The organism is Cupriavidus sp. UBA2010 (genome assembly GCF_002335265.1).
GTDB lineage: Bacteria > Pseudomonadota > Gammaproteobacteria > Burkholderiales > Burkholderiaceae > Cupriavidus > Cupriavidus metallidurans.
On sequence record NZ_DDCI01000036.1, the window covers coordinates 57,480 to 113,448 of the forward strand.

General features: G+C 64.3%; 57 protein-coding genes and 1 other RNA gene (2 of these 58 only partly in view). 38 read left to right on the plus strand and 20 right to left on the minus strand.

Features of this window, described 5'->3' with window-relative positions; translation table 11 throughout:
* The 7 genes from B2246_RS27510 to B2246_RS27540 form a co-directional block, all read left to right on the plus strand.
* On the plus strand, positions 1-758 hold the 3' portion of the coding sequence (locus B2246_RS27510) for a sodium:solute symporter family protein (RefSeq protein ID WP_008645949.1). The gene continues 679 nt to the left of window position 1, outside the view; only the last 758 of its 1,437 coding nucleotides appear in the window; its start codon lies beyond the left edge, outside the window; the stop codon is at positions 756-758.
* A 223-nt stretch (positions 759-981) separates the two neighbouring features.
* Positions 982-1,311: an FmdB family zinc ribbon protein gene (locus tag B2246_RS27515; RefSeq protein ID WP_035881495.1), complete on the plus strand. Its 330-nt coding sequence runs from the start codon at positions 982-984 to the stop codon at positions 1,309-1,311.
* 14 nt (positions 1,312-1,325) lie between these two features.
* Positions 1,326-2,033: a DUF502 domain-containing protein gene (locus B2246_RS27520; protein WP_035881496.1), complete on the plus strand. Its 708-nt coding sequence runs from the start codon at positions 1,326-1,328 to the stop codon at positions 2,031-2,033.
* A 48-nt stretch (positions 2,034-2,081) separates the two neighbouring features.
* Positions 2,082-3,890 carry an aspartate--tRNA ligase gene (gene aspS, locus B2246_RS27525; protein ID WP_017512028.1) on the plus strand — a complete coding sequence of 603 codons (1,809 nt, stop codon included), beginning with the start codon at positions 2,082-2,084 and terminating at the stop codon, positions 3,888-3,890.
* A gap of 178 nt (positions 3,891-4,068) precedes the next feature.
* Positions 4,069-5,004, plus strand: coding sequence for a hypothetical protein (locus B2246_RS27530; RefSeq protein ID WP_286882488.1), 936 nt, complete (start codon positions 4,069-4,071; stop codon positions 5,002-5,004).
* Between the two features lie 79 nt (positions 5,005-5,083).
* Positions 5,084-5,575 carry a dihydroneopterin triphosphate diphosphatase gene (gene nudB, locus B2246_RS27535; RefSeq protein WP_008645954.1) on the plus strand — a complete coding sequence of 164 codons (492 nt, stop codon included), beginning with the start codon at positions 5,084-5,086 and terminating at the stop codon, positions 5,573-5,575.
* Positions 5,572-6,327: an endonuclease/exonuclease/phosphatase family protein gene (locus tag B2246_RS27540; RefSeq protein ID WP_008645955.1), complete on the plus strand. Its 756-nt coding sequence runs from the start codon at positions 5,572-5,574 to the stop codon at positions 6,325-6,327. The genes nudB and B2246_RS27540 overlap by 4 nt, the downstream gene beginning before the upstream one ends.
* A 16-nt stretch (positions 6,328-6,343) precedes the next feature.
* Here the strand turns inward: B2246_RS27540 and mobB are convergent, their stop codons facing one another.
* Positions 6,344-6,853: a molybdopterin-guanine dinucleotide biosynthesis protein B gene (gene mobB, locus B2246_RS27545; RefSeq protein WP_008645956.1), complete on the minus strand. Its 510-nt coding sequence runs from the start codon at positions 6,851-6,853 to the stop codon at positions 6,344-6,346.
* Between the two features lie 94 nt (positions 6,854-6,947).
* Between mobB and clsB the strand changes: the two genes are divergently transcribed.
* The 7 genes from clsB (at position 6,948) to B2246_RS27580 (ending at position 16,790) form a co-directional block, all read left to right on the plus strand.
* On the plus strand, positions 6,948-8,297 hold the full coding sequence (clsB, locus tag B2246_RS27550) for a cardiolipin synthase ClsB (RefSeq protein ID WP_286882487.1): 1,350 nt from the start codon (positions 6,948-6,950) through the stop codon (positions 8,295-8,297).
* A 383-nt stretch (positions 8,298-8,680) separates the two neighbouring features.
* Complete coding sequence (locus B2246_RS27555) at positions 8,681-9,271, plus strand: TetR/AcrR family transcriptional regulator (protein WP_008645958.1); 591 nt, start codon at positions 8,681-8,683, stop codon at positions 9,269-9,271.
* A 90-nt stretch (positions 9,272-9,361) separates the two neighbouring features.
* Entirely contained in the window at positions 9,362-11,149 is a 1,788-nt protein-coding gene (locus B2246_RS27560) for an acyl-CoA dehydrogenase C-terminal domain-containing protein (protein WP_035881366.1), read from the plus strand.
* Between the two features lie 112 nt (positions 11,150-11,261).
* Entirely contained in the window at positions 11,262-13,688 is a 2,427-nt protein-coding gene (locus tag B2246_RS27565; RefSeq protein WP_286882486.1) for a 3-hydroxyacyl-CoA dehydrogenase/enoyl-CoA hydratase family protein, read from the plus strand.
* A 21-nt stretch (positions 13,689-13,709) separates the two neighbouring features.
* On the plus strand, positions 13,710-14,909 hold the full coding sequence (locus B2246_RS27570; protein ID WP_040011042.1) for an acetyl-CoA C-acyltransferase: 1,200 nt from the start codon (positions 13,710-13,712) through the stop codon (positions 14,907-14,909).
* A gap of 113 nt (positions 14,910-15,022) precedes the next feature.
* Positions 15,023-15,979, plus strand: coding sequence for a DegV family protein (locus B2246_RS27575; RefSeq protein ID WP_008645964.1), 957 nt, complete (start codon positions 15,023-15,025; stop codon positions 15,977-15,979).
* 34 nt (positions 15,980-16,013) lie between these two features.
* The gene (locus tag B2246_RS27580; RefSeq protein WP_008645965.1) at positions 16,014-16,790 is read left to right on the plus strand and encodes an enoyl-CoA hydratase; all 777 of its coding nucleotides are present in this window, start codon (positions 16,014-16,016) and stop codon (positions 16,788-16,790) included.
* Between the two features lie 81 nt (positions 16,791-16,871).
* Here the strand turns inward: B2246_RS27580 and B2246_RS27585 are convergent, their stop codons facing one another.
* Complete coding sequence (locus B2246_RS27585; protein ID WP_008645967.1) at positions 16,872-17,276, minus strand: acyl-CoA thioesterase; 405 nt, start codon at positions 17,274-17,276, stop codon at positions 16,872-16,874.
* A gap of 87 nt (positions 17,277-17,363) precedes the next feature.
* On the opposite strand from B2246_RS27585, the gene B2246_RS27590 reads away from it, so the two are divergent.
* From B2246_RS27590 to B2246_RS27605, 4 genes are all read left to right on the plus strand, one after another.
* Positions 17,364-19,253, plus strand: coding sequence for an ABCB family ABC transporter ATP-binding protein/permease (locus B2246_RS27590; protein WP_286882485.1), 1,890 nt, complete (start codon positions 17,364-17,366; stop codon positions 19,251-19,253).
* Between the two features lie 182 nt (positions 19,254-19,435).
* Positions 19,436-20,494: an ABC transporter substrate-binding protein gene (locus tag B2246_RS27595; protein ID WP_024569484.1), complete on the plus strand. Its 1,059-nt coding sequence runs from the start codon at positions 19,436-19,438 to the stop codon at positions 20,492-20,494.
* Positions 20,491-21,336 carry an ABC transporter ATP-binding protein gene (locus B2246_RS27600; protein ID WP_035881371.1) on the plus strand — a complete coding sequence of 282 codons (846 nt, stop codon included), beginning with the start codon at positions 20,491-20,493 and terminating at the stop codon, positions 21,334-21,336. Before B2246_RS27595 ends, B2246_RS27600 begins: the two co-directional genes overlap by 4 nt.
* On the plus strand, positions 21,333-22,112 hold the full coding sequence (locus tag B2246_RS27605; RefSeq protein ID WP_035881372.1) for an ABC transporter permease: 780 nt from the start codon (positions 21,333-21,335) through the stop codon (positions 22,110-22,112). The genes B2246_RS27600 and B2246_RS27605 overlap by 4 nt, the downstream gene beginning before the upstream one ends.
* Before the next feature lie 67 nt (positions 22,113-22,179).
* On the opposite strand, the gene B2246_RS27610 is transcribed toward B2246_RS27605, so the two are convergent.
* Positions 22,180-22,638 carry an Lrp/AsnC family transcriptional regulator gene (locus B2246_RS27610; RefSeq protein WP_008645983.1) on the minus strand — a complete coding sequence of 153 codons (459 nt, stop codon included), beginning with the start codon at positions 22,636-22,638 and terminating at the stop codon, positions 22,180-22,182.
* A 62-nt stretch (positions 22,639-22,700) separates the two neighbouring features.
* Entirely contained in the window at positions 22,701-23,255 is a 555-nt protein-coding gene (locus tag B2246_RS27615; RefSeq protein ID WP_008645985.1) for a cysteine dioxygenase family protein, read from the minus strand.
* Positions 23,256-23,432: 177 nt separating this feature from the next.
* On the opposite strand from B2246_RS27615, the gene B2246_RS27620 reads away from it, so the two are divergent.
* The 6 genes from B2246_RS27620 to B2246_RS27645 all read left to right on the plus strand — a co-directional run bounded on the left by B2246_RS27620 (position 23,433) and on the right by B2246_RS27645 (position 29,241).
* Positions 23,433-24,377, plus strand: coding sequence for a LysR family transcriptional regulator (locus B2246_RS27620; protein ID WP_024569482.1), 945 nt, complete (start codon positions 23,433-23,435; stop codon positions 24,375-24,377).
* 133 nt (positions 24,378-24,510) lie between these two features.
* Entirely contained in the window at positions 24,511-25,818 is a 1,308-nt protein-coding gene (locus B2246_RS27625; RefSeq protein WP_186425955.1) for a Glu/Leu/Phe/Val family dehydrogenase, read from the plus strand.
* Between the two features lie 303 nt (positions 25,819-26,121).
* Positions 26,122-27,021, plus strand: coding sequence for a glutamate/aspartate ABC transporter substrate-binding protein (locus tag B2246_RS27630; RefSeq protein WP_008645991.1), 900 nt, complete (start codon positions 26,122-26,124; stop codon positions 27,019-27,021).
* Positions 27,022-27,086: 65 nt separating this feature from the next.
* Positions 27,087-27,815 (plus strand): amino acid ABC transporter permease, encoded by a 729-nt coding sequence (locus tag B2246_RS27635; protein ID WP_008645993.1) that lies wholly within the window; start codon positions 27,087-27,089, stop codon positions 27,813-27,815.
* Between the two features lie 11 nt (positions 27,816-27,826).
* Positions 27,827-28,510, plus strand: a complete 684-nt coding sequence (gltK, locus tag B2246_RS27640) for a glutamate/aspartate ABC transporter permease GltK (protein WP_286882484.1) — start codon at positions 27,827-27,829, stop codon at positions 28,508-28,510.
* Positions 28,507-29,241, plus strand: a complete 735-nt coding sequence (locus tag B2246_RS27645) for an amino acid ABC transporter ATP-binding protein (protein WP_008645995.1) — start codon at positions 28,507-28,509, stop codon at positions 29,239-29,241. Before gltK ends, B2246_RS27645 begins: the two co-directional genes overlap by 4 nt.
* 96 nt (positions 29,242-29,337) lie before the next feature.
* On the opposite strand, the gene B2246_RS27650 is transcribed toward B2246_RS27645, so the two are convergent.
* Positions 29,338-30,168, minus strand: a complete 831-nt coding sequence (locus B2246_RS27650) for a class II glutamine amidotransferase (RefSeq protein WP_008645996.1) — start codon at positions 30,166-30,168, stop codon at positions 29,338-29,340.
* A gap of 131 nt (positions 30,169-30,299) precedes the next feature.
* Between B2246_RS27650 and B2246_RS27655 the strand changes: the two genes are divergently transcribed.
* The 5 genes from B2246_RS27655 (at position 30,300) to rnpB (ending at position 34,906) form a co-directional block, all read left to right on the plus strand.
* Positions 30,300-31,373, plus strand: coding sequence for a tartrate dehydrogenase (locus B2246_RS27655; RefSeq protein ID WP_286882483.1), 1,074 nt, complete (start codon positions 30,300-30,302; stop codon positions 31,371-31,373).
* A complete protein-coding gene (locus tag B2246_RS27660; RefSeq protein WP_286882482.1) occupies positions 31,370-32,668 on the plus strand; it encodes a glycerate kinase type-2 family protein in 1,299 nt (432 codons plus the stop codon). The genes B2246_RS27655 and B2246_RS27660 overlap by 4 nt, the downstream gene beginning before the upstream one ends.
* 32 nt (positions 32,669-32,700) lie before the next feature.
* Positions 32,701-33,735: a dihydroorotase gene (gene pyrC, locus B2246_RS27665; RefSeq protein WP_008646000.1), complete on the plus strand. Its 1,035-nt coding sequence runs from the start codon at positions 32,701-32,703 to the stop codon at positions 33,733-33,735.
* Between the two features lie 5 nt (positions 33,736-33,740).
* Positions 33,741-34,529: a DUF3025 domain-containing protein gene (locus tag B2246_RS27670; RefSeq protein WP_186425957.1), complete on the plus strand. Its 789-nt coding sequence runs from the start codon at positions 33,741-33,743 to the stop codon at positions 34,527-34,529.
* Positions 34,530-34,565: 36 nt separating this feature from the next.
* An RNA gene (gene rnpB / locus B2246_RS27675) (RNase P RNA component class A) lies at positions 34,566-34,906 on the plus strand.
* An 82-nt stretch (positions 34,907-34,988) separates the two neighbouring features.
* On the opposite strand, the gene B2246_RS27680 is transcribed toward rnpB, so the two are convergent.
* Positions 34,989-35,411, minus strand: coding sequence for an OsmC family protein (locus B2246_RS27680; protein ID WP_008646002.1), 423 nt, complete (start codon positions 35,409-35,411; stop codon positions 34,989-34,991).
* A 759-nt stretch (positions 35,412-36,170) separates the two neighbouring features.
* Between B2246_RS27680 and rplM the strand changes: the two genes are divergently transcribed.
* The 5 genes from rplM to erpA all read left to right on the plus strand — a co-directional run bounded on the left by rplM (position 36,171) and on the right by erpA (position 38,975).
* Positions 36,171-36,599 carry a 50S ribosomal protein L13 gene (rplM, locus tag B2246_RS27685; RefSeq protein ID WP_008646003.1) on the plus strand — a complete coding sequence of 143 codons (429 nt, stop codon included), beginning with the start codon at positions 36,171-36,173 and terminating at the stop codon, positions 36,597-36,599.
* A gap of 14 nt (positions 36,600-36,613) precedes the next feature.
* Positions 36,614-37,006: a 30S ribosomal protein S9 gene (gene rpsI, locus B2246_RS27690; protein WP_008646004.1), complete on the plus strand. Its 393-nt coding sequence runs from the start codon at positions 36,614-36,616 to the stop codon at positions 37,004-37,006.
* Positions 37,007-37,281: 275 nt separating this feature from the next.
* Positions 37,282-37,980: a DUF6776 family protein gene (locus tag B2246_RS27695; RefSeq protein ID WP_234819051.1), complete on the plus strand. Its 699-nt coding sequence runs from the start codon at positions 37,282-37,284 to the stop codon at positions 37,978-37,980.
* A 23-nt stretch (positions 37,981-38,003) separates the two neighbouring features.
* Positions 38,004-38,498, plus strand: a complete 495-nt coding sequence (locus tag B2246_RS27700) for a bactofilin family protein (RefSeq protein ID WP_186425959.1) — start codon at positions 38,004-38,006, stop codon at positions 38,496-38,498.
* A gap of 108 nt (positions 38,499-38,606) precedes the next feature.
* A complete protein-coding gene (gene erpA, locus B2246_RS27705) occupies positions 38,607-38,975 on the plus strand; it encodes an iron-sulfur cluster insertion protein ErpA (RefSeq protein ID WP_008646009.1) in 369 nt (122 codons plus the stop codon).
* An 89-nt stretch (positions 38,976-39,064) separates the two neighbouring features.
* Here the strand turns inward: erpA and B2246_RS27710 are convergent, their stop codons facing one another.
* Entirely contained in the window at positions 39,065-40,210 is a 1,146-nt protein-coding gene (locus tag B2246_RS27710; RefSeq protein ID WP_286882481.1) for an anhydro-N-acetylmuramic acid kinase, read from the minus strand.
* Between the two features lie 2 nt (positions 40,211-40,212).
* Entirely contained in the window at positions 40,213-41,607 is a 1,395-nt protein-coding gene (locus tag B2246_RS27715; RefSeq protein ID WP_008646013.1) for a M23 family metallopeptidase, read from the minus strand.
* Positions 41,608-41,825: 218 nt separating this feature from the next.
* On the opposite strand from B2246_RS27715, the gene tyrS reads away from it, so the two are divergent.
* The 4 genes from tyrS to B2246_RS27735 all read left to right on the plus strand — a co-directional run bounded on the left by tyrS (position 41,826) and on the right by B2246_RS27735 (position 44,968).
* Positions 41,826-43,067: a tyrosine--tRNA ligase gene (gene tyrS / locus B2246_RS27720; protein ID WP_008646015.1), complete on the plus strand. Its 1,242-nt coding sequence runs from the start codon at positions 41,826-41,828 to the stop codon at positions 43,065-43,067.
* A gap of 13 nt (positions 43,068-43,080) precedes the next feature.
* Positions 43,081-43,551 (plus strand): D-aminoacyl-tRNA deacylase, encoded by a 471-nt coding sequence (gene dtd, locus B2246_RS27725; protein ID WP_008646017.1) that lies wholly within the window; start codon positions 43,081-43,083, stop codon positions 43,549-43,551.
* 33 nt (positions 43,552-43,584) lie between these two features.
* Positions 43,585-44,232 carry a YbhB/YbcL family Raf kinase inhibitor-like protein gene (locus tag B2246_RS27730; RefSeq protein WP_008646018.1) on the plus strand — a complete coding sequence of 216 codons (648 nt, stop codon included), beginning with the start codon at positions 43,585-43,587 and terminating at the stop codon, positions 44,230-44,232.
* Positions 44,233-44,293: 61 nt separating this feature from the next.
* Complete coding sequence (locus tag B2246_RS27735) at positions 44,294-44,968, plus strand: histidine phosphatase family protein (protein ID WP_008646019.1); 675 nt, start codon at positions 44,294-44,296, stop codon at positions 44,966-44,968.
* A 125-nt stretch (positions 44,969-45,093) separates the two neighbouring features.
* Here B2246_RS27735 and B2246_RS27740 read toward each other — a convergent pair whose 3' ends face one another.
* The 12 genes from B2246_RS27740 to B2246_RS27795 all read right to left on the minus strand — a co-directional run.
* Positions 45,094-45,678, minus strand: coding sequence for a BPSL1445 family SYLF domain-containing lipoprotein (locus tag B2246_RS27740; RefSeq protein ID WP_008646020.1), 585 nt, complete (start codon positions 45,676-45,678; stop codon positions 45,094-45,096).
* 46 nt (positions 45,679-45,724) lie between these two features.
* Entirely contained in the window at positions 45,725-46,336 is a 612-nt protein-coding gene (locus tag B2246_RS27745; protein WP_008646021.1) for a hypothetical protein, read from the minus strand.
* Positions 46,337-46,538: 202 nt separating this feature from the next.
* Entirely contained in the window at positions 46,539-47,606 is a 1,068-nt protein-coding gene (gene ruvB / locus B2246_RS27750; RefSeq protein ID WP_008646022.1) for a Holliday junction branch migration DNA helicase RuvB, read from the minus strand.
* 67 nt (positions 47,607-47,673) lie between these two features.
* Positions 47,674-48,255 carry a Holliday junction branch migration protein RuvA gene (ruvA, locus tag B2246_RS27755; protein ID WP_008646023.1) on the minus strand — a complete coding sequence of 194 codons (582 nt, stop codon included), beginning with the start codon at positions 48,253-48,255 and terminating at the stop codon, positions 47,674-47,676.
* A gap of 54 nt (positions 48,256-48,309) precedes the next feature.
* The gene (locus B2246_RS27760; RefSeq protein WP_286882480.1) at positions 48,310-49,488 is read right to left on the minus strand and encodes a glycerophosphodiester phosphodiesterase; all 1,179 of its coding nucleotides are present in this window, start codon (positions 49,486-49,488) and stop codon (positions 48,310-48,312) included.
* A gap of 114 nt (positions 49,489-49,602) precedes the next feature.
* Positions 49,603-50,148 (minus strand): crossover junction endodeoxyribonuclease RuvC, encoded by a 546-nt coding sequence (gene ruvC, locus B2246_RS27765; RefSeq protein WP_008646027.1) that lies wholly within the window; start codon positions 50,146-50,148, stop codon positions 49,603-49,605.
* Positions 50,149-50,273: 125 nt separating this feature from the next.
* On the minus strand, positions 50,274-51,848 hold the full coding sequence (gene purH, locus B2246_RS27770; protein ID WP_008646028.1) for a bifunctional phosphoribosylaminoimidazolecarboxamide formyltransferase/IMP cyclohydrolase: 1,575 nt from the start codon (positions 51,846-51,848) through the stop codon (positions 50,274-50,276).
* A 22-nt stretch (positions 51,849-51,870) separates the two neighbouring features.
* Complete coding sequence (locus B2246_RS27775) at positions 51,871-52,104, minus strand: Fis family transcriptional regulator (protein ID WP_008646031.1); 234 nt, start codon at positions 52,102-52,104, stop codon at positions 51,871-51,873.
* Positions 52,101-53,165, minus strand: coding sequence for a tRNA dihydrouridine synthase DusB (gene dusB, locus B2246_RS27780; RefSeq protein ID WP_008646033.1), 1,065 nt, complete (start codon positions 53,163-53,165; stop codon positions 52,101-52,103). The genes B2246_RS27775 and dusB overlap by 4 nt, the downstream gene beginning before the upstream one ends.
* Positions 53,166-53,368: 203 nt before the next feature.
* Positions 53,369-54,631, minus strand: a complete 1,263-nt coding sequence (locus tag B2246_RS27785) for a UbiH/UbiF/VisC/COQ6 family ubiquinone biosynthesis hydroxylase (protein WP_286882479.1) — start codon at positions 54,629-54,631, stop codon at positions 53,369-53,371.
* Entirely contained in the window at positions 54,609-55,073 is a 465-nt protein-coding gene (locus B2246_RS27790) for a hypothetical protein (RefSeq protein WP_008648702.1), read from the minus strand. The genes B2246_RS27785 and B2246_RS27790 overlap by 23 nt, the downstream gene beginning before the upstream one ends.
* Positions 55,070-55,969: the 3' portion of an aminopeptidase P N-terminal domain-containing protein gene (locus B2246_RS27795; protein WP_008648703.1), read on the minus strand. The gene runs 498 nt beyond the window's last position; the window shows 900 of its 1,398 coding nt (coding positions 499-1,398); the start codon falls outside the window, past its right edge — the gene reads right to left on this strand; the stop codon is at positions 55,070-55,072. The genes B2246_RS27790 and B2246_RS27795 overlap by 4 nt, the downstream gene beginning before the upstream one ends.

Here is a 55,969-nt window from a genome sequence, read left to right on the forward strand (position 1 = left end):
TCGGGTTTGCCGCGGCGCTGTTCACGATGATGCTCGGCTCGATTCCCCAGCAGGACGTGTTCCAGCGGGTCACTTCCTCGCGCACGGAGCAGATCGCCGGTCGTGCGTCGGTGCTGGGTGGCGTGCTGTACTTCTTCTTCGCGTTCATTCCGATGTTCCTGGCCTATTCGGCCACGCTGATCGACCCGGCGATGGTCGAGAAGTACATCAACTCGGATTCGCAACTGATTCTTCCGCAGCTGATCCTGACGCACGCGCCGATGTTCGCCCAGGTGATGTTCTTCGGCGCGCTGCTTTCCGCCATCAAGAGCTGCGCCTCGGCCACGCTGCTGGCGCCGTCGGTAACGTTCGCCGAGAACATCCTGCGCCCGTACTTCCGCCATCTCGCGGACAAGCAGTTCCTGCGCGTGATGCAGGTGGTGGTGCTCGTCTTCACGTCGCTGGTCACACTGTTCGCGCTGAACTCGCACCTGTCGATCTTCCACATGGTCGAGAACGCCTACAAGGTGACGCTGGTGTCGTCGTTCGTGCCGCTGGCCTTCGGCATGTTCTGGAAGCCGGCCACCCGCCAGGGCGGTCTGGCCGCGATCCTGCTTGGCCTGGCCTCGTGGCTGACCTGCGAGGTCGCCTTTGCCGATGCCACGGTGCCACCGCAAATGGTAGGGTTGCTGTTCTCGATCAGCGGGATGGTATTCGGGTCGCTGCTGCCTCAATGGATCAGCGATCGGCCGCCCGTTCGTGAAGTGCATATTGCATAACTTTATGCCTTCGAGGCCTTATCTGGCCTGCTTGCGGACGTTTGCGGCCCCGAATGTCCCCTTTTCCGGTCGGTAGCCGGTCCGGCAACGGTTTATAATCAACGGCTTTGCATCGCCGCGCGCCCCCGATCTCGCGCAATTCGCCTTGATCGACGCCCTTGTCATTTGGCGTGGCGCTGCCATCTATCAGTTTTACGTTTCAGTTTTCCGCGAAAGAACCACCATGCCGATCTATGCCTACCGTTGCGACGCCTGCGGATACGGGCGCGATGTGCTGCAGAAGATGAGCGATGCCCCGCTCACGGACTGCCCATCCTGCGGCGCCGCCGGAACCTATAAGAAGCAGCTGACTGCCGCCGGCTTCCAGCTCAAGGGATCGGGCTGGTACGTCACGGACTTCCGCGGTGGCAGCGGCGGCACCAGTGCCCCGGCCACCTCGGGCAACGCCGCCGCGCCTGCCGCCCCGGCAGCATCCGCCGAGTCGTCTACCGCATCGACCACTTCCGCGGCTCCGGCCGCCGGTGGATGCGGCGGTTCGTGCGCCTGCCACTGACGCACAGGCAAGCCGTGGTCACCAAGAAAACCTCCGCCTTGAAGACCTGGTTCCTGACCGGGCTGCTCGTGCTGGTGCCGCTGGGCATCACCCTGTGGGTGCTCAACGCCGTCATCAGCACGATGGATCAGAGCATGGCGCTGCTGCCGCTGGCATGGCAGCCCGAAAATCTGTTCGGGCTCCGCATTCCGGGCCTGGGCGCCATCCTGACGCTGCTGTTCATCCTGGTGGTGGGCGTGCTGGCCCATAACTTCATCGGCCAGCGGCTGGTGAAGTGGTGGGAAGCGCTGCTTCGTCATATCCCCGTGGTCGGTCCGATCTATACCAGCGTCAAGCAGGTCTCGGACACACTGCTGTCGTCGTCGGGCAACGCGTTCCGCAAGGCGCTGCTGGTGCAGTACCCGCGCGAGGGATCGTGGACCATCGCATTCCTGACCGGCCGGCCCGGCGGTGACGTGCAGAATCACCTGCAGGGCGATTACGTCAGCGTCTACGTGCCGACCACGCCGAACCCGACCTCGGGCTTCTTCCTGATGATGCCCAGGGCCGATACGATCGAACTCGACATGACCGTCGACGCCGCGCTGAAGTACATCGTGTCGATGGGCGTCGTGGCCCCGGCGGACCTGCCGCGCAAGTCCGGCGCCGACACGCGCCCGGCGCATGGCGCAGTGGCCGATGCCGATGCCGACGACGTCGTAGCCGACACTCATACCAACTGATTGCGCGCGGCCGTTCATCTCGGCCGTGCATTACAGGGAATCTCTCCTATGTCCTCCATGCGTACTCACTACTGCGGTCTGGTGACCGAACAACTGATCGGCCAGGAAGTGGCCCTGACCGGCTGGGTGCAGCGCCGCCGCGATCACGGTGGCGTGATCTTCATCGACCTGCGCGATCGCGAGGGCCTGGTTCAGGTGGTGTGCGACCCGGATCGTCCGGAGATGTTCAAGGCCGCGGAAGAAATCCGCAACGAGTTCTGCATCCGCATCACCGGCAAGGTGCGCCCGCGTCCGGCCGGCACCGAGAACGCCAACCTGACCTCGGGCAAGATCGAGGTGCTGTGCCATGAGCTGACCGTGCTGAACCCGTCGGTCACGCCGCCGTTCCAGCTCGACGATGACAACCTGTCGGAAACCACCCGCCTGACGCACCGCGTGCTGGATCTGCGCCGTCCGCAGATGCAATACAACCTGCGCCTGCGCTACAAGGTGGCGATGGAAGTGCGCAAGTACCTGGACGCACAGGGCTTCATCGACATCGAGACGCCGATGCTCGGCAAGAGCACGCCCGAAGGCGCCCGCGACTATCTCGTGCCGTCGCGCGTGAACCCGGGTCACTTCTTCGCGCTGCCGCAGTCGCCGCAGATCTTCAAGCAGATGCTGATGGTCTCGGGCTTCGACCGTTACTACCAGATCACCAAGTGCTTCCGTGACGAGGACCTGCGCGCTGACCGCCAGCCCGAATTCACGCAGATCGACTGCGAAACGTCGTTCCTGACCGAACAGGAAATCCGTGACTTGTTCGAGGACATGATGCGCACCGTGTTCAAGAACGCGATCGACGTGGACCTGGACGCCAAGTTCCCGGTGATGGAGTTCCGCGAGGCGATGGCCCGCTTCGGCTCGGACAAGCCGGACCTGCGCGTCAAGCTCGAATTCACCGAGCTGACCGAAGTGATGAAGGACGTCGACTTCAAGGTGTTCTCGGGCCCGGCCAACAGCGACAACGGTCGCGTGGTCGGCCTGCGCGTGCCGGGTGGCGGCGCGATCTCGCGTGGCGAAATCGATGCCTACACGCAGTTCGTGGCGATCTATGGCGCCAAGGGCCTGGCGTGGATCAAGGTCAATGAAGTGGCCAAGGGTCGTGACGGCCTGCAATCGCCGATCGTGAAGAACCTGCACGACGCCGCGATTGCCGAGATCCTGAAGCGCACCGGCGCCCAGGACGGCGACATCATCTTCTTCGGCGCTGACAAGGCCAAGATCGTCAACGACGCGATCGGCGCGCTGCGCCTGAAGGTCGGCCATTCGGAGTTTGGCAAGAGCACGGGCCTGTTCGAAGACACCTGGAAGCCGCTGTGGGTGATCGACTTCCCGATGTTCGAGTACGACGAGGAAGACGCCCGCTGGGTGGCCATGCACCACCCGTTCACGAGCCCGAAGGACGAGCACATGCAGTACCTGGAAACCGATCCGGGCAAGTGCATCGCCAAGGCCTACGACATGGTGCTGAACGGCTGGGAAATGGGCGGCGGCTCGGTGCGTATCTACCGTGAGGACGTGCAGAGCAAGGTGTTCCGCGCCCTGAAGATCAACGCCGAGGAAGCTCGCGCCAAGTTCGGTTACCTGCTCGACGCGCTGCAGTACGGCGCACCGCCGCACGGTGGCCTGGCTTTCGGCCTGGACCGTATCGTGACGATGATGGCCGGCGCCGACTCGATCCGTGACGTGATCGCGTTCCCGAAGACGCAACGCGCGCAGGATCTGCTGACGCAAGCTCCGAGCACGGTCGACGAGAAGCAGTTGCGAGAACTGCACATTCGTCTGCGTGCCCAGGAGCCGAAGACCACGGCCTGATCGTTGTTCAGACCTGCAAAAAAGCCGCGCCGATGCGCGGCTTTTTTGTTCTTGGCGCAATGATGCGTTTCCATTTGTTACTACCCGGAACGAAGCCGGCGGGGAGAATGTCTTTCTGCGTTGATACGCGTGATGCAGGCCCGCCTCGAAGGCCGCCACGACGTGGGAGGACCAAGGCGTGAATCTAGATACCGAACTGATCCGTGCGTTCCTGCAAGTTCATGCGGAAACGATCCTGACCTGGCTGGCGGCCGGGTTGCTCATGATGCTGCTGGCCCGCTTCGAACTGCGCCGCGCGGTACGCAAGTCGGCGCAGGCGATGTCCCAATCGGTGGCCGCCACGGTGGCCGCTTGTGTACCTGATATCGCGCACGCGGCGCAGCAAGGACATACGGTGCAGGGCGAACTGGCTGCTACCGGCGCCGAACCGATGGCCACCCAGCGCGCGGACGCACTGCGCAAGCTCGCGCTCGACACCGTGGCTACCGTCATGACGCGTGGCCGCTGGCTTGAAGACGTTGGCAACCTGCGCCTGGGCGAGGATGCGCTGTTGTCCGGCCGGCGTGCCGGTGGCGCGGATCCGCTGCTCGTGGTGGCGCCGCAACCGGTGGTGCAGGCGTACCTGAACGCCCAGCGCACCTTTGACGATGAAGCGACCACACTGCAGAACCATCGGCGCGAGGCGCTTCGGCTTCAAGAGGCGTTGCAGGCACTTAATGCCGAGGCGGCTCATGTCGAGCAGGAAACGGCAAGCATTGTGATGCGCTTCGAACAGGTCAATGCCCAAGTCGCCCAAGGCGTGGAAGCAGGCGACTACCAGCGGTTCCTGATCCAGAAATACAACCAACTCGGCGTGCGCGAGAAGGAAATCGGGCAGGAACGCGCGTCGATGGCAGCACAGGCACGCGAGGCCGCCGATGCGCTGGCCAGCCTTGCGCATACAGCCTCGCAGCGCTATACGCAGGCGCTGGCGCCACTGATGCAGCAGCTTCGCTCAGCATGGGGGCATGGCGATTCGCCTGAGGTGTTCGATACCTGGCTCCGAGCCGCGCCGGCCGAGCAGCCGGGTGACCGTCAGGCGACGATCCGCCCCGGCGAACATACATTGGCCTGAGTAGGGGGGAGGCAGCGGCCGGAGCGCGCCATTGGCGTCCGGCTGCGCTATGCTTTGGTTTGTCCCTGCCACCCTTCCCATGCGCTACAAGATTCCCGAATCGGTACTGGTCGTCATCCACACACCAGACCTGCAAGTCCTCCTGATCGAGCGCGCCGACCGGCCCGGCTATTGGCAGTCGGTGACCGGCAGCCTTGATGCCGAGGACGAGCCGCTACCCATGACCGCCGCGCGCGAGGTGGCCGAGGAAACCGGACTTATCGCCAGCCGCTATTCGCTGACCGACTGGCAACACACCATCGACTACGAGATCTATCCGCAATGGCGCCACCGCTATGCGCCGGGCATCACTCGCAATACCGAACACTGGTTCGGATTGTGCGTACCCGCGCCGATGCCGGTGACGCTGGCGCCGCGTGAGCACCTGCGCTTCGAATGGCTGCCCTGGCAGGCGGCCGCGGCGCGTTGCTTCTCCAGCAGCAATGCCGAAGCGGTGCGCCAGCTTGCCTGGCGCGTGGCTGGCGGCCAGGGCGCCGGGCTCGACGTCACGAACGGAGCCGCCGCACCATGAAGTTGCGCGTTGTCACCTACAACATTCACAAGGGCGTAAAGGGGTTCACCGGCAAGCCACGCATCCAGAGCGTGCGAACCGGCCTGCAGTCGATGGACGCGGACATCGTGTTCCTGCAGGAAGTGCAGGACCGCAACGATCGCCTGGTCGCGGCCGAGTTGTTTGACCCCGATCACACCCAGCTCAACTACCTGGCGACGGATGCCTATCCGCATTCGGTCTATGGCCGCAACGCGGTGTATGACCACGGCCATCATGGCAATGCCATCCTGTCGCGCCATCCGATCCTGATGTCGGAGAACCTCGATATCTCCGATCACCGCTTCGAGCAGCGCGGGCTGTTGCACGCGGTGGCCGATATCAACGGCGTCGAGGCACACCTGATCTGTGTGCACTTCGGCCTGTTCGCGGGAAGCCGCGTGCGTCAGACCAGCGCGTTGGTGGAGCGCGTGCGCAGCGTGGTGCCGGCCGATGCGCCGCTGGTGATCGCGGGCGACTTCAACGACTGGAACCACAAGCTCGACTCGAAGATCTGCAACACGCTCAATGCCGTCGAGTCGGCGGACGCGAAGAACGGACGCATCCATACGTTCCCGAGCCATATGCCATGGTGGCAGCTCGATCGCATCTACGCACGGGGCTTCGAGTTCGAGCGCACGCAAGCGCTGACCGGCCGCGAATGGGCGCAACGCTCGGACCATGTCCCGCTGATGGCGGAACTGGCCCGGCGGGTGGCAATTCCGGAAGTCTGACGCCTGGGGATCGGATTCAGCGATCGAGGTAAGCGCGGATCCACGCGTAGATCGCGTCGACATCCGACAGCTTCAGAACGGGCAGGGTCGTCTGCCGGGAGACCTCTTCAGGGACGTCGGTCGCCACTGCGACCACACCCGGCACATCCGTCCACAGCGGCGCCTTGCCGTTGGCGGGGCGATAGATTTCCAGCTTGGGGAAATCGCTCCACTTGTAGCCTTCCACCATCACCAGATCGGTTTCAGGCGGCAGCACCGACAATGCCTCGCCGATCTCGGGCGACGGCTTTTCCTCGGGGTAGTGCCGCATCAGCGTCAGGTGACGGGCGCCCACAAGCACCACGTTCTGACATCCGCCCTCGCGCATCCGCCATGAATCCTTGCCCGGGGTGTCAGGGTCGAACCCGTGGTGCGTGTGCTTGATGCCCGCGACGCATAAGCCATCGGCTACGAAACGGGGGATCAACTGGTCCAGTAGCGTGCTCTTGCCGCTGCCCGACGAGCCGGCGATGCCGAATACCTTCACAATGCTTTCCCTGTTGGGCGTCACAATGCTCCGACAATATCAGACTTCGCCAGGGCCATGTGCAGGAGCCGCCCGTTCGCCGATAATCGAGTCCATGTCACGGATCTACGATCGGGCATCGTCCCCAACGTCGAGTGCCCCAGGCACACCGGAATCGCCATCGAGCGCATTGCATCACGAGGATGGCGATCCCACTGCCACCACCGTTGCCACCGCCACTGCGCCATTGATCCGCTGGGTGCGCCGGCGCGGCAGCCCGGTCCAGGGCAACCTGGTCGATCTGCTGAGCAACGGCCAGGAGTATTTTCCTGCCCTGATCGAGGCGATTGATGCCGCGCGCGTGCACGTCGTGCTTGAGACCTATATCTATGCCGACGATGCTGTCGGCGCCCGCGTCACCGATGCGCTGATCCGGGCGGCGCAACGCGGTGTGGATGTCCGGCTGGTCGTCGACGGATTCGGCGCGGGGGATATGCCTGCCACGCTCGCCAGCCGGCTGCGCGATGGAGGCGTGCGCCTCGAGGTCTTTCGTCCGGTGCGCGGATTCAGACTGGCGCGCAGGCATCTGCGGCGGTTGCATCGCAAGATGGCGGTGATCGACGACAACGTGGCGTTCGTCGGCGGTATCAATATCATCGACGACCACAACTACGGCCCCCTGGAATTGCCCGAAGTCGGCCCACGCTACGACTTCGCCGTGCGCGTGCGCGGCCCGCTGGTGGCGCAGATCGCGCTGGCTTCGGCGCGGCTGTGGTTCCGGATGGCACAGCAACGTGGGCTGCGCGAAACCGCAGCGGCTTTCGCCGAAGTGGAAACCCTGACCACCGCCGCGCGGCAGGCCCGGCGCGAGCATCATGAGGGCGGCGTGGCTGCGGCCTTGCTGCTGCGCGACAATCTGCGCAATCGCCGCACGATCGAGCGCGAATATCTCTACGCGCTGGGCGCCGCGCGTCATGACGTGATTATCGCCAACGCCTATTTCCTGCCTGGCACGAAGATGCGGCGCGCGTTGCTGGCGTGCCGCGAGCGCGGGGTGCGCGTGCGACTGCTGCTGCAGGGGATGGTCGAGTACCGGCTGCAACATTTCGCGACGCACGCGCTGTATGCGCGGCTGCTCGAGGCCGGCATCGAAATCTACGAATACGAAGCGAGTTTCCTGCACGCGAAGGTCGCGGTCATTGATAACTCGTGGGCGACGGTTGGCTCGAGCAACCTGGATCCGTTCAGCCTGCTGCTGGCACGAGAAGCCAACGTCGCGGTGTATGACCCGGGCTTTGCCGGTATGCTGCGCGCGCGTCTGGAGCGGGCCATGGCGCAGCGTAGCGCGCGCGTGGTGCCCGAGGTTCACGCACGCCTGCCGCGACTGCGCCGGTTTGCCAATTGGGCGGCGTACTACGTGTTGCGTCTCGGCGTCGTGATCGCGGGTGTCACAGGCCGTTACTGACGCCGCGCAAGCCGGGCACGGTAACATGCTGCCCTGCCGCAAGCCGCGCCTTCCGCGCAAACGTGCCCCGGCCATTTCAAGCCGGTTTTAAGCCGATGCTGCATTGCGCCGCAAGATACCAGCGCGATGCCGTCCGTTTAGAAACACGGGTCTAATTAAAAGCTTGATGCCAATCGGCCTCGCCAGAATAATCTGAACGACCGTTCTTTTTTGGCTTAGACTTCGTGCATTCGCGGCCGCCCCCTATTGAAAATCAGCGACCGAAGTGCCTGCCGACCGCAACGTCAGGTCAAGAACAGTGCTCCTGAGAGCACTGCAAAGAACGGAGAAAAAACATGCGCCACCAGTCAGTTCGCCTTGAATCCGCCGCCGCGCCCGCGCCCTTGCGCAAGGGCGAGATGACGCGCGTGGCGATTCTCGATGCGGCACTGGAACTGTCGTCTCGCGACGGGCTCGAAGGGCTGACCATCGGCCTGCTCGCGGAACGTATGCAGATGAGCAAGAGCGGTGTCTTCGCGCATTTCGGTTCGCGCGAGGACCTGCAGGTTGAAGTGGTGCGCGAGTATCACCGGCGGTTCGAGCAGGAGGTGTTCTACCCCTCGCTGCAAGAGCCGCGCGGGTTGCCTCGCCTGTGGTCGATGGTGCGACGCTGGATGGAAAAGCGTATCCAGGAGGTGACCACGGGGTGCATCTACATCAGCGGTGCGGTCGAGTACGACGATCGCGCGGAAAGCCCGGTGCGTGACGAGCTCGTCAAGAGCGTCACGATCTGGCGTGCCGCGCTGATGCGTGCGATCGATCAGGCCAAGGAAGAGGGGCACCTGCGCGCGGATTGCGATCCGCGCCTGATGCTGTTCGAAATGTACAGTCTTGAACTAGGCTTGCATCACGACGCCCGTTTCCTGCGCCTGCCGGACAGCGCCGAGCTTGCCATGGTTGCGCTCAACAAACTGATTCAGTCTTACCGAACCTGAGCCGCCCCACGGGCAGCGCTCGCGCAATCCCCCTTCAGGGTGTGCGGCTCGCGCGTGTGGTGGCACTAGCAAACCTCCAAGGAGTCTTTGATGGGCCAGTACACCGCACCGTTGCGCGACATGCAGTTCGTGCTCCATGAACTGCTCGGCGCCGAAGCCGAACTCAAGGCGATGCCGCAGCACGCGGACATCGACGTGGACACCATCAACCAGGTGCTCGAGGAAGCCGGCAAGTTCTGCTCCGACGTGGTCTTCCCGCTGAACCAGCCTGGCGACCGTGAAGGCTGCACCTACGTCGGCGACGGCGTGGTGCGCGCGCCCAAGGGCTTCAAGGAGGCCTATCAGCAGTTCGTGGAAGCCGGCTGGCCCGCACTGGCGTGCGATCCGGAGTTTGGCGGCCAGGGTTTGCCGATCATCATCAACAACGCGCTGTACGAGATGCTGAACTCGGCCGGCCAGGCATGGACGATGTATCCGGGCCTGTCGCACGGTGCCTATGAAGCGCTGCACGCGCACGGCACGCCGGAACTGAAGCAGACGTATCTGCCGAAGCTGGTATCGGGTGTCTGGACGGGCACGATGTGCCTGACCGAGCCGCACTGCGGCACCGATCTCGGCATCCTGCGCAGCAAGGCCGAACCGCAGGCCGATGGCTCGTACTCGATCACCGGCACCAAGATCTTCATCTCGGCCGGCGAGCATGACATGGCCGAGAACATCATCCACCTCGTGCTGGCACGCCTGCCGGACGCACCTGGCGGCACCAAGGGCATTTCGCTGTTCGTCGTGCCGAAGTTCATCCCCGACGCCAACGGCAACCCGGGCGAGCGCAACGGCATCAAGTGCGGTTCGATCGAACACAAGATGGGCATCCACGGCAACGCCACTTGCGTGATGAACCTCGACGGCGCGCGCGGCTGGATGGTGGGCGAGCCCAACAAGGGCCTGAACGCGATGTTCGTGATGATGAATGCCGCGCGCCTCGGTGTTGGCGCCCAGGGTCTGGGCCTGACCGAGGTGGCCTATCAGAACTCGCTGGCCTACGCGAAGGACCGTCTGCAGATGCGCTCGCTGACCGGCCCGAAGGCACCGGACAAGCCCGCCGACCCGATCATCGTGCACCCGGACGTGCGTCGCATGTTGCTGACGCAAAAGGCCTACGCCGAAGGTGGCCGCGCGTTCGCCTACTGGACCGCGCTGCAGATCGACCGTGAACTGTCGCACCCCGATGAAAGCGTGCGCAAGGAAGCCGGCGACCTCGTGGCGCTGCTGACCCCGGTCATCAAGGCCTTCCTGACCGACAACGCCTTCACCTCGACCAACGAGGGCATGCAGGTGTTCGGTGGCCACGGCTACATCTCCGAGTGGGGCATGGAGCAATACGTGCGCGACGCGCGTATCAACATGATCTACGAAGGCACCAACACGGTTCAGTCGCTGGACCTGCTGGGTCGCAAGGTGCTGGGCGACATGGGCGCCAAGCTGAAGGCCTTCGGCAAGATCGTGCAGACGTTTGTCGAGGAAGAGGGCACGAGCGAGGCGATGCAGGAGTTCGTCAACCCGCTGGCCGACATCGGCGACAAGGTGCAGAAACTGACGATGGAAATCGGCATGAAGGCGATGGGCAATGCCGACGAAGTGGGTGCCGCCGCCGTGCCGTACCTGCGCGTGGTGGGACACCTCGTGTTCTCGTACTTCTGGGCCCGCATGGCCAAGATCGCCCTGGACAAGCAGAACAGCGGCGACAAGTTCTACACGACCAAACTGGCTACGGCGCGCTTCTACTTCGCCAAGCTGCTGCCGGAAACCGCGGGCGAGATTCGCAAGGCTCGCGCTGGCGCATCCACGCTGATGGCGCTGGACGCAGATCTGTTCTGATCGAGTTGCTCTACTGAGGGTTGCCTCCCTTCTCCCCTGACACGGGAGAAGGGGAGAATCCACCCGCAGCATATTCATCTCTCCTCAAACGCTCACTAGCCAAGGAGCGCGCATGTCCAATTTCATCGTCAAGAAAGTCGCTGTGCTCGGTGCAGGCGTCATGGGGGCGCAGATTGCCGCCCATCTGATCAACGCCCGCGTTCCCGTGATCCTGTTCGACCTCCCGGCCAAGGAAGGCCCGAAGAACGGTATCGCCGATCGCGCGATCGAGAACCTGAAGAAGCTCTCGCCCGCGCCGCTCGGCATCAAGGAAGAGGCCGGCCTGATTCGCGCCGCCAACTACGAGGACGACATCGCCCTGCTCAAGGAATGCGACGTGGTGATCGAAGCGATCGCCGAGCGCATGGACTGGAAGCATGACCTCTACAAGAAGGTGTCGCCGCATCTCGCGCCGAACGCGATCTTTGCCACGAACACGTCGGGCCTGTCGATCACGGCGCTGTCCGAGGGCTTCGATGCCGACCTGAAGTCGCGCTTCTGCGGTGTGCACTTCTTCAATCCGCCGCGCTACATGCACCTGGTGGAGCTGATCCCGACCGCGACGACCAAGCCGGAGATTCTCGACCGTCTGGAATCGTTCCTGACCACGTCGCTGGGCAAGGGCGTCGTCCGCGCCAAGGACACGCCGAACTTCATTGCCAACCGTGTCGGCATCTTCTCGATCCTGGCTGTGTTCGCCGAAGCCGAGAAGTTCGGCATTCCGTTCGATATCGTCGACGACCTGACCGGCACCAAGCTGGGCCGCGCCAAGTCGGCGACGTTCCGCACCGCCGACGTGGTCGGCCTGGACACGATGGCGCACGTCATCAAGACGATGCAGGACAACCTGACCGATGACCCGTTCGCACCGGTGTACAAGACGCCGGCCGTGCTGAAGGGGCTGGTGGATGCCGGCGCGCTGGGCCAGAAGACCGGCGCCGGTTTCTACAAGAAGGAAGGCAAGGCAATCAAGGTGCTGGACGCCGTGTCTGGCCAGTATGTCGAGTCCGGCAAGAAGGCCGACGAGATCGTCGTGCGCATCCTGAAGAAGGAGCCGGCCGAACGTATCAAGCTGCTGCGTGAATCGACCAATCCGCAGGCCCAGTTCCTGTGGGGCGTGTTCCGTGACGTGTTCCACTACATCGCCGTCTATCTCGAGCAGATCGCCGGTTCGGCCGCCGATATCGACCTGGCCATTCGCTGGGGCTTCGGCTGGAACTCGGGTCCGTTCGAAGACTGGCAGGCCGCTGGCTGGAAGCAGGTGGCCGAGTGGGTCAAGGAAGATGTCGAGGCAGGCAAGGCGCTGTCGAACGCACCGCTGCCGGCATGGGTGCTGAACGGCGCCGTGGCCGAGAACGGTGGCGTGCATGGCGCGCAGGGTTCGTGGTCGCCGGCGGCCAGTGCATTCGTCAAGCGTGCCGAATTGCCGGTGTACCAGCGCCAGGTGTTCCGTGCCGCGCTGAAGGGTACCGATTCGCCCGATCCGCGCCGTGCCGGCAAAACGATCGAGGAGAACGATGGCGCGCGCATCTGGACCACTGATGGCGCCGACGATGTGCTCGTGATCTCGTTCAAGAGCAAGATGAACACGGTTGGCCCGGATGTGCTCGATACCATCGTGCGCGCCGTGGAACTGGCCGAAGCCAGCTACAAGGGTCTGGTGGTCTGGCAGCCGACGTCGCTGCAACTGGGCGCGCCGGGTGGTCCGTTCTCGGCGGGTGCCAATCTGGAAGCCGCGATGCCGGCCTTCATGATGAGCGGTGCCAAGGGCATCGAGCCGTTCGTCAAGAAGTTCCAGGACACGATGATGCGCGTGAAGTACGCGGCGGTGCCGGTGGTGCCGGCCGTGTCGGGCATCGCGCTCGGCGGTGGCTGCGAACTGATGCTGCATTCCGCGAAGCGGGTGGTGGCGCTGGAAAGCTATGTCGGCCTCGTCGAGGTGGGCGTGGGGCTGGTGCCGGCCGGCGGTGGCCTCAAGGAAGCTGCGATCGCAGCAGCCAAGGCCGCGCAGGCAGCGGGCAGCACGAACTACCTGAACTTCATCACCAATCGCTTCCAGGCAGCGGCGATGGCCAAGGTGTCGTCGTCGGCGCTCGACGCGCAGAAGATCGGCTACGTCCAGCCGACCGACACGATCGTCTACAACGTCCATGAACTGCTGTACGTGGCGCAGAACGAAGTGCGCGCGCTGGCCAACGCCGGCTATCGCGCGCCGCTGCCCGGCCAGCTGATTCCGGTGGCTGGCCGCTCGGGCATCGCCACGATCAAGGCATCGCTGGTCAACATGCGCGACGGCAACTTCATCTCGGCGCACGACTTCCTGATTGCCTCGCGCATCGCGGAAGTGGTTTGCGGCGGCGACGTGGAGGCTGGCTCGCTGGTCAGCGAAGACTGGCTGCTGGCGCTGGAGCGCCGCGCATTCATCGACCTGCTGGGCAACGGCAAGACCCAGGAGCGGATCATGGGAATGCTGCAGACGGGCAAGCCGGTGCGCAACTAATCAGGCCAACGAGGAACCGACATCATGAAACAACTGCAAGACGCATACATTGTCGCGGCTACCCGTTCGCCGATCGGCAAGGCCCCGAAGGGCGCTTTCAAGAACACCCGTCCCGATGACCTGCTGGCCACGATCCTGCAAGCGGCCGTGGCCCAGGTGCCGAGCCTGGACCCCGCGCTGATCGAGGACGCCATCGTCGGCTGCGCGATTCCCGAAGCGCAGCAGGGCCTGAACGTGGCGCGTATCGGCGCGTTGCTGGCCGGCCTGCCCAATACCGTGGGCGGCATCACCGTGAACCGCTTCTGCGCGTCGGGCCTGTCGGCCGTGGCAATGGCTGCGGACCGTATCCGCGTGGGCGAGTCGGATGTGATGATCGCCGCCGGCGTGGAGTCGATGAGCATGGTGCCGATGATGGGCAACTCGCCGTCGATGTCGCCGTCGATCTTCGAGCGCGACGAGAATATCGGCATTGCCTACGGCATGGGCCTGACGGCCGAGAAGGTGGCCACGCAGTGGAAGGTCAGCCGCGAGGACCAGGATGCGTTCTCGCTGGCATCGCACCAGAAGGCCATCGCCGCGCAGCAGGCTGGCGAGTTCAAGGACGAAATTACCCCGATTGAGGTAGTTGAACGGTTCCCGGATCTCGCGTCTGGTCAGATCAACGTCAAGACGCGTACTATCTCGCTGGACGAGGGACCGCGTCCCGATACGTCGGTGGAAGGGCTTGGCAAGCTGCGCGCGGTGTTCGCCAACAAGGGCAGCGTGACGGCCGGCAATAGCTCGCAGACGTCCGATGGCGCCGGCGCGCTGATCCTGGTTTCGGAGAAGATCCTCAAGCAGTTCAACCTGGTGCCGCTGGCCCGTTTCGTATCGTTCGCGGTGCGTGGCGTGCCGCCGGAGATCATGGGGATCGGTCCGAAGGCAGCGATTCCGGCTGCGCTGAAGGCCGCTGGCCTGACGCAGGACCAGATCGACTGGATCGAACTGAACGAAGCGTTTGCCGCGCAATCGCTGGCGGTGATGCGTGATCTGGAACTTGACCCGGCCAAGGTCAACCGGATGGGCGGCGCCATCGCGCTGGGCCACCCGCTCGGCGCGACCGGAGCGATCCGTTCGGCCACCGTGGTGCACGCGCTGCGTCGCCACAACATGAAGTACGGCATGGTGACCATGTGCGTGGGCACGGGCATGGGCGCCGCCGGGATTTTCGAGCGCGTATAAATAAAACGCGCCAGGGACAGCCCGACGGGTGGGCTGTCCCGACCTTCGATCAGGTGAGGAAATGCATGGACACGGAGATGCCAACACACTGAAACCGAGGGGAGAACAATAATATGCAGGAGACCGCCATTCTGGCCGACGCGGCGTGTGACATGCCGCGCGCGATGATGGACGCGCTAGGCGTCCGCACGATTCCATTCCGCATCCGGGCCGGCGACCGCTTCGTAGTCGACACCCGCGACGAAGCCGAGCTTCCAAACCTGTACCAGAAGTATCTGGTCGGCAAGCAGGACCACTACGCGGAATCGATCCCGCTGCTCGAGCGCGAGCTGGAAGACCATTTGCTCAAGAACGTGGTGGCCGGTTGTGACCGGGCCATTCTGCTGACCATCGCCAGCAGCCGCAGCAAGCTGTATTCGAATGCCACCGGCGCGGTGGTCGGTACTGTCGCGCGCAGTTTCAAGCTGCGCAAGGATGCTGGCCGCAGCGGGTTGTTCGACCTGACCGTGATCGACACCGGCGCCATCGGCCCTGGCCAGGCGCTGATCGTGCGCGAGGCTGCGCGAATGCTCGCCGACGGCGCCAGTGCGGCATCCGTGGTCGATGCGGTCGAGAACCGCCTGCGCGATGCGGCCCACATGTTCCTGATTCCCGACGAACTGCTCTACATGTACACGCGTGCCAAGCTCAAGGGCGAGAACAGCATCACGTGGAGCCGCTACATGCTTGGTAGCGCGTTCAACATCCGCCCCGTGATCCATATGCACCGGGGCGTCACCCAGGCCATTGCCAAGGCGCGTGGCAACGAAGAGGGCGTTCGCCGGCTGCTCTCCCACGTCGAAGCCTGCATTCGCGCCGACAGCCTGCTGACGCCGGCCGTGGCCGCGTGTTATGCGGGCGATATCGACGAGGTGGAATCGCTGCCGGCCTGGCAGTCCTTGAAGCACATCGCCGCATCGCGCAACGTCGAGCTGATGCTGGCGCCGATGAGCCTGACCGTCGCGCTGAACGTGGGAGCGGGCGCGTTCGGCTTGAGTTATCTTTCCGAAGCGCCGCCACCGTTCGTGTGATCGGCTTCCTTCTCAAAACGGAGACGAGGTAGAAATGAGCATTGCAACCAGCATCGACCAGGGCGTACTGACCATTGGCTTCGATCGCATCGACAAGAAGAACGCGATCACCGCGGCGATGTACCAGACCATGGCCGACGCGCTGCGCGCCGCCGAGACCGACGCCGCGGTACGCGTCATCGTGATCGAAGGCAAGCCCGAGGTCTTCACGGCGGGCAACGATATCGAAGACTTCCTGAAGCGCCCGCCGACCAACGGCGCCGATGGCGCGCCGGCTCCGGTGTTCCAGTTCCTCCAGGCGATCAGCCGGGCGACCAAGCCCATCGTGGCATCGGTCAGCGGCGCAGCCGTTGGCATCGGCACCACGCTGCTGCTGCATTGCGATCTCGTCTACGCATCCGAGACGGCAAAGCTGGCGTTGCCGTTTGCCCAACTCGGCCTCTGCCCGGAGGCGGCATCGAGCCTGCTGTTGCCGCGCATGGTCGGCTATCAGCGCGCCGCCGAAAAGCTGCTGCTTGGCGAGGCATTCAGCGCACAGGAAGCCTTTGAGATCGGTCTGGTGACGAAGGTGCTGCCGGTGGCGGAACTGCAGGGTTATGTGCGTCAGCAGGCGGCCAAGCTGGCGGTGTTGCCCGCGTCGTCGCTGCGCGAAACCAAGCGCCTGATGAAGGGCGATGACGCGGCTGCCGTGGAAAAGAAGATGCTTGAGGAGGGCGAGGTGTTCCGCCGCATGCTGGTGGCGCCGGAAGCGAAGGAGGCCTTTACGGCATTCTTCGAGAAGCGCAAGCCGGATTTCTCGAAATTCAGCTAAGGCGAAGCAAGGTGTAGCTTGTTTGCGTCCCTCTCCCATGCGATGGGAGAGAGGCTGCGGAGAGGAGAGAACGCTCTGCGATCAAGCCGCCGGCAACACCCTCGGTTGCCGGCTCTCGTCGGTGGCCACGTAAGTCAGCGTGGCCTCCGTCACTTTCACGATCTCGTTGGCGTGGCGCATTCGTTGCGCGTAGACCTCCACGGAGACTGTGATCGACGTGCGGCCCGTCTTGACGATGTCGGCATAGAAGCTGACCAGATCGCCGACGAACACCGGATTCTTGAACAGGAACGAATTCACCGCCACGGTGGCCACGCGGCCTTGCGCGCGCTCCACGGCGGGGATCGATCCGGCCATGTCCACCTGCGACATGATCCACCCGCCGAACACATCGCCGTGAACGTTGGCGTCGGCCGGCATCGGCACCACGCGCAGCGCGGGATTCTTGCCGGAAGGGAGTTCGGGAACAAAGCTGGAAGTGGTCATGGCGGGTCTTTCGGGGCGGATGAAGCGGAGGCCAGCCGGGTTGTCGGATCTCTGCGACAATCGCGGCATTGGCCCGAATTCTAACGTATGCGCCGCTATTCCACGACCGCCGAGCCCGCCCCCGCCGAGCCGGCAAATTCGCTGTTCCAGGGCGGCGCGCGCCGCAGTGACTGGCAGACCGTTCGCAACCTGCTCCCCTACGTCTGGCACTACAAGTGGCGCGTGATGCTGGCGCTGACCTGCCTGGTCGCCGCCAAGGTGGCCAACCTGGGCGTGCCGGTGCTGATGAAGAAGCTGGTCGACAGCATGAACATCGCGCCTGGCGATCCGGCAGCGTTGCTGGCCGTGCCAGTGGGATTGATTGTCGGCTACGGCCTGTTGCGCCTATCGAGCACGCTGTTCACCGAGTTGCGTGAAATCCTCTTCTCGAAGGTCACGCAGAGCGCGGTGCGAGAGATCGCGCTGCAGGTGTTCCGCCATTTGCACGCGCTGTCGCTGCGCTTCCATCTGGATCGGCAGACCGGGGGGATGAGCCGGGACATCGAGCGCGGGACGCGCGGCATCCAGTCCCTGATCTCGTACTCGCTGTACAGCATCCTGCCCACGCTGGTCGAGATGTCGCTCGTGATCGGCTTCTTCGTTGTGCGCTACGACATCTGGTTCGCCGCGATCACGATCTGCGCGCTGGCTGGCTATATCGTGTTCACGATCGTCGTGACCGAATGGCGCACGCATTTCCGGCGCAAGATGAACGAGCTTGACTCGCGCGCCAACCAGAAGGCGATCGACTCGCTGCTGAACTTCGAGACCGTGAAATATTTCGGGAACGAGGAGTACGAGGCACGCCGCTACGACGAGAACCTGCGTACCTATCGCACGGCGGCGATCCGCTCGCAGAACTCGCTGTCGTTCCTGAATTTCGGCCAGCAGGCGATCATCGCCATGGGCCTGATCCTGATCTTGTGGCGTGCCACGGTGGGCGTTGCCGCCGGCAAGCTCACGCTTGGTGACCTCGTGCTGGTCAACACGCTGATGATCCAGCTCTATATCCCGCTCAACTTCCTGGGCGTGATCTATCGCGAGATCAAGCAGGCCACCACCGATATGGACCGCATGTTCGTGCTGCTCGGCACGCAACAGGAGGTGGCCGACACGCCCAGCGCGCCGGTGCTCGCCGTCAACGGCGCCGAGGTGCGCTTCCGCCATGTCGGCTTTGGCTACGAGAAGAACCGCGTGATTCTCGACGATGTCGATTTCACGATCGCGGCGGGGACGACGACGGCCGTGGTTGGGCACAGCGGCTCGGGCAAGTCCACGCTCGCGCGGCTACTGTTCCGCTTCTACGACGTCACGCGGGGCAGCATCGAGGTCGATGGGCAGGACATCCGCAAGGTGCGGCAGGTCAGCCTGCGCGCGTCGATCGGTATCGTGCCGCAGGACACCGTGCTGTTTAATGACAGCATCTACTACAACATCGCCTACGGCCGCCCGGAGGCCACGCGCGAGGAAGTTATCGAGGCCGCGCGCGCCGCGCAGATCGACACCTTTATCAGCGAGTTGCCGCAGGGCTACGACACGCCGGTGGGCGAGCGGGGCCTGAAGCTGTCCGGCGGTGAAAAGCAGCGGGTGGCCATCGCGCGCACGCTGCTGAAGAACCCACCGATTCTGGTATTCGACGAAGCCACGTCGGCGCTCGACTCCCGCACCGAACAGGCGATCCAGTCGGAGCTGATGCGGCTTGCGCAGAATCGCACCACGCTGCTGATCGCGCACCGGCTATCGACCGTGGTGCACGCCGACCAGATCCTTGTGATGGACCGTGGACGCATCATCGAGCGCGGCACCCATGCCGAACTGATGCGGGCCAATGGCCACTACGCCGAGATGTGGCAGATCCAGGCGCGGAACGCGGCGGAGGGCTCGCCCGATGCCGACGCGCTGGCGATCGATGTGGGCGACGCCACGCAGGATGCATAGCGCAAGGCATCGATTGTCGACAATCGATGCCAGCAACCGCGGCTGAAAACTGTCCGCGCACAATCCTGGTTCGTCATTGCGCTACCGGCGCGCCTTGCCCCGGTGCATGAGCGACGCCTGAAAAGCTGGCACGCCACTTGCGAAAAGCCCTCTCCAGAGAGATCAACTACTGGAGAAGGTCCATGCCGCAATCCCCTCTGCGCCGTCATCTGCTGAAGCTGTGCACCGTCATGGGCACCACCATGGTGCTGTCGACACTCTGCGCGGGCACCGCGCAGGCGCAGACCGCGACGAAGATCCGCTTTCAGCTCGACTGGCGCTTTGAAGGACCATCCGCGCTGTTCCTGCTTGGCGAGCAGAAGGGCTACTACAAGGCCGAGAAGCTCGACGTGTCGATCGACGCCGGCAACGGATCGGGCAACGTGGTCAATCGCGTGGCCTCCGGCACGTATGACATGGGTTTTGCCGATCTGGCATCGGTGATGGAGTTCTACGGCAACAACCCGGACGCGAAGAACAAGCCGGTGGCCGTGATGATGGTCTACAACAACACGCCAGCCGCGGTGCTGGCGCTGAAGAAGTCCGGCATTCGCGCGCCGAAGGACCTGACCGGCAAGAAGCTCGGCGCCCCGGTATTCGATGCCGGCCGCCGCGCGTTCCCGATCTTCGCCAAGGCCAACGGCCTGCAGGCGGCGTCGTTCAACTGGCAGGCGATGGATCCGACGCTGCGCGAGACCATGCTGACGCGTGGCGATCTCGATGCGATCACCGGCTTCTCGTTCACGTCGATCCTGAATCTCAATGCGCGCGGCGTGAAGGATGAGGACATCGTCGTGCTCCCCTATCCGCAGTACGGCGTGAAGCTGTATGGCAACGCGATCATTGCGTCGGAGCAGTTTCTGAAGGCCCACCCTGAAGCGGTCAAGGCCTTCCTGCGGGCGTTCGCGAAATCGGCGAAGGACGTGATCGCGAACCCGGAGGAGGGGATCAAGGCCGTGAAGGCGCGCGACGGGATCATCGACGAGAAGCTCGAAGTTCGCCGGCTGAAGATGGCGCTCGACGCGGTGGTCAAGTCGCCCGATGCCAAGGCGGAAGGTTTCGGGCGCGTCAACAAGCCGCGCCTGTCGCTGATGGCATCCCAGGTGGCCGATGCTTTCGCCACCAAGGGGCGTATCAATCCCGATGCGCTGTGGACCGATGCCTACCTGCCTTCGGCAGCCGAACTGGATGTCCTGCGATGATGGCCCGGCAAGCGCTTCACCCCGCCACTGGCGGAGCCTCCAACGCAACCCGGCCGTTCGTCGATTTCAATCGCGTCTGGCTGGCCTATGACGACGAGCTGGCGCGGCGCGGGGAGTTCGCGGTCGAGGACATCTCGCTGCAGGCAGCCGAAGGCGAGTTCATCGCCATCGTCGGCCCATCCGGATGCGGCAAGTCGACGTTCATGAAGCTGGCTACCGGCCTGCGGCAAGCCACGCGTGGTGCGGTCAGCATCAACGGCGAGAAGGTCAGCGGGCCGCTCAAGCAGGTGGGCATGGCTTTCCAGGCGCCGACGCTGCTGCCATGGCGCACCACGCTCGACAACGTGATGCTGCCGCTCGAGATCGTCGAGCCGTACCGCTCGACGATGCGCGCGAAGCGCGACGAGTATGTGGCGCGCGCCCGCGATCTGCTGAAGACGGTCGGGCTTGCTGGCTACGAGGACAAGTATCCGTGGCAGCTTTCGGGCGGCATGCAGCAGCGGGCGTCGATTTGCCGGGCGCTGATCCATCAGCCGCGAATGCTGCTGCTGGATGAGCCGTTCGGCGCGCTCGATGCGTTCACGCGCGAGGAACTCTGGTGCGTGCTGCGGGACCTCTGGCAGGCGCAGCGCTTCAACGTGATCCTCGTCACGCACGATCTGCGCGAGGCCGTGTTCCTGGCCGATACCGTGTACGTCATGAGCGCGCGGCCGGGACGCATCCTGCTGCGCCGGGAGATCGACTTGCCGCGCCCGCGTCCGCTCGATGTCACCTATTCCGAACCCTTCGCCGAACGCGTGCACGAGTTGCGCGAGAAGATCGGCCATGTCAGGCAGCAATGATCATGAACACGATGTCTTCGATTCAGGCAAAGCGCGTGCAGCGTGTGGCGCCGTGGCTGTTGCTCGGTGCGTTCCTGTTGCTGTGGCAGGTGGCGTGCCTCGCGTTCAACGTGTCGGACTTCATCCTGCCGAGCCCATCTTCGATCGTCTCCTCGATGACCGAGTATGGCGATGTGATCGCCGCACACGCGTGGCGCACCTTCTGGACCACGATGGTCGGCTTCGGCCTGGCCATTGTGGTGGGCGTGGTGCTCGGCATGCTGATGGGATCGTCGAAGCTGGCGTACGCGGCAACCTATCCGCTGATGACGGCCTTCAACGCGCTGCCGAAGGCGGCGTTCGTGCCGATCCTGGTGGTGTGGTTCGGGCTTGGCGCCGGGCCGGCGATCCTGACCGCGTTCCTGATCTCGTTCTTCCCGATCATGGTCAATATCGCGACGGGGCTGGCGACGCTCGAACCCGAACTCGAGGACGTACTGCGCGTGCTCGGTGCCAAGCGTCGCGACGTGCTGCTGAAGGTGGGCCTGCCCCGCGCGATGCCGTTCTTCTTTGCCTCGTTGAAGGTGGCGATCACGCTTGCGTTCGTCGGCACCACGGTGTCGGAGATGAGCGCCGCCAACGAAGGCATCGGCTATCTGCTCGTATCGGCAGGATCGGCCATGAAGATGCCGCTCGCGTTCGCCGGTCTCGTCGTCATCGCCATCATGGCGATGGGCATGTATGAGCTGTTCTCGGTGCTGGAGAAACGGATGACGGGCTGGGCGCATCGGGGGTGAGGTTTCTGCGTTTCTCCCCGCTCCCGCTCGGAGGGAGCGGGGAGTAGCCTCTCGGACGCCTGACCCGCTACGCGTAGTCCAGCGGCAGCGCCGTCGTGTACTTGATCTGCTCCATCGCGAAGCTGGAGCTGACGTCAGCAAGCTCGGAGCCCTGGATCAGCTTCTTGTACACGGCGTCATAGGCGGCGATATCGGGCACCACCACGCGCAGCAGGTAGTCGGTATCGCCCGCCATGCGATAGAACTCGGTGACTTCCGGGATCGACGCCACCAGCCCGTGGAAGGTCTTGAGCCATTTCTCGCTGTGCTGGTTGGTGCGGACCGAGACGAAGACGGTCACGCCGACGTTCAGCTTGGCGGGGTCGAGCAGCGCCACGCGCTTGCGGATGATGCCGGACTCTTCCAGCTTTTGTACTCGGCGCCAGCAGGGTGTTGATGTCAGGCCGACCTGTTCGCCGATCTCGGCGACGGGCACGGTGGCGTCCTCCTGCAGAATGCCGAGGATCTGACGGTCATAACGGTCCATGGGGTCTCGCAATCAAGGGGCGGAAGGGGTGCCGGGCACCCGCCGCCCTTGCGGTGCGAGTGTCAGCTGACGACGGTGTCCACCAGCAGGTTGACGCCGGTGGAGATACGGCTCTGTTCCACGCCGTAGATGTGCAGCGAGACGGTGACGTCGTCGCTGGCATTGCCGAGGGCGTGGATGTGTTGCAGGCCGGCCGGCACACTGAACGTGTCGCCGGCTTCGCGCGTCACGGCGCCGACCTGCGACGCCGTGCGGCTTTCCGGATCCCAGCGGTAGTGCCGCTCGTACATGGTGCCGCGCAGCACGCGATACGCGCACCACGTGCGATGGCCGTGCACCGGGCTGAACTGGCCGGGACGCCAGACCAGCAGCATCACGGAAAAGCGTTCGAACGGGTCGGCGTGGACCAGATGGCGGGTGTAGGTATCCGGGCTGCCTTCCAGCGCGCCCGGCGGCAGGCTGGCCAGCAGCGTTTCGGCGTCGGGCAGGCTCGCGGCGACCTGTTCGGCGACCATGCGGGCGTTCTTGGCCAGGGTGGCTTCGATTCCGCTGGTGAACGGCGTCAGTGGCGACGGTTCCGGGGCGCCGGAGCGGGCGCAAGGGGCGGAGGTTTGCATGGCGAGCTCGTCTTGGTGGTGTTATGGCTTCCATCATAGGAGGACCCTCCGAGCACAATGATGCAAATTTCAGTCTGGAATCGATTGGAATTGTAATCCTGTTCTACTGGATGCGCATTTTGGGGAATGAGCTTGCGCATCGTGCGTCCGGGCGGGCGCCGGGTGATAATCCGCGCCATGGAAATCAAATGGCTTGAAGACTTCGTCAGCCTGGCAGAGACGCACAGCTTCTCGCGCTCGGCAGAGCTGCGGCATGTCACGCAGCCGGCATTCTCGCGCCGGATTCAGTCGCTCGAGGCGTGGGTCGGCACCGAACTGATCGACCGTTCGAGTTATCCCACCAGCCTGACTGCCGCCGGCAAGGTGTTCTACGAACAGGCGCTGGCGATGCTGGCGCAGGTGAGCGAGACGCGAGCGCTAATGCGCGGCCAGCGCTCGGCTAACGCGCAAGTGCTGGAATTCGCGGTACCGCACACGCTGTCGCTGACGTTTTTCCCGGAGTGGCTCAAGGGCGTCGAGCGCAAGGTCGGCACGCTGCCATGCCGGCTGCGGGCGCTGAACGTGCACGACGCGGTGCTGATGCTCGTCGAAGGCGGGTGCGATCTCGTCATGGTCTATCACCACTCGCGCCAGGCCATCCAGCTTGACCCGGCGCACTACGACATGCTGGTGCTCGGCACCGAGCGCCTGTCGCCCTATAGCGTCCCCGATGCGTCCGGCCGCCCGTTGTTCCGGATGCCCGGCACCGACAAGAAGCCGGTGCCGTACCTGAGCTACACGCCCAATGCCTTCCTTGGCCGCATGGTGGACATGCTGCTGGCCGAATCGCCGGAAACGCTCAAGCTCGACAAATGCTATGAGACCGATATGGCCGAGGCGCTCAAGGTCATGGCGCTGGCCGGGCATGGCATGGCCTTCCTGCCCGAGAGCGCGGTACGCGAGGACGTGGCCGCCGGCCGGCTGGTACGCGCCGATGCCGCGAAGGGCTTGCCCCAGTCGATCGACATGGAAATCCGGCTCTATCGCGAACGGCCGCCGGAACACGCCAACGAGCGGCGCGGCAGCCAGCAGCGCCGCAAGCGCCAGCTTGTGGACAAGATCTGGGCGGCGCTGACCTCGTAAAAAACCCAATTTGGGGTGGGGTAATGGTTATGCGAATCTTGCATAACCATGCATATGGGGATGATCAAACGGCATTGGATTCAGGGATGGGGCCGCCGATATGCTCCGTGTCACCTTTACTCGGGACCCAACGATGTCTTCCGCAGCACCGACGCAAAACGTCTCCAATGCTCATACCCTGCCTTCGTACCTGAACGCCGACAACCTCGGCCCGTGGGGGATCTACCTGCAGCAAGTCGACCGTGTCACGCCCTACCTGGGCTCGCTGGCACGCTGGGTGGAAACCCTGAAGCGCCCGAAGCGCGCGCTGATCGTCGACGTACCCATCGAACTCGACAACGGCACGATCGCCCACTTCGAGGGCTATCGCGTGCAGCACAACCTGTCGCGCGGCCCGGGCAAGGGCGGCGTCCGCTTCCACCAGGACGTGACGCTGTCCGAGGTAATGGCGCTGTCGGCCTGGATGTCGGTCAAGAACGCGGCCGTGAACGTGCCGTACGGCGGCGCCAAGGGCGGTATCCGCGTTGATCCGCGCAGCCTGTCGCACGGCGAACTGGAACGCCTGACCCGCCGGTACACGAGCGAAATCAACATCATCATCGGACCGAGCAAGGACATTCCCGCCCCGGACGTGAACACCAACGCCCAGGTCATGGCCTGGATGATGGATACCTACTCGATGAACTCGGGCAGCACGGCTACCGGCGTGGTGACCGGCAAGCCGATCTCGCTGGGCGGCTCGCTGGGTCGTCACGAAGCCACGGGCCGCGGCGTGTTCGTCGTTGGTTCCGAGGCGGCCCGCAATCTGGGCATGGACATCAAGGGCGCGCGCGTGGCGGTGCAGGGCTTCGGCAACGTTGGTGCCGTGGCAGCCAAGCTGTTCCATGAGGCGGGCGCGACGGTGGTGGCGGTGCAGGACCATCGCACCACGCTGTTCGATCCGGCTGGCCTGGACGTGCCGAAGATGATGGAATACGCGTCGCACAGCGGCACGATCGAAGGCTACCGCGCCGAGGTCATCTCCACCGAGCAGTTCTGGGAAGTTGATTGCGACATCCTGATCCCGGCCGCGCTGGAAGGGCAACTGACCGCCAGCAATGCGCCGAAGATCAAGGCGAAGCTGGTGATCGAGGGCGCCAACGGTCCGACCACGCCCGAGGCCGACGATATCCTGCGCGAGCGCAATATCCTGGTTTGCCCGGACGTGATCGCCAACGCCGGCGGCGTGACCGTGTCCTACTTCGAATGGGTGCAGGATTTCTCGAGCTTCTTCTGGACCGAAGAGGAGATCAACGAGCGCCTGGTACGGATCATGCAAGAGGCCTTCCGGGCAATCTGGCAGGTTGCCCAGGACAACAAGGTCACGTTGCGGACGGCTGCGTTTATCGTTGCCTGTACGCGTATTCTGCAGGCGCGCGAAATGCGCGGCCTGTATCCCTGATGAGGCAGGGTTCCCGGTGGGCGGCCGGTGCTGCGACGCAGCAAGGTTGCCCATTGCCTGGATGACACCGAAACGCGGCGACTGGTTTGTTCCAGTCGCCGCTTTTTTATTTCCGGGGCTTGCGGGGGAACGAGGCCACGTGGGCAGTTGTGTCTCGATTTGGCGCATCGCCGCGAATCTGTGCTCTAACTTGCCCCAATTAGGGGAATACCCGTTGTGCTGGGTGGCGAGCTAAGCAATACTGTTTCGTCGGTGGGACATTTGATAAAGTCCCGCCTTTCTCTTCATGGTCAAGGAGATGTTATGAATGTAGCCAAGCTGGCTGGCCTGATGATCGCCGCAGGCGTCCTGTGCGGTAACGCGCAGGCCGCAGAGCAGCTCACGGGCACGCTGCAGAAGATCAAGGATACGGGTGTCATCACGCTGGGCGTGCGCGATTCGTCGATTCCTTTCAACTACAACCTGGGCGGCGTGCGTCAGGTGGGCTATTCCTACGATATCAATATGAAGATCGTGGAAGCCATCAAGGACCAGCTCAAGCTGCCGAACCTGCAGGTCAAGGAAATCCCGATCACGTCGCAGAACCGCATCACGCTGCTGCAGAACGGCACGATCGACATCGAGTGCGGCTCCACGACCAATAATCTGGAACGCCAGAAGCAGGTCTCCTTCACCGACACGATCTTCATCATCGGCACGCGCATCATGGTGAAGAAGGACGGCGGCATCAAGGATTGGGCCGACCTGAAGGGCAAGAACGTGGTGACCACTGCCGGCACGACGTCCGAGCGCCTGCTGCGCAAGATGAACGATGACCAGAAGCTGGGCATGAGCATCATCAGCACCAAGGATCATGGCCAGTCGTTCCTGACGCTGGAATCGGGCCGTGCCGTGGCATTCATGATGGACGACGCACTGCTCTACGGCGAGCGCGCCAAGGCCAAGAACCCGAACGACTGGATCGTGGTGGGCAAGCCGCAATCGCGCGAAGCCTATGGTTGCATGATCCGCAAGGATGATGCGCCGTTCAAGAAGGTGTCTGATCACGTGATCGCCGGCCTGATGAAGGATGGCACGATCAACACGATGTACACCAAGTGGTTCATGCAACCGGTGCCGCCGAAGGGCCTGAACCTGGACTTCCCGCTGTCCGATGACATGAAGGCGCTCTTCAAGAACCCGAACGACAAGGCACTCGACTGATCCCCACGATTGGAGCAGTGCGAAACGGAAGGAGCAGTCCTTCCGTTTCTTTTTGAGGACGCATCATGGATTACGCTTTTCATTGGGGAGTCTTCCTCGAGCAGGCGGCGGCGAACGAGACCTACCTGGACTGGATGATTTCCGGTCTCAAGGTGACGATCGCGCTTGGCCTGTCCTCGTGGATCATCGCTCTCGCCATCGGGTCGGTGCTGGGTGTGCTGCGCACCGTGCCGAACAAGTGGCTGTCGGGGATCGCCGCTACCTACGTCGAGATCTTCCGGAACATTCCGCTGCTGGTGCAGCTTTTCATCTGGTACTTCGTCGGCCCCGAACTGCTGCCCGGCGGCGAGACGATCAAGCAGATGAATCCGTTCACCCAGCAGTTCCTGGCCGCCATGCTCTGTCTGGGCACCTTCACGGCCGCCCGGGTTTGCGAACAGGTGCGCTCAGGTATCAACTCGCTGCCGCGCGGCCAGAAGAACGCCGGCCTGGCGATGGGTTTCACGCTGCCGCAGACGTATCGCTACGTGCTGCTGCCGATGGCATTCCGCGTTATCGTGCCGCCGCTGACTTCCGAGTTTCTGAACATCTTCAAGAACTCGGCCGTGGCGTCGACGATCGGTCTGCTGGAACTGGCCGCGCAGGGACGCCAGCTGGTGGACTACACCGCGCGCCCGTATGAGTCGTTCATCGCCGTCACGGTGCTGTACGCGCTCATCAACTTCACCGTGATGCTGTTAATGCGCTGGGTGGAACGTCGCACCCGCGTGCCCGGCTTCATCGGTGGCAAGTAAGGAGCTGGAACATGGCATACGAATTTGATTTCAGCTCGATCAACCCCTCCACGCTGCATGTGCTGGGCGAAGGGATGCTCGTGTCGGCCAAGATCACCGTGACCGCGGTGATCGTCGGTATCGTCTGGGGCACGATCCTGGCGATGATGCGCCTGTCGTCGAACAAGCTGCTGAACTGGTTCGCGCAGGCGTATGTGACCCTCTTCCGCTCCATCCCGCTGGTGATGGTGCTGTTGTGGTTCTTCCTGATCATTCCGCAGTTGCTGCAGAAGACGTTCAACCTGTCGGCAGCATCGGACCTGCGCATGACTTCGGCGCTGATCGCGTTCTCGCTGTTCGAGGCCGCGTATTACTCGGAAATCATCCGCGCCGGTATCCAGAGCGTGTCGCGCGGACAGATGTTCGCCGCGCAGGCGATGGGCATGACCTATGGCCAGAGCATGCGGCTGGTGATCCTGCCGCAGGCGTTCCGCAACATGGTGCCGCTGCTGCTGACGCAGGGCATCATCCTGTTCCAGGATACGTCGCTGGTCTACGTGAGCGCGCTGGCGGACTTCTTCGGTCAGGCGTACGGCATTGGCGAACGTGATGGCCGCATCGTCGAGATGCTGCTTTTCGCCGGCCTCATCTACTTCATCATTTGTTTCTCCGCTTCGCTGCTGGTCAAGCGTTACCAGAAAAAGGTGGCTGTATGATCGAAATCAATAACGTTTCCAAGTGGTACGGCGCCTTCCAGGTGCTGACCGACTGCACCACCAAGGTTGCCAAGGGTGAAGTGGTGGTGGTGTGCGGTCCGTCCGGTTCGGGCAAGTCCACGCTGATCAAGACCGTCAATGCGCTGGAGCCGTTCCAGAAGGGCGACATCCTCGTCGACGGCACGTCGGTGGGCAATCCGAAGACCAACCTGCCCAAGCTGCGTTCGCGCGTGGGCATGGTGTTCCAGAACTTCGAACTGTTCCCGCACCTGTCGATCACCGAGAACCTGACCATCGCGCAGATGAAGGTGCTGGGCCGCTCGAAGGACGAGGCGATGGCAAAGGGCCTGAAGTACCTGGAGCGCGTGGGCCTGAAGAGCCAGGCGGAAAAGTATCCGGGCCAGCTTTCCGGTGGTCAGCAGCAGCGTGTGGCGATTGCCCGCGCGCTGTCGATGGACCCGATCTGCATGTTGTTCGACGAACCGACCTCGGCGCTCGACCCGGAAATGGTCAACGAGGTGCTGGACGTGATGGTGCAGCTCGCACAGGAAGGCATGACCATGATGTGCGTGACCCACGAAATGGGTTTCGCGCGCAAGGTGGCCAACCGTGTGATCTTCATGGACGCCGGCAAGATCGTGGAAGACTGCGCGAAGGAAGAGTTCTTCGGCAACATTGACGCCCGCTCGGACCGAGCCAAGCAGTTCCTGTCGAAGATCCTGCACCACTGAGCGCAGGCAACCAGACGGACGCAGGCGCCAAGTGCCCCTTCCCGCCACGCGGGGAGGGGCATTTTCATTTGGTCAGGGTCGGACTCAGGGTCGGACTCAGGTGCAGGCCGTATTCGCCGCGTTCTTCGCCTGGACTTCCGGCGGGATGGGCACGCTCCACGTCATGGTGGGCCTACCGTCCTCGAACATGATCAAGTCTCCCGGCGCGAACTGGGTCCAGGTCTCGTTGTCCGTCAGCGGCGCGGTGGCGATCACGGCCACGCGGTCGTCGGGTGTGGTCACCTGCGCGAAGTCGATCGACAGGTCGGCATCAATCAGGTGCGCCTTCGAGAACGGCCACTGGCGCACGATGTAGTACAGGCGCGTGGAGCAGTGCGCGAACAGCGCCTGCCCGTTGCAGAGCAGGTAGTTGAACACCCCGTGCAGCGTGATGTCGCGCGTGATGTCGGCCAGCGCATGGCCGAGTTCGTTGAGCGGCGGCTGAGATCCGGGGAAGCGCTTGCGCAGGCCCTGCATCAGCGCGCAGAACGCCAGCTCGCTGTCGGTGTCTCCCACCGGCTGGTAGACGCCGGACAGGAACGGCGCAAAGCCGTGCAAGTCACCGTTGTGGGCAAAGATCCAGTGCCGTCCCCAGAGTTCTCGCATGAACGGATGGCAGTTCTCGAGCAAGACAGTGCCCTGAGTGGCCTTGCGGATATGCGAGATCACGTTCTTTGACTTGATCGGGTAGCGCTTGATCAGGTCGGCCACCGGCGAGGTACCCGCCGACTGGTTGTCGATGAACAGCCGGCAGGCCTTGTCCTCGAAGAATGCGACGCCGAATCCATCGGAATGATGGTCGGTCACACCGCCGCGGGCGGCGAAGCCAGTAAAGGAGAACGTCACGTCCGTGGGCGTGGCGCAATTCATGCCTAGAAGCTGGCACATGGCGAAGGCACCGTGCGGCAGGGGGCTGCCGCTTTGCAATAGAATGCAGGCATTATCCTGCGCGTGCCCGGCGCTGCCAAGCACGGCGGCGGTACGCGCCTCCCCCCGCAGTCACCCCCTCCTTCCCAGCCATGAGTCAATACAAGATCGCTGTCATTCCCGGAGACGGAATCGGAACGGAAGTGATGCCCGAAGGCATCCGCGTCATGGATGCCGCCGCACGCCGTTTCGGCATCGATTTTCAGTGGGACCACTTCGATTTTTCCAGTTACGCGTACTACGAGCGCCACGGCAAGATGCTGCCGGACGACTGGTTTGACACCCTGGTCAAGTACGACGCCATCTACTTTGGCGCGGTTGGCTGGCCGGCGAAGATTGCCGATCACGTGTCGCTGTGGGGCTCCCTGCTGCAGTTCCGGCGCTCGTTCGACCAGTACGTGAACCTGCGCCAGGTCCGGCTGATGCCCGGCATCAAGAGCCCGCTAGCCGACCGAAAGCCGGGCGACATTGATTTCTACGTGGTGCGCGAGAACACCGAGGGCGAGTATTCGAGTATCGGTGGGCGCATGTTCCCGGGTACCGAGCGCGAGATCGTGATGCAGGAGACGGTGATGAGCCGGCACGGCGTCGACCGCATCCTGAAATTCGCGTTCGAACTGGCGCAGAAACGTCCGAAGAAGCACCTGACGTCGGCCACCAAGTCCAACGGGATCTCGATCACGATGCCGTACTGGGACGAACGGGTGGAGGCGATGGCCGCCAACTATCCCGGCATGAAGGTCGACAAGTACCACATCGACATCCTGACCGCCCACTTCGTACAGCACCCGGACTGGTTCGACGTAGTGGTGGCCAGCAACCTGTTTGGCGACATCCTGTCCGATCTCGGCCCGGCCTGTACCGGCACGATCGGCGTGGCGCCGTCGGGCAACATCAATCCTGACAAGGTTTATCCCAGCCTGTTCGAGCCCGTGCACGGCTCGGCGCCCGACATCGCTGGCCAGGGCATCGCCAATCCGATCGGCCAGATCTGGTGCGGTGCGATGATGCTCGAACACCTGGGCCACGCCGAGGCTGGCGCGGCCGTGCTGGCGGCCATCGAGCAGGTGCTGGCCGCGGGACCGGGTCATGCGCCGCTGACGCGTGATATTGGCGGTACCGCCTCCACGGTCGATCTCGGCCAGGCCATCGCGGAGGCGCTGTGAACGCACAGGTCGATCCCCGTACATTGCTGCTGGAGAGCTTCCGCGCCGCCGTGGCCGCAGCCGATCCGCTCGAAATCGTGGCCGCGCACCTGCCGCCACCGCACGCGGGCGGCCGCACGCTGGTCGTGGGGGCAGGCAAGGCCGCGGCGTCGATGGCGCTGGCCGTCGAACGCGCGTACCAGGGCAAGGCCAGCCTGGAAGGCATCGTCGTCACGCGCTATGCGCACGGCCTGCCGACCGAACATATCCGCGTGATCGAAGCCGGCCATCCCGTGCCGGACGAGGCCGGCGAGCAGGCGGCCGCCGACATCCTTGCCCGCGTACAGGCGCTGGGCCCGGATGACCGGTTGATCGTGCTGGTCTCCGGCGGCGGGTCGAGCCTGCTGTCGTTGCCGGCCGAGGGCATTCCCATGGCCGACCTCAAGGCCACCACGCGCGAGTTGCTGCGCTGCGGGGCGCCGATCACGGACATGAATATCGTGCGCAAGCACACCTCGCGCATCCAGGGCGGCCGCCTGGCGCAGGCCAGCCGCGCGCCGGTGACCACGTTGATCGTCTCGGACGTGGCCGGGGACGACCCGAGCGCGATTGCATCGGGCCCGACCGTGCCGGACGCGAGCACGTACGCCGATGCGCTGGCGATCCTCAAGCGCTATGGCGCGGCGGTGCCGACAACCGTGCAGGCGCATCTGGAGCGCGGCGCGCGTGGCGAGATCGAGGAAACGCCGAAGCCGGGCGATCCGCTGTTCATGAACGTGGACAATCGCATGATCGCCACGGCACACGACAGCCTGGAAGCCGCGGCGGCCGAGTTCCGTCGGCAGGGCGTCAATGCGGTGGTGCTCGGCGATACCGTGACTGGCGAGGCGCAGGAGGTGGCCCGCGTCTACGCGGCGCTGGTGCGCGAGATTCGGGCGTACAATGCGCCGTTCGCCGCGTCGGTTGCGCTGATTTCTGGCGGTGAATGCACGGTCACATTGCCAAGCGGCGCGTCCGAATCGGCGCGCGGCGGGCGGTGCTCCGAATTCCTGCTGTCTCTGGCGATCGAATTGGCAGGCACGCCGAATGTCCACGCGATCGCGGCCGATACCGACGGTATCGACGGGTCCGAAGACAATGCCGGCGCGTTGCTGGCGCCCGATTCGCTGGCCCGCGCGGAAGGCAGCGGCACTTCGGCCCGGCAGAAGCTCGACGCACACGACGCGTGGGGCTTTTTCGATGCGATCGGCGACCTGGTCGTGACCGGCCCGACGCGTACCAATGTGAATGACTACCGCGCCATTCTGATTCTCTAGATTTCCCCGTCTTACTCGTTTCGCTCGTCCCCATGACCCAGAAACTCACCATCACCCGCCCGGACGACTGGCACCTGCACCTGCGCGATGGCGCGGCGCTGGCGGCCGTACTGCCCGACACGGCACGCCAGTTCGCACGTGCCATCATCATGCCGAACCTGAAGCCGCCCGTGACCACGGTGGAGCAGGCCAGTGCCTACCGCGCGCGCATCCTGGCCGCGCTGCCGGCCGGCATGGCGTTCGAGCCGCTGATGACGCTGTACCTGACCGACAACACGCCGCCGGAGGAAATCGTCGCGGCCCGTGCGAGCGGTTTCGTCCACGGCGTCAAGCTGTATCCGGCCGGCGCCACCACCAACAGCGATGCCGGCGTGACCGATATCCGCCGCTGCGCCGCCACGCTTGAGGCGATGCAGCGTGAAGGTGTGCCGCTGCTGGTCCACGGCGAGGTCACTGATGGCGACATCGACATCTTCGATCGCGAGGCCGTGTTCATCGACCGCGTGATGAAGCCGCTGCGCCGCGACTTCCCGGAGCTCAAGGTGGTGTTCGAACACATCACCACCCGCGATGCGGCCCAGTACGTGGCCGAGGCCGAAGGCCCGGTCGGCGCGACGATCACCGCGCATCACCTGCTGTACAACCGTAATGCAATCTTTACGGGCGGGATTCGTCCGCACTACTACTGCCTGCCGGTGCTCAAGCGCGAGATCCACCGCGAGGCGCTGGTCAAGGCCGCGACGTCGGGCAGCCCGCGTTTCTTCCTTGGGACCGACAGCGCACCCCACGCACGCGGCCTCAAGGAGCACGCATGCGGCTGCGCCGGCTGCTACACGGCGCTCCATGCCATGGAGCTCTATGCCGAAGCGTTCGACGCTGCCGGCGCGCTGGACAAGCTCGAGGCATTCTCCAGCTTCAACGGCCCGGCCTTCTATGGCCTGCCGCGCAACAGCGGCACGCTGACGCTGACGCGCGAAGACTGGGAATTGCCGGCCGAGCTGCCGTACGGTGATACCACGCTGGTGCCGCTGCGCGCCGGCGAAACGCTGCGCTGGAAGGCGAGCTAAGTCGGTTGCTGTCGAAGATCGACTGGACGCGGCCGTGGTTCATGCCGTTCGCCGCGTCCGCATCCCGCCTCCGTGGCAGTGACCTGCGCGAGGCTTTCGACGCGGCGGCATCGGGCAGCCTCAACGCCCAGGGGCTGCCGCTGCGCTTCGTGCCCCAGGACACCCTGCCCGAAGGTGTGGCCTACGAGTCCCACATCTTCGCCACCGGGCAGGTGCCAACGCGCGATAACCTGCACGACGCATTCAACGCGCTGATCTGGCTGCATTTCCCCGAGACCAAGCGACTGCTCAACCGGCTGCAAGCCGAGGCCATCGAGCGGGACGGCGTGCAAGCCGTGCGCGGGGGCCTGCGTGACGCGGCGACGCTGTTCGACGAGAACGCCGTGATTCTGGTCAGTGAAGATGCAACGCTTGCCGATGCGCTGCGCGGTTTTGCCTGGCGCAAACTGTTTGTCTCACGTCGTGATGCCTGGCGCGATACCTGCGCGGTAGTGCCGTTCGGCCATGCGCTGCTGGAAAAACTGGTGCAGCCCTACAAGTCCGTGACCGCCCATGCATGGTGGATTCCGGCGTCGCCGATGACGCCGATCGCCAGGCTCGACGGCTTGCTGGCGGCGTCACTGGCCGAAACTGCGGAGCAGGGGCGTCTCAAGGGTGGCCGCAGTTTCGCGCCGCTACCGGTGATGGGCATTCCAGGTTGGTGTGACGAGAGCGCTGCCCCTGGTTTCTACGACGATCTCAGCGTGTTCCGGCCCGGACGCCGCGGTGCGGCCACCAATGCCGAGGCGGGCTGACCGGCAACCGCGCATCGGTGTTAGACTGCGGGCCGCAAAGCAGGCCAGACAATCGCTGCTTGCATCGCAAGGTGCAAGGGGAGGAAAGTCCGGACTCCACAGGGCAGGGTGTTGGCTAACAGCCATCCACGGTAACGTGCGGAATAGGGCCACAGAGACGAGTCTTGCCGCCGGCTTCGGCTGGCGGGAAGGGTGAAACGCGGTAACCTCCACCTGGAGCAATCCCAAATAGGCAGACGATGAAGCGGCCCGCCGAGTCTGCGGGTAGGGAGCTGGAGCCGGCCGGTAACGGTCGGCCTAGAGGAATGGTTGTCACGTTCCGGGCGCCGCAAGGCGTGCGGGGCGCACAGAATCCGGCTTATCGGCCTGCTTTGCTTCAGATACGCGAACGCCCGGCATTGCGCCGGGCGTTTTTATTTGGCCGGGACGGATGCTTTCGCCCGGCTTGCACGAAGACGGTCAGCCTTCGACGATTTCCATCGTGTGCGTGATCTCGGCCGTCTTGGCCAGCATGATCGAGGCCGAGCAGTACTTCTCGTGCGACAGCTCGATCGCGCGTTCGACCTTGCCCGGATCCAGGTTGCGGCCGGTCACGGTGAAGTGGAAGTTGATCTTCGTGAACACCTTCGGGTCGGTCTCGGCGCGCTCGGCTTCCAGCTTGACGCTGCAACCGCGCACGTCCTGGCGGCCACGCTTGAGGATCAGCACCACGTCATATGCCGTGCAGCCGCCGGTGCCCAGCAACACCATTTCCATGGGCCGGGGCGCCAGGTTGTTGCCGCCGCCGTCAGGTGCGCCATCCATCGCCACGATGTGACCGCTGCCGGTCTGGGCTACGAAGCTCATGCCCTCCGGCCCCATCCATGTCACTTTGCATTCCATTTTTTTCGTTCCTCGGTTCTGGTTTGTGTGTTTTCGCGCATCACCGCGCGATCACGCATCTTGCATTTCGTGAGTATATGACATGCGGGAATTGGCCTCCGACCATGCCATTTCCCGCGAAATTCTGAGGGTTTCCTCTAATGCGATGCCTGCGAGACCTTGTGGATTCACACTCAACTCCTTGTTTAATAAGGAATGTGAGGCATTCGATATGATCTATCCGCAATTTCATATTGCGGTATCGCATTTCGCACTGCAAATTTTCTTGCAACGGCTGTGCCGATATGTATAATTCAATCCATCGAACGACGGCGCATGAGAGCGCGCCAGAGTGCGAAAGCGAAAGTCGGTAACGTACCCAAATCGCTCGTCGCACCGCCCGCCAGGACCGGCCCCGTCGATCGCCCGGTGTCTCCTCCACCCTCCTCCTTTGGTGGATTCGAACCCAAGTCCAACCGACTTGGGTTTTTTTTCGTCTTTTGCAAGGGCGGCCCGGCGAAATCGTGACGCAGGCTGCCCATCCAGTTCTATGGCCCTTTGCTGGCCACTGGCCATCTTGACGAAAAGCCACAACTTTGCTTGTGCGATCGACTCGACAGCCCGTATAATGGCCGACTTTTCCGGTCATTGCCCCCGGAAAGAAGTCAGGGAGAGCCTGCAGATACAAGCAGGAAGGTCAGGTCCAAAGGACCGGCCGATTGACAGGACGCTAAAACGGCGACCGTCACCTCGGGCAGTTTTCAAAATTCAGGAAAAATCATGAAGACCTTTTCCGCCAAGCCTGCAGAGGTAAAGCGCGACTGGTACGTGATTGACGCGACGGACAAAGTCCTCGGCCGTGTTGCCAGCGAAGTGGCACGCCGACTGCGCGGCAAGCACAAGCCGGAATTCACTCCTCACGTCGATACTGGTGATTTCATCATCATCGTCAATGCGGCCAAGCTGCGCGTGACGGGTACCAAGGAACAGGACAAGAAGTACTACCGTCACTCGGGTTACCCGGGCGGTATCTACGAAACCACGTTCGGCAAGATGCAGCAGCGTTTCCCGGGTCGCGCCCTGGAAAAGGCTGTTAAGGGCATGCTGCCTAAGGGTCCGCTGGGCTACGCGATGATCAAGAAGCTGAAGGTTTATGCCGAAGCCGAACATCCGCATAGCGCACAGCAGCCCAAGGTGCTGGAAATCTAAAGGGGCCAATATCCATGATCGGTAACTGGAATTACGGTACTGGCCGCCGCAAGAGCGCCGTGGCTCGTGTCTTCATCAAGTCGGGCAAGGGCGATATCATCGTCAACGGCAAGCCCATCAAAGAGTACTTCGCTCGCGAAACCTCGCTGATGATCGTGCGCCAGCCGCTGGAGCTGACCGCTCACGCCGAAACGTTCGACATCAAGGTCAATGTGACCGGTGGTGGCGAAACCGGCCAGGCCGGTGCTGTCCGTCACGGCATCACCCGCGCCCTGATCGACTACGATGCCACGCTGAAGCCGACCCTGTCGAAGGCAGGCTACGTTACGCGTGACGCCCGTGAAGTCGAGCGTAAGAAGGTCGGTCTGCACAAGGCACGTCGCCGCAAGCAGTTCTCGAAGCGCTAATGCGCATTTGCCAGGTTCCGCCAAGCGGAGCCGGCAAATCCAGAAAAACCGCACGCCCTGGCGTGCGGTTTTTTTTCGTCCAAAGCAAGCCCAGGTCAAACGTTGGCACGGCCCATGTATGCCGATTGCTACAATTTTCATCCGCGCGCTGACCAGCCAGCGATACAATCACCGGCCTGCGGAATGAGGGGGCGAACAATGGGTCGAGGGATGGCACGATGGGCGTGACGTACCGGCCGCTACGGCCGCGCCGCGGCTTGCGCTCGCATACGGCGGTGATCCGCCAGCAACGGCCTTGGCGCGTCTGGGTACTTGTGGTCGCGCTGCTTCTGGTCGGGGGTGCATTGGCGGCGGGGATGTATGAAATGGGCCGCCGCGCCGCCAAGCCGGCTGTCGAATCGGTCACGAATCGCTCCGAAGAGATCGCGCAGTTGCAGCAGCAACTGGTCGATATCACTGGAGAGCGCGATCGACTGCGGGCCACCGCGAATACCGCCGGCGCGGAGTTGCAGATGGCGCGCGCGGCGCAGGAGCGGCTGGCCCAGCAACTCAAGACAGCCGAAGCCGATGTCGGGCAGATCAAGGAGGATCTTGGATTCTTCGAATCGCTGCTCCCGGCCACCGGGGACACCTCGGGCATCCATGTGCGGAGTTTCCGGGTCGCGTTGGACGAGGCCCAGCCGCGTGCCGTGCACTACCGGCTGCTTGCGATGCAGGGTGGGTCCAAGGCCTTCGTCGAGCAGCCGGATTTCATGGGTGAGCTACAGTTCACTATCTCGGCGGTTCGCGACGGCAAGCCGTTGGCATTGACCTTGCCACAACCGGGGGATCCGCCGTTGCCAAAAGTGAGGCTTACACATTACCAGCGTATTGAAGGCGATCTGATGGTTCCGCAGGGCGCCGAAGTACGTGCCGTCATGGTCCGCATCGTCCAGAACGGCCAAGTCCGTGCAACGCAGTCGGCTACGCCCTAGTCTGCGCGAAAAGGAGAGAAAGCATGCTGTTTTCGAAGAAGAAAGGCCTGTCCATCGACACCCTGATCGGGCTGGGTGCCACGATCGAAGGCGATGTGACGTTTTCCGGGGGGCTTCGTCTCGATGGCCGGGTGCGTGGCAACGTGATCGCTGCCGAAGGCAAGTCGAGCATGCTTGTGATCAGCGAGAAAGGGATTGTCGAGGGCGAGATCCGTGTGGACCACCTGATCCTGAACGGCACCGTGACCGGTCCGGTGCATGCCGCCGAGTTGCTCGAATTGCAGCCGCACGCACGGGTGTATGGGGAGGTGCGCTATGCAGCGCTAGAAATGCACCAGGGCGCAATCGTCGAAGGTCGACTTGTGCCGCTGACGCAAACTGAGGTGAGGGCGCTGCCGAACCTCGCTCCGTCCGCGGAAGCCAAGACTGATGCGCCGGCCAATGATGGCGAGGCGACGGCGTCGGATCAGGCAGCCGATAACGACAAGGCGCCGGAAGGCACGGGCGTGCCGGCCTGAGTGGCGTAAACGGTACCCCGAGGGCCCAGAGCCCCTTGAAAACAAGGGGTTTCGGCACGATTTGCCAGTAACGCTTAGAATACGGGCGTATCTAACCAGGAGATTCCCATGAACGCAGTCGCAGAGGCACCCGCAACCGAGGACGTGCCGGCACCGTTCGTCTTTACCGACAGCGCAGCCGACAAGGTCAAGCAGTTGATCGAGGAAGAGGGCAATGCCGAACTGAAGCTGCGCGTGTTTGTGCAGGGTGGCGGCTGCTCGGGCTTCCAGTACGGCTTCACCTTCGATGAAGATGTGAACGAAGACGACACCACGATGGTCAAGAACGGCGTCACGCTGTTGATTGACTCGATGAGCTACCAGTATCTGGTGGGCGCCGAGATCGACTACAAGGAAGACATCAACGGCGCGCAGTTCGTGATCAAGAACCCGAACGCGTCGACCACCTGCGGTTGCGGTTCGTCGTTCTCGGTCTGAGCCGGGTTCGTCCCCCCAAAAAAAGCGCACCAGTCGGTGCGCTTTTTTGTTTTCGGGCCGTCGACAACCCGACCGGATCAGCGCACAGCCTATCGCGGATAGATGGCGCCAAGCACGCGCGGCCCCATCGCACCGGTGACGGTGGCCACGTTGCCTGGTGCGCGGCGCGTGCACTGCCGTGCCAGCCATGCGAACGCGATGGCTTCCACTTGCGACACTGGCACCCCGAAATCGGCCGTTGTCTGCACCAGCACACCCGGTAACTGCCTCGCCATCGTCGTCATGACGAAGTCGTTGTGCGCACCGCCTCCACATACGATCAACCGCCGCGCCTCGGGCGCATACCGTTGCACGTCCTGGGCGATCGCCGTGGCCGTCAGCGTGGCCAGTGTGGCCTGGATGTCCACCGGCTGCGGCTGGGCAGCATTGCCATATGCGTCAAGCAGCGACTGCAGCCACCCCGGATGAAACAGGTCGCGCCCGGTGCTCTTGGGTGGCAACGCGCGAAAGTAGGGTTCGGCGAGCATCTGGCCCAGCAGGTCTTCGTCGACCTTGCCACTGGCTGCCCACGCGCCACCATCGTCGTAGGGCGTGCCACGGTGGCGATGAATCCAGTCGTCGAGCAGCGCATTGCCCGGGCCGCAGTCGAACCCCGTCACCGGGCGCCCGGTGCCAGCCGCAGGCAGGATGCTGATGTTCGAGATCCCGCCGATGTTGCAGACCACACGCGTTTCGTCGACAGCGCCGAACAGCGCGGCGTGTACCGCCGGCACCAGCGGCGCGCCTTGCCCGCCGGCCGCGACATCGCGGCTGCGGAAGTCGGCCACCACGTCGATGCCCGTCAGCTCGGCCAGCAGCGCCGGGTGCTGGCTCTGCCGGGTATATCCAATGCCATCGTACTGGCCCGGCCGGTGACGGATCGTCTGGCCGTGCGCGCCGATGGCCGCCACGCTGCCGGCAGTCACATTGGCCATCCGGAGCAGCGTTGCCACGCAATCGGCGTAGACCCGGGCCAGGCCGTTCGATGCCAGTGCTTCGCGATGGATTTCGTCGTCGCCGGGCTGCTGCAGGGCGCCAAACGCGTCGCGCAGCGGTGCGGGGAACGGTGTATGGGCGGCAGCCAGCACTGCCGGCTGCGCGCCGGAGAAGTCGACGAGCACGCCGTCCGCGCCGTCCATGGAGGTGCCGGACATCAGGCCGATAAACATCTCGCTGGACTGCGGGGAGGCGGGCATGGTCAGTTGCTGGCCGTCAGGACGTTGTAGGTGCGCAGCATGTTGATCCGGCTCAGCATGGCGCTCGTGTAGTTCAGGAATTCCGAGCGCGACTTGCCGGTCAGCGTGGGCGCTTCCATCAGTGTTGTCGTCAGCGGATTCTGGGGCACGTCGTTGTAGCGGAATTCGTAATGCAGGTGCGGCCCGGTAGCCCAGCCGGTGGACCCGACGTAGCCGATCACCTCGCCCTGGCCGACGTGCTGGCCGTCACGCAGGCCGGCAAAGCCGGACAGGTGGGCGTAGTAAGTCGAATAGCCGCCGGCATGTCGCAGGATGATCAAGTTGCCGTAGCCGTTCTGCTGGCCCACGAACTCTACCGTGCCTTCGCCCGAGGCGAACACCTTGGTGCCCGTGGGGGCGGCGAAGTCGACGCCCTTGTGCTGCGCCCACTTGTGATGCAGCGGATGGTCGCGGCCGCCGAAGCCCGACGAGACGCGCGAGAACTCCACCGGCGAACGCAGGAACGGGCGCTTCATGCTGCGGCCGTCGAACGTGTAATAGGCCCCGGGTTCGCCGTCCGTGGGCGAATACCAGAGCGCCTGGTACAGCGTGTTCCGGTTGATCAGTTCGATCGCCACCACGCGGCCGTTGCGCACGAAGGCGCCGTCGCGGAAGCCGGCTTCATAGACGATGCGGAAACGGTCGCCACGGGCAATGTCATGGTGGAAGTCGATGACCCCCGAGAAGATCGAGATCATCTGGCTGACGATTTCGTCCGGCACGTTCGCCGCGTCCATCGACTTGAAGAAGCCGTTGTTCTCGATGGCGCCAGAGGCCATCTCGTAGTGCACGTCGTTGTCCACCGACGCGATACGCGCCCTGTACGTGTAGTCGCCGCCGTCCTTCTGCGGGGCCACGCGCTCGACCACGAGTTCACGGGAACTCGCGGCGTCGCCGCCCAGGTTGGCCTGCAGCGCGACCAGCAGATTGCTGTCGTCGATCTCGGCCTGCACCGTCTGGCCGGGATTCAGGCCGAACAGGCCACGGGCGGTCGGGTTCTTGAGGATGAACGATTGCGCGTCGGGATCGTCGACGCCGAGCCGGCGCAACAGCGTGGAGATGGTGTCGCCGCGCTGCATTCGTTCCTGACGCACGTAGACACTCTGCTCATCCGTCTCGGTGAGCAGTTCGAGTTGCTGGCGCACATCCGGCATCCGCAGGGCCTGCTCGACGCGCGGGGCCAGCGGATCATCGAAGGCATTGCGCGGGGCGACGCCCATGGCTGCAGCCATGCCAAGGGTGAATACCGTGCCAACGGCGACGGTCAATTGTTTGCGGCGACGCGTGTGCTGGGGATTGGTAGGGTCGACGAGTACCACCAGCTCGCGCGCGAAAACTTCGCGGAGACTAGACCACATCACGTAGAATTCAAGCTTTCCGTATTACCTAGGGCCGCTGCCGCGACGATATGTGTCGTCTGCCTTCCTCCCCCGAGGTGCGGTGCGGGCGTTGTTTGTATGCCGCCTAGAATGACGGTTGGCCGACGGTTTATCCCGTCTGGCGCAAAGCGCGGATTATACCAGAACGAATCTGATTGTCCGTCGCAAATTCTTTATAGATTTCAAAGACTTACGTCATGAGTGAAGTGTCCCCGGCCGCCGCGGCCAACTATCCACTTACGCCGTCGGTGATGCGCGCACTGGAGATCACCAAGCGCGGCTGCGACGAGCTCCTTGTTGAATCCGAATGGTTGCAGAAGCTGGCCCGCAGCGAGGCCACCGGCGTGCCGCTGCGGATCAAGCTTGGCCTGGATCCGACCGCGCCCGACATCCATCTGGGCCACACCGTGGTCCTGAACAAGCTGCGCCAGCTCCAGGATCTGGGCCACCAGGTGATCTTTCTGATCGGCGATTTCACGTCGACGATCGGCGATCCCTCGGGCCGCAATTCCACCCGCCCGCCGCTGACCCGGGAGCAGATCGAGGCCAACGCCCAGACCTACTACCGCCAGGCCAGCCTGGTGCTCGATCCGGCACGTACCGAAATCCGCTACAACAGCGAGTGGTGCGACCCACTGGGCGCCCGCGGCATGATCCAGCTCGCGGCCAAGTACACCGTGGCCCGGATGATGGAGCGCGACGACTTCACCAAACGGTTCCGGTCTGGGATTCCGATTTCGGTCCATGAGTTCCTTTATCCGCTCATGCAGGGCTACGATTCCGTGGCGCTGAAGTCGGATCTGGAGCTGGGCGGCACCGACCAGAAGTTCAATCTGCTGGTGGGTCGCGAGCTGCAGAAGGAGTACGGCCAGGAATCGCAGTGCATCCTGACGATGCCGCTGCTGGTGGGGCTGGACGGCGTTGAGAAGATGTCGAAGTCCAAGAACAACTACATCGGCGTGACCGAGGCCCCGAACGACATGTTCGGCAAGCTGATGAGCATCTCGGACGAACTGATGTGGCAGTACTACACGCTGCTGTCGTCCCGCCCGATGAGCGAGATTGACCTGATGAAGAACGAAGTGGCGCTGGGCCGCAACCCGCGCGACTGCAAGGTGGCTCTGGCCCAGGAGATCGTCACGCGTTTCCACAGCCAGGCTGATGCCGAGAAGGCGCTCGAGGACTTCAATCATCGCGCCCGTGGCGGCGTGCCCGACGACATCCCGGCCGTGAGCCTCGAAGGCGCGCCGCTGGGCATCGCGCAACTGCTCAAGCAGGCCAATCTCGTGCCGTCGACCTCCGAGGCCAACCGCAATATCGAGCAGGGCGGCGTGAAGATCGATGGTGCCGTGGTCAGCGACAAGGCGACCAAGGTGGCCGCCGGCACGTACGTGGTGCAGGTGGGCAAGCGCCGCTTCGCGCGCGTGACGCTTTCCTGAGCCCGGGCCCTCGATGATCGCCCTGATCCAGCGCGTTTCGCAGGCGCGCGTGACTGTGGATGGTCGCACCACCGGCGAGATCGGCGCGGGCCTGCTGGCGCTGGTCTGTGCCGAGCGCGGCGACACCGAGGCGCAGGCCGAGCGATTGCTGGCCAAGCTGCTGTCATACCGTGTGTTTTCCGACGCGGAAGGGCGGATGAACCTGCCGGTGCAGAACATGGACGGCCAGGGCACCGCAGGCGGGCTACTCGTGGTGTCCCAGTTCACGCTGGCTGCCGATACCAACAGCGGCACCCGGCCGAGCTTCACCCCGGCCGCCGCGCCCGAGGACGGCCGCCGCCTTTACGATCATTTCGTGACCCGCGCCCGCGCCGCGCATCCGTCGGTGCAGACCGGCGAGTTCGGCGCGATGATGCAGGTCAGCCTGACCAACGATGGTCCCGTGACGTTCTGGCTGCGCGTGCCACCGGCAGCGAATGCCTGACGTCGCCCGAGATCGACACCCAAGGAGATCCCCATGAAACTCTGGAGCAAGGCCTTTGCCGACAATGCGCCGATTCCCGGCGAGTTTGCGTTTTGCGTGCCCGACGCGGCCAGTCATGTCGCGCTGTCGAGCAACCGCAACCCGGATCTGCATTGGGATGACGTGCCCGCCGCCACCCGTTCGTTCGTGCTGATCTGCCATGACCGCGATGTGCCGAGCAAGGGCGACGACGTCAACCAGGAAGGCCGCGAGGTTCCGGAATCGCTGCCGCGCGTGGACTTTTTCCACTGGGTGCTGATCGACGTTCCGCCCGGTCTACACACGATCTCGGCAGGCTCGCACAGCGACGGCGTGATCGCGCGAGGCAAGCCGGGCCCCGAGGCGCTGGTGGGTACCGCCACGGCTGGCGGCCTGCGCCACGGCCTGAACGACTACACGGGCTGGTTCGCCGGTGACGCGGATATGAAGGGCGACTACTTCGGCTATGACGGCCCGTGCCCTCCGTGGAACGATTCGATCATTCACCACTACGTATTCACCGTGTACGCGCTCGATATCGACCGCGTTCCGGTCGAAGGCAAGTTCACCGGTGCCGACGTGCGCCGCGCGATCCAGGGCCATGTCCTGGCCGAGGCCAGCCTGACCGGTACATACACCCTTAACCCGAGGCTCGTGAAGTAACCTCGTTCGCCCCGCCGGGCGTCAGACCCGGCCCGAACCGTCGCCCCCCGAGGAATCGGCAATGTCGCAAAGCACTGGCCCGCAATCGCTGGCCTACACCCACCTGATCGTGATTCGCCATGGCGAGACGGCCTGGAACCGCGAGCGGCGGCTGCAGGGCCAGCTCGACATCCCACTGAACGACACTGGCCGCGCCCAGGCGAGCGCGCTGGCCGAGGCGCTGGCCGGCGAGCCGATCGACGCGGTCTATTCGAGTGACCTGGGTCGTGCCATGCAGACGGCGGCGCCGCTGGCCGAGACGCTGGGTTTGCAGGTGCGGCCCGAGCGTCGACTGCGGGAGCGTTGCTATGGCGATCTGGAGGGGATGACCTACGCTGAAGTGGCGGAGAAGCGCCCTGAGGATTTCGCGCGCTGGCAGGCGCGCGTGCCCGACTACGCGCCGCCCGAGGGCGAATCGCTGCGCGAGTTCCACGACCGGGCGGTCGAGGTGGCGCTGTATCTGTCGCGGCGCCATCCTGGCGAGCGCATCGCGCTGGTGGCGCACGGCGGCGTGCTCGACTGCCTCTACCGCGAGGCGGCGGGCATGACCCTCGAAGCGCCGCGCGAGCACGAACTGCTCAATGCCAGCGTCAACCGCCTGCGTTGCGACACCGCCCACCTTACGCTGCTGCAATGGGCCGACGTCAGCCACCTAGAGGCGCTGGCGCTGGACGAAGTCGATCGACGCGTCCCCTGATCCTATCTACCTGATCCGATTCTCCGGACTACGCCCGGGCGTCCAGCCGCGAGCGTCGGTGCAATAAAAAACTCCCGGCCACGGCCGGGAGTTGTCCAATCGCAGAGGAGGAGAGACTCTGCGAATTACAGGTCCAGCTTGCTGATCTTGGACCCGTCCAGTGAAACGTCGAACATCAGGCCGGCATTGGTCTGGACGAAGCCGATCACCGGCTGCTGGCCCGTAACCGTATCCACCTTGCCGTTCGCGCCGACCTTGGCCAGTGCCACGCTGGCATCGACGCCAGCCGTCCAGCCCTTGGCCTGCAAGAACTTGTTGTAGGCTTCCGGCGTCATGAACATGATGATCACCGAGCGCGACTGGCCGCCAGCCGTGAGGCCGAACGACGCGGCGATCGTGCGGTAGTAACCCACATTCGCGCCCTTGCTGCGCAGCACGCCGTCGCCGTACTCGCCGCCGATCACCAGGCCACCGGCCAGCACGCGCGGGAACACCAGAATGCCCTGCGCCTTGTTGGCCAGTTCGCGCGAACCATCGACCGACGTGAACAGCCGGTTCAGCGCGCCCTCGGCGCCAGCATCGATTTCCTGACGCCGAGCAGCCGCGTCTTTCGAATCGCTGGAGCCCGTGGTCGTGCAACCTGCAGCCATGGCGGTAGCGACGAGCAGGCCGGAACCTGCCATACGGGTGACAAAGTTGCGTCGATTCATTGTTGTTCTCCTGATTGGGATGGCAGGTGGATTCTCCGGCTGAAAATCAGCCGGCATTCGGCGACTTGACGGTGATGGCCACCACTTCGCGCACAACAATCTTGGCCATTTGGCCCTGCTTAATGCTCGCCAGGTCGATATTCGGGTCCTGCACCTTCACGGTACGCAGGGTTTCACGCGGGCCGCGGAAGGTCACCATACGCTTTGCCACGTCTACCTTGGTGATCTGAGCGGTGATCGTGGTCGTGATTTCACGCATCACGCCAGGCTTGCCGCCCTCGGCGGCGTGGGAAACGCGTTCCACCTGCTCCAGCAGCGGAGTGTCCTTGCTGTCCACCGGCTGGAGCGCCGCCACCACCGCCGCGCCGCGCGTGAGCGTCACGATATCGCCCTTGCGCACGTTGCCGATGTTCTTGGCTTCATCGCCAGCCACGAGCTCGACCAGATTGCCGCGCGGTCCCTGGACGAGTACGGCCTTCGACTGCGGATCGACATCGACCACCTTGCCGCTGACCACGGCTTCCTCGGCCACGCCGATCGGCGCAGGTGTCTTTGCCTGCGGCTTTTGCGCGTGCGCCACGCCCGTCGCGCCGATCGCCAGGGCGGCCGCCGCGGCAAGTACGGAGATCAGGGAAGTTGGTTTGGCTCGCAAATTCATTTCTGATCCTTATGGCGCAAACGCGCACCTGTAATTAAAGGGGATGCAGCCATTGTGGACAAGCGGCCAGAGGCCAGCAATCCACTTCGAAAAAATTTGCGACGGGGTGCTAAAACGTTTAAATGGCGCGCCCGGCGGTCGCCGGGGCATCTGGAGGCGCAAAAAAAAGGCCGTGGAACGGCCTTGGGCGGGATGCGGAAAATCAGAGCCCTTCGGCGGGCTCGGCACCACCGTCGCGGGGCGATGCCAGCCCGAAATGGCGGTAGGCGGCGGCTGTCGCCATACGTCCTCGCGGCGTCCGCTGCAGGTAGCCCTGCTGGATCATGTAGGGCTCCAGCACGTCCTCGATCGTGTCGCGGGCTTCGCCGATCGCTGCGGCCAGATTGTCCACGCCGACCGGGCCACCGTCGAATTTATGCAACACGGCTTCCAGCAGCTTGCGGTCCATCAGGTCGAAGCCAACGCTATCCACGTCGAGCATCTCCAGTGCGGCGTCGGCCAGCTCTCTAGTGATTGTTCCGTCGCTTTTCACCTCGGCAAAGTCGCGCACGCGACGTAGCAGCCGGTTGGCGATCCGGGGCGTGCCACGCGCGCGGCGGGCAATTTCCAATGCGCCGGCCGGGTCGATGGCGGCATTCAGCAATTGTGCCGAGCGCGCGACGATGCGCGCGAGCTCGTCCGGGGTATAGAACTCGAGCCGCGCCACGATGCCGAAACGGTCGCGCAGCGGATTGGTCAGCATCCCGGCGCGCGTGGTGGCGCCCACCAGCGTGAAGGGTTGCAGGTCGAGCTTGACCGAGCGGGCCGCCGGGCCTTCGCCGATCATGATGTCGATCTGGTAGTCCTCCAGCGCCGGGTACAGGATTTCCTCGACCACCGGCGACAACCGGTGAATTTCGTCGATGAAGAGGACGTCGTGGGCTTCGAGATTGGTCAGCAGGGCGGCCAGATCGCCCGGGCGTTCGAGCACCGGCCCCGATGTCTGGCGCAGATTGACGCCCATCTCGCGCGCGATGATGTGGGCCAGCGTGGTCTTGCCCAGGCCGGGAGGCCCGAACAGCAGCACGTGGTCCAGTGCTTCGCGGCGCTTGCGGGCCGCGTGCATGAAGATGTCGAGCTGGCCGCGCACCTTCTCCTGGCCGACGTATTCGTCGAGCAGCTTGGGCCGTAGCGCCCGCTCGAACGCTTCTTCCTGCGTGGAAGCGGGCGTGGCCGAGATCACGCGGTCGGGCAGGCGGTCGGCGCCGGTCAGCTTGTCGGTTTCAATCATGGCAGTCAGAAGCAATTTGCCGCCATTCTACGCTGCGCCCCCGCCCCGAGCCGTTCGCGGTGCGTCCTTAGCCTTTCGACAGCGCCTTCAGCGCGAGCTTGATACCGTCGGACACGCCGGTGCCGGCCGGCACCTGCTTGATGGCCTGCGCGGCCTCCTTCTCCGAGTAGCCGAGCGCGAGCAGCGCGTTGAGGATGTCGATGGCGCTATCGGCCACCGGGGTGGCGCCGGGAGCATGGCCCAGATCCGCGCCAAGCTTGCCCTTGAGCTCCAGTAGCAGCCGCTCTGCTGTCTTTTTGCCGATGCCCGGGATCTTGGTCAGCCGGCCCGCTTCCTGCATCGTCACGGCCTGTGCCAGTTCCGGTACCGAAAGCCCAGACAGCACGGCCAGCGCCATGCGCGCGCCGACGCCGGTGATCTTGATCAGCTCCCGGAACGTATTGCGTTCGGTGGCCGTGGCAAAGCCGAAGAGCAGGTGCGCGTCCTCCCGCACGATCTGCTGGGTCAGCAGCGTTACGGGATGGCCGATCGCCGGCAGGTTGTAGAACGTGCTCATCGGCACATCGATCTCGTAGCCGACGCCATGGCAGTCGACCAGCAGATGCGGGGGATTCTTTTCAAGCAGGGTGCCGGCGATACGTCCGATCATGGTGGGTGCGATGAAGAAGCGAAATTGGCCGCAAGTGTAGCGCGGCCAGCGTGCTTAATGGCCGCCGTTGGCGGGAGGATCCACGGCGCGGCGACCCAGCGCCGGGTCGTCGGTGAAGACGCCGTCGACACCCGCGGCTGCGAAGGTCTCGATCTCGCTGATCATGCCAGCCGGATTGCGCGTGGCATCGTCACCGGGCGCGCGCAGCGATTTCGGCAGGAACGCATTCTCGGGCCGGAATGTGTAAGGATGCACTACCAGGCCCGCCGCGTGAGCGTTGGCGAGCAGCGCGGTCGGCGAGGCGAGATTGCCGTTGGCATCGCGCGGGATCACGCTGTTCTTCTCGGGGCCGATGCCGTTGGCGTAGGTGGCCACTTCGCGCAGGCCGATCGGCTTCATCATGTCGGCGTACGTGCGCGTATCACCTGCCAGACGCCAGTCCGCGGGACGGCTGCGCGGATTGCCGATAAGCTGGACGATCATCACGTTGGGCATCGAATTACCCAGCAATCGCTTGACGGTGCGCAGCGGCGTGGCTTCGAACGACTGCACATAGACCGGCACGGTCTTCGCGTAGGCGCTGCCCTGCAGCGCGGTTACGAGTCGCTCCTCCAGCGGCAGGCCGATACCGCGATAGTAAGTGGGATGCTTGAGTTCGGGATAGATCCCAACCGACCGTCCACGCTTCATGGCGGCCAGCTCGGCGAGCTTCAGGATTTCGTCGAATGTCGGGATCTCGAACTGGTCATTGAGCTTCGCATTGGCGGGACGCAGCTTCGGAATCCGCTCCCGGGCGCGCAGCGTCTTCAGTTCGGCCAGCGTGAAGTCCTCGGTAAACCAGCCGGTCAGCCGCTCGCCGTCGATGACCTTCACACGCTTGCGGTCTGCGAACTCCGGCACCTCGGCCACATTGGTGGTACCCGTGATGTCGTTCTCGTGCCGCGCCACCAGCACGCCATCCTTCGTTGCCACGAGATCGGGCTCGATGATGTCGGCGCCGTCGTCGATCGCCTTCTGATAGGACGCCAGCGTGTGTTCCGGCCGCAGCGCGCTGGCGCCGCGATGGCCGATGATCAGCACGGGCTTCCGCGCGGCGCTGGTGGGAACGGATGCCGTGGATGGCACCTCCGGCGCAGCCGTGGACGTGGGCGCACGAGGCGGCGCCGCGCAGCCGGCAATGAGGCCAGCGGTCAGCGCGGCAAGCGAGAATCGGGTGATGAACGGATGGTGCATCGGAGCATTCCTGACGGTGTCACGAACGACGATTGTAAGCGCCGGCCGTAGCGGTCATCCCTAGGCGTTGCTCTGAAAATGGCAATCGATCGGCGTCGGTCCGCCGGCGACGAATCAGCCGACCAGCCGGCCGCGCCGCACGCGCATTCCCTTGCGCGCCAGCTCAGGCGCCAGCCCGGCCAGCGTGCCGAGCGTGTCGCCGCCATTGGCATGGCAGATCGCCACGCCAAGCGCATCGGCCGCATCGGAGCTCGGACGGCCGGACAGCGACAGCAGCCGCATCACCATCTCCTGAACCTGCTCCTTGTTGGCCCGGCCGTATCCGACCACGGCCACCTTGAGCTGCAGCGCGGTATATTCGAACACCGGCAGCCCTTGCCCGACCAGCCCGCAGATCGCCGCGCCGCGTGCCTGGCCGAGCAGCAGGGTCGATTGAGGATTGACGTTGACGAAGACCTTTTCAATCGCCGCGCAGTCTGGCGCGTAGGTCCGCGCGACTTCGGAGATGCCGTCGTAAAGCGTCTTCAGGCGTTCGGGCAGGCTGGTCTCGCCATTGCTGCGGATCGTGCCCGACGCGACGTAGGCGAGCTTGTTGCCGTGCTTTTCGAGCACGCCAAAGCCAGTGGTTCGCAAACCGGGGTCAATGCCGAGAATACGCATGAAGCAAGGGCAGGGGGAGATGGGCGTAGTGTAGAGGATTACGCCGCAGGGGAGGGGTTGCGCGCCTCTCCCGTAGCGCGGGAGAGGCGCCGGGGCGAGGGCAGCGGTGTGCCCTCGCTACCGTTTTAGTGGCGGAAGTGGCGCGTGCCGGTCAGCACCATGGCGATGCCGCGCTCGTCGGCGGCGGCGATCACTTCATCGTCGCGCATCGAGCCGCCCGGCTGGATCACGCAAGTCGCGCCAGCGTCGACCACCACGTCCAGACCATCGCGGAACGGGAAGAACGCGTCCGATGCCACGGCCGAACCCGCCAGCGTGAGGCCGGCGTTCTGGGCCTTGATGCTGGCGATGCGTGCCGAGTCCACGCGGCTCATCTGGCCCGCGCCCACGCCCAGCGTCATGCCGTTGCCGCAGAACACGATGGCGTTCGACTTGACGAACTTGGCCACGCGCCAGGCGAACATCAGATCGTCCATTTCCTTCGGCGTCGGGTGACGGCGCGTCACCACGCGCAGTTCGGACGGCTGCACGTTGCGCGCATCCGGGCCCTGCACCAGCAGGCCGCCGCCCACGCGCTTCAGGTCGTACTGATTCACGCCCTTGCCCAGCGGGATCTCCAGCAGACGCACGTTCTGCTTGGCGGCGAACACGTTGCGCGCGGCCGCGCTGAACGACGGGGCGATCAGCACTTCCACGAACTGTTTGGCCACGGCTTGTGCGGCAGCTTCGTCCAGTTCGACGTTGAAGGCGATGATGCCGCCGAAGGCCGAGGTCGAGTCGGTCTTGAAGGCCTTGTCGTAGGCTTCCAGCGCGTTCGCGCCAACCGCCACACCGCACGGATTGGCGTGCTTGACGATCACGCATGCGGCGCTGTTGGCGGCGTCGAACGACTTGACGCATTCCCACGCGGCGTCGGCATCGGCGATGTTGTTGTAGGACAGTTCCTTGCCCTGCAACTGCACGTAGTTGGCCAGCGCGCCGTCGAAGGCCTTGAGGTCGCGGTAGAACGCGGCCGACTGGTGCGGGTTCTCGCCGTAGCGCATTTCCTGGACCTTCTCGAAGGCCAGGTTCAGCGTCTGCGGATAGGCGCTGCGGGCCTGGTGCGACTTGTCGGCGCCGAGGCTGGTCAGGTAGTTAGTGATCGCGCCGTCGTACTGGGCGGTGTGGGCGAACACCTTGGTAGCCAGGCGGAAGTTCGTGTCGTAGCCGACGCTGTTGCCATTGGCGCGCATCTCGCCGAGTACCACCGCGTAATCGGCCGGATCGACGATCACGGTCACGTCGCGGTGATTTTTGGCCGCCGAGCGCAGCATGGTCGGGCCGCCGATGTCGATGTTCTCGATGGCGTCCGGCAGCGTGCAGTCATCCTTGGCCACGGTCTGCTGGAACGGGTACAGGTTCACCACCAGCAGGTCGATCGTCGGAATGTTGTGCTCGGCCAGGGCTGCCATGTGTTCCGGCAGGTCGCGACGGGCCAGGATGCCGCCGTGAACCTTCGGGTGCAGCGTCTTCACGCGGCCGTCGAGCATCTCGGGGAAGCCCGTGTAATCGGCCACCTCCGTGACAGGCAGGCCGGCCTCGGCCAGCAACTTGGCGGTACCGCCGGTGGAAAGCAGCGTGACGCCAAGCGCATTGAGTTCGCGCGCGAAGTCGACGATGCCGGTTTTGTCTGAAACGGAGAGAAGAGCTTGCTTGATCATGGCTGTGGGGAACGCGTCAAATTCAAAGTAAACCGTGTTGCTGCAGCTTCTTGCGAAGGGTGTTGCGGTTGATGCCGAGATACGCGGCTGCCAGTGACTGGTTGCGCTCGGCGCGCGTCATCACGGCTTCCAGCAGGGGCCGCTCCACGGCCTCCAGCACCATGTTGTACATGTTGGACGGCACTTCGCCGTCCAGATCGCGAAAGTAGGTATCCAGGCTATCCCGGATGCATTGGTCGATGGCGTTGCGGCTCATGCGGCAAGCAATTCCCGTTTCTTGTTGTTGTCGAGCGCGTCGTCGTCCGCTGCGGCATTCTCGTCGACATAGACCAGGCGGTCGGAGATTGCAGCCTGTTCGTCGAAGAATGCGTTGACGGCCGCGAGTTGCGCGTCGGTGGATTCCAGTGTGTTCATGCGATGCCGGAACAGGTTCGCGCCCTTGAGGCCGCGCGTGTACCAGGCAATATGCTTGCGGGCGGTGCGCACTCCGGTGAACTCGCCGTAGAACGCGTAGTGGTCCGCAAGGTGATGGTTCATGATCGCGCGGATCTCGGCCACTTCTGGCGAGGGCAGCAGTTCGCCCGTCTTCAGGTAGTGCTCGATCTCGCGGAACAGCCAGGGGCGGCCCTGCGCGGCCCGGCCGATCATGATCGCGTCGGCGCCGGTCACTGCCAGCACATGTCGGGCCTTCTGCGGCGTGGTGATGTCGCCGTTGGCGACCACGGGGATGCGGATCGACGACTTGACGGCGGCGATCGTCTCGTACTCGGCTTCGCCATGATAGAGATCGGCGCGCGTGCGGCCGTGGATCGTCAGCATGCTGATGCCGGCGTCTTCCACCATGCGCGCCACGCGCAGCGCATTCTTGTGCTCGCGGTCCCAGCCGGTGCGGATCTTCAGCGTGACGGGCACGCGGTCACCCACGGCGGCCACCACGGCCTCGACGATGCGCACGACCAGCGGCTCGTTCTGCAGCAGCGCCGAACCGGCGGCCACGTTGCAGACCTTCTTGGCCGGGCAGCCCATGTTGATGTCGATGATCTGGGCGCCGCGGTCCACGTTGTAGCGGGCCGCCTCGGCCATCATCGACGGCTCCGCGCCTGCGATCTGCACCGAAATCGGTTCCACCTCGCCGGCATGGTTGGCGCGGCGCATGGTCTTTTCGCTTTTCCAGAGCTGGGCGTTCGACGCGACCATCTCGGACACCGCGTAGCCCGCGCCAAGCTGCTTGCAAAGCTGGCGGAAGGGCCGGTCGGTCACCCCGGCCATGGGGGCGACGAACAGGTTGTTGCGAAGTTGGTGCGGACCGATCTGCACGATGGAACGGTGTTGGGTGCGTTCAGGCGAAGCTGGCGATATGCAAAAACATGCCCCTGCCAAGCCTTGGGGCCGGCGCAAGTCGGGTCATGTGCGAGGGCGGGATTTTACCGCCAATCCGGTACGGTTGCTCAAGAAATGAGCAAATATCATGAAGACGGCCCCGCAAAGGGGCCGTCGGGGAGCCGCCTGGCAAATATCGACTAGCCGCGTGCGCCGTACATCATCTGCCGCGCCAGCGCGTGCTTGAGCGGCGCCACGCAGGCCAGTGCTGCGAGCGACGCGCCACGGGCGTGGGCCGCCATCGGGCCGCCCACGGCGAACACGCGCGGCAGCAGGTCGGTGATGCCGATTGTCATCGCGCGGTCGACCCGGTGCCGGCTCGCGAACGCCTCCAGTGCCTGTGGTGTGCAGCCGGCGCGCAGCGAATCGGCCAGCGCGAATGCATCGCGAAGGCCCAGGTTCAGCCCCTGTCCGGCCACCGGATGTAGCGTCTGCGCGGCATTCCCGACCGCGGCAACGCGCCCGTCGACCGTGACCGGCGCGGCATTGAGCCCGAGCGGGAACGCGTGGCGCTTGCCAACCAGCGTGAACCGGCCCATTCGCGTACCGAACGCCTGGCCCAGTTCATATGCGAACTCGTCCTCTGGGAGCGCGAGCCGGCGCATGGCCTGCTCGGGCGGGCAGCACCAGACCAGCGCGTAGCCCTGCACGCCATGTTCCTCGTGTGGCAGCAGCGCCAGCGGCCCTTCCTCGGTAAAACGTTCCCACGCCCAGCCGGGTTGTGGTTGCGTACACGTCACATGGCCGATGATCGCGGTCTGTTGATAGTCGCGTCGCCGCGCGGCCTCGGTGCCACGCGACAGCCGCTGGATTTGCTGGTGGAACAGTCCGCCTTCGGCCTGCACAGCGATGCGGGCCGCAAACGCTACCGGCAATCCTTCCTGCTCTGCGTGCGAGGTGCCGGTCAGCCGGACCAGGGCGGCGTCGCTCCGGTTGCTGCCGTCGCTGCGGTCGCCTTGATCGATGTTGTCGATACGCGTCTCGAAGGCGCGTTCAAGCCGGCCCGGAGCGGCGTCGGCGGCGCGGGCGAGCGCGCGTTCGAGGGTCTGGCAAAGGTCGCCGTACCTGACCACATAGCCCAGCGCGGGCACGCCGTAGTCGTCGCCATGGAGCTTCACATGACCGAAGCGGCCGCGCTGCGAGACATGGATATGCTCGATCGCCTGCGCCGGCACCGGCCATGCGCCGATCTGCTCGAGCAACTGGCGGCTGCCGTGCGACAAGGCAATGGCGCGCGGATCACGTGCGGCGCGCGCCGGCGTGGCCGCGTCGATCAGCGTGATGCGCCACGATGTGGTGCGTAGCAACTGCGCCGCCAGCGCCAAGCCGACCGGCCCGCCGCCGACAATGACGATGTCGCGCGGCTCAACCGCGAGTGCGTCAGTGCTGGTTGGCAGCGTCATGGCTGGTTTCCTCGTCCTTGCGCGCTTGGGCTTCGGCTTCGGATCGCTTCCACAGATTCGCGTCGGTGCGTGACTTGCCAGAGGTGGCGTCGCGCATCGCGTTATCGAGTTTCTGCTGATGGAAGCCGGGCAGCTCCTGCAGGCGCCGCACCAGCGCCTCGTGGTTGGCCGCGGTCATCGGCACCACGCAGCCTTGCTGACTTGCGGCGTCGCCGGCCAGGATCAGCCATGCGGTGCCTGCCCACGGCGCGCGGTCGGACACGCGCACCACGACTTTCTCCAGCGCGTCCCAGGCCAGCTCTTCGCGCTGGCCGTCGGGGCGGTGCACCACGACGCGGTCGTCATAAATATTGATCACGAATGGTTCGTTCGGATCGACTGCTCGCGTCGTGTGGGTCTTCGTGACGCCGGTTCCGAACAGTTTGCTCAACAATGCCTTCATCGCGACATGCCTCCGTTGTCGCGCATCAGTGCCTCGATCTCGTCGGCCTTCACAGGCACGCCGCGCGTGATCAATTCGCAATCTCCCGAAGTCACCACGGCGTCGTCCTCGATGCGGATGCCGATGTGCCAGTAGCGTTCGGGTACGTCTTCGGCCGGGCGCACGTAGATGCCCGGCTCGATGGTTACCACCATGCCCGCCTCGAGCGGACGCCATGGTCGCTCGCCCTCGTGGCCTGCCGGCAGCGGGCCGGGCACGCGGTATTCACCCACGTCGTGCACGTCCATGCCGAGCCAGTGGCCCGTGCGGTGCATGTAGAAGCGGCGATAGCTGCCGCTGGCCAGCACGTCGTCGAGCGTGCCTTCCTTGTTGCGGTCGAGCAGGCCGGTGTCCAGCATGCCTTGCGCCAGCACACGCACCGCCGCGTCGTGCGGGACGTTGTATGGCACGCCCGCGCGTGTCTCGGCGATGGCGGCGTCCTGCGCGGCCTGCACGAGGTCATAGAGCTCGCGCTGCGCCGGCGTGAATCGGCCGTTGACCGGGAACGTGCGCGTGATGTCCGACGCGTAGCCGTCGAGTTCGCAACCCGCGTCGATCAGGCACAGGTCGCCGTCGCGCAGTTCGGCCGGACCCGCCCGGTAGTGCAGCACGCAAGCGTTGGGGCCCGTGGCGACGATCGAGTTGTAGGCCACGCTCTGGGCGCCGTGGCGGCGGAATTCGTAGAGCAGTTCGGCTTCGAGGTGGTACTCGCGCAAGCCTTGGCGCGACGTGCGCATCGCACGAACATGCGCCTGGGCCGAGATCTCGGCGGCACGGCGCATCGTGACCAGTTCGCCCGCATCCTTGAACAGGCGCATCTCGTCGAGCAGTGTGCGGACGTCTAGCGCGGCCGACGG

Excerpts from the sequence above, each read along its gene's own strand:
- clsB (WP_286882487.1), top strand. The coding sequence starts at position 6,948 with ATGTCACGGATCTACGATCGGGCATCGTCCCCAACGTCGAGTGCCCCA.
- B2246_RS27710 (WP_286882481.1), bottom strand. The coding sequence starts at position 40,210 with ATGCCCGCCTCCCCGCAGTCCAGCGAGATGTTTATCGGCCTGATGTCC.
- B2246_RS27575 (WP_008645964.1), top strand. The coding sequence starts at position 15,023 with ATGCAGGAGACCGCCATTCTGGCCGACGCGGCGTGTGACATGCCGCGC.
- B2246_RS27600 (WP_035881371.1), top strand. The coding sequence starts at position 20,491 with ATGATGGCCCGGCAAGCGCTTCACCCCGCCACTGGCGGAGCCTCCAAC.
- gltK (WP_286882484.1), top strand. The coding sequence starts at position 27,827 with ATGGCATACGAATTTGATTTCAGCTCGATCAACCCCTCCACGCTGCAT.
- B2246_RS27580 (WP_008645965.1), top strand. The coding sequence starts at position 16,014 with ATGAGCATTGCAACCAGCATCGACCAGGGCGTACTGACCATTGGCTTC.
- B2246_RS27760 (WP_286882480.1), bottom strand. The coding sequence starts at position 49,488 with ATGCACCATCCGTTCATCACCCGATTCTCGCTTGCCGCGCTGACCGCT.
- B2246_RS27620 (WP_024569482.1), top strand. The coding sequence starts at position 23,433 with ATGGAAATCAAATGGCTTGAAGACTTCGTCAGCCTGGCAGAGACGCAC.
- B2246_RS27745 (WP_008646021.1), bottom strand. The coding sequence starts at position 46,336 with ATGAATTTGCGAGCCAAACCAACTTCCCTGATCTCCGTACTTGCCGCG.
- tyrS (WP_008646015.1), top strand. The coding sequence starts at position 41,826 with ATGAGTGAAGTGTCCCCGGCCGCCGCGGCCAACTATCCACTTACGCCG.
- B2246_RS27565 (WP_286882486.1), top strand. The coding sequence starts at position 11,262 with ATGTCCAATTTCATCGTCAAGAAAGTCGCTGTGCTCGGTGCAGGCGTC.
- B2246_RS27540 (WP_008645955.1), top strand. The coding sequence starts at position 5,572 with ATGAAGTTGCGCGTTGTCACCTACAACATTCACAAGGGCGTAAAGGGG.
- B2246_RS27715 (WP_008646013.1), bottom strand. The coding sequence starts at position 41,607 with ATGTGGTCTAGTCTCCGCGAAGTTTTCGCGCGCGAGCTGGTGGTACTC.
- nudB (WP_008645954.1), top strand. The coding sequence starts at position 5,084 with ATGCGCTACAAGATTCCCGAATCGGTACTGGTCGTCATCCACACACCA.
- aspS (WP_017512028.1), top strand. The coding sequence starts at position 2,082 with ATGTCCTCCATGCGTACTCACTACTGCGGTCTGGTGACCGAACAACTG.
- B2246_RS27790 (WP_008648702.1), bottom strand. The coding sequence starts at position 55,073 with ATGAAGGCATTGTTGAGCAAACTGTTCGGAACCGGCGTCACGAAGACC.
- ruvA (WP_008646023.1), bottom strand. The coding sequence starts at position 48,255 with ATGATCGGACGTATCGCCGGCACCCTGCTTGAAAAGAATCCCCCGCAT.
- B2246_RS27560 (WP_035881366.1), top strand. The coding sequence starts at position 9,362 with ATGGGCCAGTACACCGCACCGTTGCGCGACATGCAGTTCGTGCTCCAT.
- B2246_RS27590 (WP_286882485.1), top strand. The coding sequence starts at position 17,364 with ATGCGCCGCTATTCCACGACCGCCGAGCCCGCCCCCGCCGAGCCGGCA.
- B2246_RS27635 (WP_008645993.1), top strand. The coding sequence starts at position 27,087 with ATGGATTACGCTTTTCATTGGGGAGTCTTCCTCGAGCAGGCGGCGGCG.
- B2246_RS27610 (WP_008645983.1), bottom strand. The coding sequence starts at position 22,638 with ATGGACCGTTATGACCGTCAGATCCTCGGCATTCTGCAGGAGGACGCC.
- purH (WP_008646028.1), bottom strand. The coding sequence starts at position 51,848 with ATGATCAAGCAAGCTCTTCTCTCCGTTTCAGACAAAACCGGCATCGTC.
- dtd (WP_008646017.1), top strand. The coding sequence starts at position 43,081 with ATGATCGCCCTGATCCAGCGCGTTTCGCAGGCGCGCGTGACTGTGGAT.
- B2246_RS27735 (WP_008646019.1), top strand. The coding sequence starts at position 44,294 with ATGTCGCAAAGCACTGGCCCGCAATCGCTGGCCTACACCCACCTGATC.
- ruvB (WP_008646022.1), bottom strand. The coding sequence starts at position 47,606 with ATGATTGAAACCGACAAGCTGACCGGCGCCGACCGCCTGCCCGACCGC.
- pyrC (WP_008646000.1), top strand. The coding sequence starts at position 32,701 with ATGACCCAGAAACTCACCATCACCCGCCCGGACGACTGGCACCTGCAC.
- B2246_RS27655 (WP_286882483.1), top strand. The coding sequence starts at position 30,300 with ATGAGTCAATACAAGATCGCTGTCATTCCCGGAGACGGAATCGGAACG.
- rplM (WP_008646003.1), top strand. The coding sequence starts at position 36,171 with ATGAAGACCTTTTCCGCCAAGCCTGCAGAGGTAAAGCGCGACTGGTAC.
- erpA (WP_008646009.1), top strand. The coding sequence starts at position 38,607 with ATGAACGCAGTCGCAGAGGCACCCGCAACCGAGGACGTGCCGGCACCG.
- B2246_RS27785 (WP_286882479.1), bottom strand. The coding sequence starts at position 54,631 with ATGACGCTGCCAACCAGCACTGACGCACTCGCGGTTGAGCCGCGCGAC.
- B2246_RS27625 (WP_186425955.1), top strand. The coding sequence starts at position 24,511 with ATGTCTTCCGCAGCACCGACGCAAAACGTCTCCAATGCTCATACCCTG.
- B2246_RS27595 (WP_024569484.1), top strand. The coding sequence starts at position 19,436 with ATGCCGCAATCCCCTCTGCGCCGTCATCTGCTGAAGCTGTGCACCGTC.
- rpsI (WP_008646004.1), top strand. The coding sequence starts at position 36,614 with ATGATCGGTAACTGGAATTACGGTACTGGCCGCCGCAAGAGCGCCGTG.
- B2246_RS27730 (WP_008646018.1), top strand. The coding sequence starts at position 43,585 with ATGAAACTCTGGAGCAAGGCCTTTGCCGACAATGCGCCGATTCCCGGC.
- B2246_RS27605 (WP_035881372.1), top strand. The coding sequence starts at position 21,333 with ATGATCATGAACACGATGTCTTCGATTCAGGCAAAGCGCGTGCAGCGT.
- B2246_RS27740 (WP_008646020.1), bottom strand. The coding sequence starts at position 45,678 with ATGAATCGACGCAACTTTGTCACCCGTATGGCAGGTTCCGGCCTGCTC.
- B2246_RS27615 (WP_008645985.1), bottom strand. The coding sequence starts at position 23,255 with ATGCAAACCTCCGCCCCTTGCGCCCGCTCCGGCGCCCCGGAACCGTCG.
- B2246_RS27585 (WP_008645967.1), bottom strand. The coding sequence starts at position 17,276 with ATGACCACTTCCAGCTTTGTTCCCGAACTCCCTTCCGGCAAGAATCCC.
- B2246_RS27680 (WP_008646002.1), bottom strand. The coding sequence starts at position 35,411 with ATGGAATGCAAAGTGACATGGATGGGGCCGGAGGGCATGAGCTTCGTA.
- B2246_RS27630 (WP_008645991.1), top strand. The coding sequence starts at position 26,122 with ATGAATGTAGCCAAGCTGGCTGGCCTGATGATCGCCGCAGGCGTCCTG.
- ruvC (WP_008646027.1), bottom strand. The coding sequence starts at position 50,148 with ATGCGTATTCTCGGCATTGACCCCGGTTTGCGAACCACTGGCTTTGGC.
- B2246_RS27775 (WP_008646031.1), bottom strand. The coding sequence starts at position 52,104 with ATGAGCCGCAACGCCATCGACCAATGCATCCGGGATAGCCTGGATACC.
- B2246_RS27650 (WP_008645996.1), bottom strand. The coding sequence starts at position 30,168 with ATGTGCCAGCTTCTAGGCATGAATTGCGCCACGCCCACGGACGTGACG.
- B2246_RS27515 (WP_035881495.1), top strand. The coding sequence starts at position 982 with ATGCCGATCTATGCCTACCGTTGCGACGCCTGCGGATACGGGCGCGAT.
- B2246_RS27645 (WP_008645995.1), top strand. The coding sequence starts at position 28,507 with ATGATCGAAATCAATAACGTTTCCAAGTGGTACGGCGCCTTCCAGGTG.
- B2246_RS27700 (WP_186425959.1), top strand. The coding sequence starts at position 38,004 with ATGCTGTTTTCGAAGAAGAAAGGCCTGTCCATCGACACCCTGATCGGG.